Origin of the sequence: Streptomyces sp. NPDC048825, from assembly GCF_043198355.1 — a bacterium.
In the GTDB taxonomy this organism is placed as follows: Bacteria; Actinomycetota; Actinomycetes; order Streptomycetales; family Streptomycetaceae; genus Streptomyces; species Streptomyces xiangluensis.
This window is the reverse complement of sequence record NZ_JBICUR010000031.1, coordinates 1-54,321: the sequence shown is the minus strand read 5'-3', so window position 1 is coordinate 54,321 and position 54,321 is coordinate 1. Positions and strand designations below refer to the sequence as shown.

Sequence of the window (54,321 nt, the reverse complement as noted above, 5' to 3'; positions counted from 1 at the left end):
CGTAGTCGGTGTCGATCACCACCAGGGGAACATCGACGCGCCACTCAGCCGACGCCGTGCCGTCGGCACCCTCACAGGGAACGAACGGCACCACCTTCGACTGGAACAAGGCATTCAGCTCGTCTTCGGTGACCTGCTCCGGTGATCAGCCGTCGTTCTCGGTGGCGTCGATCACCAGCCGCGGTCTGCACCGGGTTGGCCAGCTCGATCGCCGCCTCGTAGCGAGCCCACGATCGCTGCTTCGTCGCCGTTCTCGTTGCTGGGAAAGTTCGTCGTAGCCGGGGATCACTGCGGACAGCAGTTCGGGCACCGTGTCGGCGTACATGGCCAGCTCCCCGCCCCCATAGGTGAGCACGTATCGCCATCCGTCGTCGCCGCCAGGGCGGGCCGGGCTGTCCGCGGGCAGCTGACCTCGGTGGGAGAGCGCTGAGTTCGGGACAGTTACCGCTCCCGGACGGTGTAGGTCAGGTGCGTCACCCTTGGGGAGGGCTCCGCGCGGACAGGCTCCAGGGCCACGCGGCCCGCGTCCACGCCCTCGAACAGGCGGATCCCGGAGCCGAACAGCACGGGTGACAGCGCGATCGAGAACTCGTCGATCAGGCCCGCGTTCACGTACTCCAGGATCGTCGCGCCGCCGCCCGCGATGCGGACGTCGCGGTCGCCGGCGGCCTCGCGGGCCAGGTCAAGCGCGGCCTCGATGCCGTGGTTGACGAAGTGGAAGGTGGTTCCGCCCGGCCGCTCCCACGGGTCACGCTTGGTGTGCGTCACAACGAAGACGGGGGTGCGGAACGGCGCCTCCTCCGGCCACATCTGCTCGCCGGCGTCGAACATGCGCTTGCCCATCACGCTCGCGCCGGTGCGCTCGAACGTCTCCCGCGCGATGTCGTTGTCGCGCCCCTCCTCGCCGCCCTCGCCGAGCTTCAGGTTCTCCCGGAAGAACCGCAGCGGGAAGGCCCACTGCTGGAGCTCCATCCACAGCTGCCCCATCAATTCCTCGGGGGACTCGGGCGCGATGAAACCGTCCAGCGACATCGACACGCTGAAGAACACCTTCCCGGCCATCAGCCCTCCGCTCCCTTCCGAACGATCTCGGTGACGTACGTAGCCAGGTTGCTCAGGGTCTGTCGGCCGCCCTCGATCGCGTGGTACTTCTCGACCGCCTCGTCGCGCAGCTCCTTGGTGGGGAACACCGTTCGCATCTCGATCCGGGTCGCCGCACCGTCGGACTCGAACGTCAGGACCGACTCGAAGGCGTTCGGGTCGTCGCGGAACTCACCGTGGAGAAACTCGATCCGCTCCGGCGGGGCGAGCCCGGTCCAGGAGATCCACTCCTGGTAGTCCGTCCCGTCCGGCCCATGCAGCACGAAGACCCACTCCCCGCCGACGCGGAACTCGAAGGACCGCGTGGTGGTGGTGAACCCCTCCGGCCCCCACCACCGCGACAGGTGCCGCACCTCGGTGAACGCCTCGAACACCAGCTCCCGCGGGGCGTCGATGACCCGGGAGATCACGATCTCGCGGCCGGCTGTCGCCGATGGCGCCGGCGTTCCTTGTTCTGTCGCGCTCATCAACTACTCCTCTTGACTTGTCTGTTTCAGTTCCTGCACGTAAGCGTCGAGCCGGCCGAAGCTCTCGTTCCAGAACCGCTCGAACCCGCCGGTCCACTCGTGCACCGGTCGCAGCCCGCGGGCGTCCAGGCCGTAGAGGCGCTGCTTGCCCGCCCCGCGGACCCGCACCAGCCCCACCTCCCGGAGCACGCGCAGGTGCTTGGACGCCCCCGGCTGGCTCATCCCCAGCTCCCGGGCCAACTCGGTCACCGGTCGCTCACCCGCCCGCAGCAGCGCCAGGATGTCCCGGCGCTGCGGCTCGGCGATCGCGTTGAAGACGTCCGACGTCGTCGCTGCTCGTGCCATGAAAGCATCATATTCCGATATCGGCATGCGTCAACGGGTCTTGTCAGGTCCCACCTGGCGGCTTCGACTGGAGCGGGCCGGGGCTCCTTCGGCGGGGCAAAGCAGACCTTTGAGCGGTCTTCCCGAAGCTCCGACCGCGCGCCGGGCCACCGCCTTGTTCACCCGCCACCGCGACGGCCTGACCAGCGAGGAAGGCCTCCACCTCAAGCAACTCCTCGATCGCCGCCCGGAGTTGGCCGGCACCGTCGCTCACGTCCGGGAGTTCGCCGAGATCATGGACCAGCTGGACGACGGGTGGCTGGGGGAGGGGGACGGTACCCGCGGCGCCGCCAAGCCGACGCCGTCCGCGCCAAGGCCGTCGGGGCACTGCGGGCACCGGGGCCGATGAGTTCTCGATGGGGACGGGGTCTACACGGTCATGACTACGCAGATACTCGAGACTCCCGAGGCCGATCTCACCTATGACGTCCACGGCCCGCTGCCGACCGCCGACGGACGCCCGCCGCTGGTCATGATCGGCCTGCCCATGGACGCCAGCGGCTTCCGCGCGTTGGCGTCGCACTTCCCCGACCGCACCGTGATCACCTGCGACCCGCGCGGCCTGGGCCGCAGCACCCGCAAGGACGGCCGCGTCGACCATGCCCCCCAGACCCACGCTGCCGACGTGCACGCCGTCGTCGAAGCGCTCGGCGCGGGCCCCGTCGAGCTGTTCGCCAGCAGCGGCGGTGCGGTGACCGCGCTCGCCCTCGTGGCGGCCTACCCCGAGGACGTGACCACCCTGGTGGCGCACGAGCCGCCGCTCATTGCGGTGCTCCCCGACGCCCAGGCCGCCGAGCGCGCCCGGGCCGGCATCCGGGATGCGTACGAGAAGAAGGGCTGGGGTGCCGGCATGGCCGCCTTCATCGCGATGACATCGTGGCAGGGCGAGTTCACCGACGACTACTTCGCCCAGCCCGCCCCGGATCCCGCCTCCTTCGGGATGCCGACCGAGGATGACGGCTCCCGTGACGATCCGCTGCTCTCCGACCGGTCCTGGGAGGTCAGCAGCTACCGGCCCGACGTCGACGCGCTGACGGCGGCGCCGACGCGGGTCGTGATCGCCGTGGGCGAGGAGTCCCGGGACACCTTCACCGGACGCACGTCGGTGGCGACGGCCGAGCTGCTCGGACAGCAGGCGACGGTGTTCCCGAGTCATCACGGCGGCTTCGTCGACGGCGAGTTCGGCTTCCCCGGGCAGCCCGAGGCCTTCGCGCGCAAGCTGCGCGAGGTCCTCGACGACGCCAGCTGACGATCGTCCTGCAGGCAATCGCCGCCCCTCACCCGCGCGGGCGGTACGTGACATGAGTGTCGCCCGCCCGTACGGGGCCCGGTCCGGCCGCCCGGGAGCCTGCTCATCGGGTGATGATCAGCTCGACGGCCATGCCCATCAGCGTCACGCCACCCAGGGCCACAACCAGCGGCTCGGCCCCTGCCGGGTGACGGTGCCCGCTACGCCGCGGTCATCGTCCCCCCCGGCCCGCTCACCGGCGGATCCACCAACTCCGCCCGCCAGTTCCGCCCCGCCCTCTGGGCCGACAAGCCCCCCACCTGTGGGCCTACCTCAGCATGGGGGAGGTCCTGCCTGGCAGCGGACGCGATCTCGGGGAAACCCGTTGTGAGGTCGGTGCCCTTGCGGGAGCGCATGAGGACACTGCCGTCCTCGGTCCGGGCGATGAGACAGCGGAAGCCGTCCCACCTCGCCTCGAACGCGTCGGAGCCCTCCGGCGGCAGGTCCTCGGCCGGAGCGGCCAGCATCACCTCAGGCAGACGCATGGTGACCAACAGCGAGATGCTCCGGAGAGCGAGAGCCGCTCCGCCTGCCGCCTCAGTACTGTGACTTCGCATGACCGACACCGAGATCGAGATCACCGCAGACCTGGTGCGCGACCTGCTGCAGGAGCAACATCCAGATCTTGCGGGGCTGGCCATCCGCGAGGTGGCGGGCGGCTGGGGCAACCAAATGTGGCGCCTCGGGGACGAGTTGGCCGTGCGCATGCAGCGCATGGACCCCACCCCGGAGCTCCAGCTCAAGGAGCGGCGGTGGCTACCCGTGCTGGCCCCGCGCCTGCCGCTCCCGGTGCCGACCCCGGTACGGTTCGGTGAACCGTCCGAGCGCTTCCCCAAGCACTGGACCGTGATGACGTGGGTTCCCGGTGAGCCGCTGGACCACGGCTCGATCAGCCGGGGCGCCCACGCGGCCGACACACTGGCGGGCTTCCTCAGGGCGCTCCACGTGGAGGCGCCCGCCGAGGCGCCTATCAGCTCGGACTTCGGCGCTCACCCCAAGAAGTGCACGGACGGCTTCGACTACTTCTTTGAAGCCGTTGTCCCCGGCGGTATTGCCGACGAGGTCCGGGCCGTCTGGGACGATGCCGTTGCGGCCCCCGAGTGGGAGGGCCCGCCGGTGTGGGTGCACGGTGACCTTCATCCCGCGAACGTCGTCGTCTCGGACGGAACGCTCTCGGGCATCGTCGACTTCGGTGCCATGTTCGCCGGCGATCCGGCATGGGATCTAGCCGGCGCATGGGTGCTGCTACCCGCGGGCACGGCCTCACGATTCTTCGACATGTACACGCATGCAGACGAGGCGGCGATCCGGCGCGCCCGCGGGCTGGCCGCTATGAAGAGCCTCTTCCTGATGCTCATGGGGAAGAACGGAGACCGGGGCCTCCCCGGCGGCAAGCCGAACTGGGGACCTGTAGGCCGGGCGGCACTTGATCGTGTTCTGAAGGGCGTTTAGTGCACGCTTCTTTGCTTGGCTTGTCGCATCGGCCATCCACGCGGGTCAAGTGGCGTGCCCGCGCATGATGCGCGGGTGCGGGGAGGTTTCGGAACGCGGCTGTGGCGGTGGCGGCCTGTCCTGCAGGTGTGGGGAGGTTTCGGAACGCGGCTGTGGCGGTGGCGGCCTGTCCTGCAGGTGTTCCGAAACCACCATCACGGGGCCGCGTGACCCGCCACCCCGCAGCCGGCGTGTCCCCGCCTCTCAGAGCACGCTGTAGAGGGCGTCGATGAGCGCCATCTTCCGAGGGTCGTCGGCGATGTGCGGCCCCATGCGGTTCATGACGTAGCCCAGCGAGACGCCTGCCTCCGGATCAGCGAGACCGCAGGAGCCGCCGAATCCGTCGTGTCCGAAAGCCCTCGGGTTCGGACCGTAGGAGTTGTTGGGGCCGCTGAGCCAGAGGCCGAGGCCGATCTCCGTCGCGTTTTCGAAGCCGGCGCCGAGCACCAGATCGCGGCAGGCGCCCTGTCCTTCACGGACCCGCTCAGCAGCCTCCGGCGAGAGGACGCGATGCGAACCGTACGCCCCCCGCCCGGCGAAGATCCCGTACAGCGCGGCGACCGCCCGTGCTGTGCCGTGCCCGTTGGCGGCCGGGATCTCGGCGGCCCGCCACGCCGCCGTATTGGCCTCGGTCGCGCCCGCCAGGGGATTGGCCAGTGCGGCCAGCGCCACGGGCGCCAACTGGCTGAAGATCGCCGCCTGTTCACTCGACGAGGCGGCCGGCGGATGCACCAGCTCGGCCGTGCGCCCGGCCTTCTTCTCCGGCAGTCCCACGGTGAAGTCGATGGCGAGCGGACCGGTCACCTCCCGCTCCAGGAACGCGCCCGGCAGCAGCCCCGAGACGCGCCGCACCACTTCACCGACCAGGAAGCCGTACGTCAGCGCGTGATAACCCGAGACCGTGCCCGGCTCCCACCAGGGCTCCGTCGCCGCGAGGCGCTTCGTGGTCAGCTCCCAGTCGTAGAGCTGCTCGAGCGAGTGCGGCTCACGCAGTCCGGCCAGGCCCGCCCGGTGCGACAGCAGATGCCCTACGAGCACCGACTCCTTGCCCGCCGCCGCGAACTCGGGCCAGTACGCGGCCACCGGCGCGTCGAGGTCGAGCAGCCCGCGGTCGGCCAGGATGTGCGCGCACAGCGCCGTTGGCCCTTTCGTGGTCGACCACACGTTGACCAGCGTGTCCCGCTCCCAGGCACGCGTCCGCGCCGCATCCGCCCAGCCGCCCCACAGGTCCACCACGGTCTCGCCGCCCACTGTGACGGTCACGGCCGCGCCCAGCTCGTCGCGGTCCCGGAAGTTCTCCTCGAACGCGACGCGCACCGCCTCGAAACGTGTCTCGCAGTGGCCCTGAACCTGGGACATGGGTCCTCCGTCGTCCGCCGGGAACACCGGGCGCGGAAGGGCGGCCCCGGCTTCACTGAACATACCGACTGGTCGGACTGGATGGAAGTCGCTGTACCCGACGCGTCCCAGCCCGATTCGAAGGCGGGCTCGATCCGGAATGCGGGCCCGTACGGACCGCGAGATGTACGGCAGGACGCACGAGGCAGTGCGGGCCAAGATGGACCGCGAGATGCACGGCAGGAAGCCGGCTCCGGGTTCCGAGGCCTCGGGTTCACACGCGGCTGTCGGCGGCCCGTCGCAGGCAGCAGTGCCCGTACCCGGTATCGCCACGGCTGCCGCCCTGTCCTCGCCGCCCCCTTCGCGTGACGCCCGTGCCCATGTCATCGCGGAATCCCTGCCCGCCGGCGCTCGCGGCGGATATCGCCATCGAGTCCTCGGGCAACCCGGCCGGGCTGCGCGCCTCCGTGTACGGAGTGGACCCGGGAGGGTCTGGTGGTGGGCCTCGGTCTGCTCCCGCCCGGGGATAACCCGGTCGCCACGAACGCGGTGATTACGAGGGAGCTGGGGCTGGTCGGCTCCTTCTGCTTCGACACCGAGCTGGCCGAGGTGCTCCGGGCGCTGGCCGATGGCCGTCTCCTGGCCGACCCGGTGGTGAACTCCGTACTCCCCGTGGCACACACCGGCGAAGCCAGAGGCAGTATTCGGCGACCAGGTGGCCGACGCCGGCGGCGAAGCGCCACCAGAAGCGGGCGCCGCTGCTGTTGCCGGCCAGGTGCAGCAGGCAGGCGAAGACCAGGGCGCCGGTCTTGTCGGCGTACTGGCTGTCGATGAAGTCGTCCAGGTGGCGGTCGGCGTTCGGGCCGAACAGCACCAGGAGACTGACGGCGGTCAGTCCACCAGGCGCGTCGGCGTCGGGGGTGCGGTCGTAAGCGGGGGGCCACGCGGTGTGGGCGAGGGCGGTCTCGGCGGTGCGCTGGCGGGGCGGGCGGTGCCGGGCGGCGTGCCGGCTGCGCAGGCGGGCTTCGGCGGCCGTGACGTCGTAGTCGGCATTGCGGTTGCGGGTGCGGGCCTTGGCCAGCAGGTCGTCGATGGTGCGGGGGTCGGGCGGCATGGTGCTCATCAGGGGGTCTTCCCGTCAGGGTGCTCCGGGCAGTGGACTTTGAGCAGGGTGGCGAGGCGTTCGCGTCCGGTGCGGAGCTGGGAGCGGACGGTGGCTTCGCCGTGGCCCATCAGTACGGCGGCTTCGGCGACCGTGAAGCCCATGTCGTAGGAGAGGACGCTCGCGTCGCGCTGCCGCTCGCTCAGGGCGGCGACCGCGCCGTACAGCTCGATGGCATTGGTGAGCGTGCCGTACGGGTCCACGGTCAGGTCCGCGAGAGCGGCCTCGAAAGTCGCGGGCGAGTCGGCGGTGGTGCATGAGCCAGCCGAGGGTCCGCTCGACCACCCAGCGCCGGGGAACTACCTTGAATCCTTGGACTCCGGAGTCGCGTTGGACGACTTCGACGTCGATGCCCTGTTTTTGAAGGTTCGCCTCGGGATGCTCCTTCGTGATCACTAGGCTGTTGTCATGGCTGAGGGCGAGACCGCGGCGGTTGTTGAGGCTGATGTCGATGACCTGGGCTGGTCCGACACCCGTGTCTGGGCGGAGCGGAGTCTCCGTCCCGGGGACCGGATTCGTGGTGTGGGAGCGCTGCGCGGGGGATGGACGTCACAGATGCGCCGCCTCGATATCGAGGGGGAGGGTGAGCCGTACTCTCTCGTCCTCCGGTCGTTCGTAAGACCGTTCTTCGTGAAGCACGCGCTGGGACTGCTCACGCGGGAAGCGGACATCCTCCAGCTACTCGCGGACACAACCGTGCCGGCCGCTCGTCTTCATGGTGTTGATGCGTCAGCTGAGCACTGCGATCATCCGTCGCTGCTGATGTCGTTGCTACCAGGCAGCATCATGCTGGACGCGGAGGACATCGAGCGGAGGGCAGAGCTCCTTGCCCGGCAACTCGTGGCGATTCACGGGTTGCTCGTTCCGGAAGGAACCCGGCCGCGCACCTATCAGGCCTGGACCAGTCCAGAGCGGGTGCGGCTTCCCGAGACCTCGAAGCGACCGGACGTGTGGCAGCGAGCAGTGGATGTGATCCGCCGCCCGCCCCCGGCTTACCGACCATGCTTCCTGCACCGTGACTTCCACCCCGGAAACGTGCTCTTCACGGGAGAAGGAACCGGCCTGGCGATCACCGGTGTCGTGGACTGGGTGGAGACGTCCTGGGGACCCGCCGACCTGGACGTAGCCCACTGCTCCACTGCGCTTGCTCTGCTGCACGGAGTGCGCGACGGCATGCGGCTGGCGGATCATTACATCGCGGCCGGTGGAACGCTCAGCGACAAGCCGGCCGACCACCTGTACTGGCGCGTGCTGGATGCGCTGGCCTTCGCACCGGACGCGGAGAAGGTCGCCGAGCCCTGGCGGGAACTCGGGAGGGAAGACCTGACGTCGTCCGTGCTGACCCAGCGCTTGGAGGACTACCTCCAAGCACTCTTCAGCCGGTACGGCTGAGGACTCGCGGTCAGCGCAGTCCGGTGGTCTGCGTTCCGGCCAAGACTGCGAGTCCCGGGAGCGGGGACGCTTTGGGATGCCTCCAAGACCGCGGAGCATGGCGATCTGCCCCAGATAAGCGAAGGAGTCCGTGGTCAACTCCACTTCGGCTCGCTGCGGCAGTTCACCCTCGCCAACTCCCACCACCACACCATCACCCACGCCCTGCCTCGCTACCTGCGCTGGCGCAACGCCAAGGACCGTCACCCCAACGTGCTGGCTGCCCAACGCCGCGAGCGCGCCCGCATCCGCAGCGAGAAGCACACGGTGAATCCTGCTCAGCGCATCAGAAGGGAAGACCCCGCAGGTCCACGCTGATGGTGGGATGAGGCAGGCCGGCCAGGTCGTAGATCATGGTGGTCAGTGGCGAGGTCCGCGCGCCGTCGGGCTGCTGGACGGTGACGGGCACGGAGAGCCGGCTCCATCCCAGCTGTGTGTAGAGCGGGATCAGGTCCGGGCGGCAGAACAGAATCATCGTCTCGGCGCCGGCCGCTCGTGCGTGCTCGACCGCCACGCTGATCACCGTCCGGGCGAGGCCCTGCCCTCGATGGGCGGGGTGCACCAGCACACCGCCCAGCCCCGCGGCGCGGCGTGGTAATCCGTCGAAGGCCATGTCCCGAAGCAGCCATCCCGCGGAAGCCACCGGTCGGCCTTCGGAGACACCGGTGACGGTGTGCTGTTTGTCAGCCCACACCAGACCGAGCCCCTTCACCCCGGATGGGTCGGACAGGCCATCGCGGAGTGCGGCTCTGTCCTCCGGAGAACCGGGGCCCAGCGCATGCATCAGCTGAAGGTCCGCGCCACCGTCGTCCACCACATGCTCCGCAGCGGCCGCGGCGGCGGGGTCAAACCGGTAGCGCAGACAAGGCCGGCCGCTGGACTGGACAGTCCCGTCCGCCTGGGCGCCCAGGCGGCGCAGTACCGCGATCGAGGACGCATTGCCGGGCAGGACGAACGCGAAAACGGCGGGGAGCGAGAGGCGGCGAAATGCCAGGTCCAGGCACGCACGGCCCGCCTCGCCGGCGATCCCACGGCCTTGGGCCCGTGGGTGCACGGCAAAACCGAGGTCAACCCCGTACTGGGCCCGATTGCGCAGTCCCACCCGGCCGAGAAACGCGTGCGTTGCGGCATCCCTGACCGCAAAGTCGCCGTAGCCGTGTCTGGTCCAGTGGGCGACGTGGTCGTCGCACATGGCCTCGGCCGCAGATCGACTGTCCGCCCGGCCGGTCGCCAGCCATCGCATGACGCTGTCCTGACTGACCACAGCCTCAAAGAGATCGTCGCTGTCCCCACGGCGGATCGGCTCCATCACAAGCCTCTGGGTGCGCAGAACGGGTCCACTTAACCGGGCCACTCAGCAACTCCTCTCGATCAAAGACTGCAGGAGCGTACCCGGCGACTCTTTGGAACGAGCGGGAGGCAACCGGTGAACCTGTCCAGCCACAGCACGAGCGGGTGGGGCCGGGCGTTCGGGGAGTTCGGCGTCGGGTTTTCCGATGTACCACTCGATGCGCTGGCGCAGGACAGTGGAGCGGTCGGTCAGTCTGGCGTGTGGCGGTGGCCTGCGGCCTTGCGCAGGCTCTCTTCCAGCGCCGTCATCAAGTCCACCGCCGGTTCCGGCTCGGCAGGCCGCACCAGTTGGCCTCCGGACTCCTTCGCCGCGACCAGCTGCTCCAGTGCCGTGGCGTACTCGTCGTGCAGCGCGGCGAGGTCGACGCCGGGCAACTGGGCCATCAGCAGGGAGGCGAGCTCCAGTTCCTGCCCGGTCACCGCTGTGGTTGATCCGATGCCGCCGGGTTCGCGGACTTCCTCCGGCCACAGGAGGGTCTGGACGACCAGGGTGTCCCGGCGCGGCCACAGTGCGGCCAGGCGCTCTCTGGTGCGCAGCGTCACCTTGGCCATGGCGGCGCGCTCGGCCCGGGCCAGCGCGGCCACCAGCAGTGCGTACGGCCGCTGCCCGGCCTGTCCATGCGGCGCGGCGTAGTAGCCGCGGGAGAACAGGAGCGGGTCCAGGCCGTCGACGGGGACGAACCCGATCACGTCGATGACGTGCCTGCTGGGCAGCGGCAGCGCCTCGAGATCTTCTTCCCGCAGCACCACGGTGCGCCCGTCCGGGGTCTCGTATCCTTTCGCGATCTCCCGGCTGTCCACCTCACGGCGCTCGGCTTGGCAGACGCGCCGGTGCCGGATGCGGGCACCGTCCGCGGCGTGCACCTCATGCAGATCCACGCCGTGCCGTCGCGTCGCGGGGAACAACTGCACCGGCAGGCTGACCAGGCCGAACATGATCCAGCCGGTCCACACCGCCTGCGTGGGCACATCCATATCTCCAGCCTCCGCCGCAGCATGCGGGGGCGCACCTCGAGCGGAGCGGTCGCTCCGATCACGGGCCCAGTGCGTAGGCGGTGGCGGCGGTTGATGACCAGGGTCCGCCACCGGCCGCGTAGGGCGCTCGGCATCGAGTTCGGCAGTTCTGTCTCCATCTGTTGCATGTGAGGAGCCAGGTGGTTAGAAAACAACAGGTCAGCTCAGATGTTGACCCGGCAGGAGCGGACAACAGAGGGACAAGCGCGGTTCTATCCCACCAGCGGAAAACAGGACCTGGCCATCCAAGGCATCGTCAGGTGAACGCGGCTGCCGGCAGCTCTGCCTCCGTCTCCTCCCAGGGGAGGTAGATGCCAAGCTCGCCCTCCAGGAACCGCAGGAACGCGACATCGCCCACCTCGTTACCGCTATGAACGAAGCCGAGCGCCACTTCGGCTGGGGCGCCGTTCGTAAGGTGCGGCAGGCCGGGCTCGAAGGACGTCACCGGCTCCCCGTGGAGGGCGTAGTCGACGCGGCCGAAGCCCTTCGCGTTGCGATGGATGCAAAACGCCCGCCCCCGCTGGGACAGCGCCGCGAGGTAGTACGCCGTATGGCAGTGGGATTCCTCCAGCGCATACGCCCAGCCCGCCACCGAGCCCGCTCGGACGATGGTGACCGGCGGGGCGGGCAGAAAGCCGGCGCTCGTCAGCCGGGCAACCGCCGCTTCGTCTTCCCAGTCCAGGAAGTCGAGGTCACTGATGTGGTCCTCCTCATCCCTGAGTAGCAGCTCGCGTGCCGCGGAGCGGGTCAGCGGGACAATGTGATGCTCCTCGGCGCCGATGCTGCGCAGCAGCTCGTACGGCGAGAGACCCTCGCTGAGTGTGAGCGTGAAGCTGATGTTGTAGGCATTGGCTATCCAGCGCAGCCCGTTCTCCGTACGTCTCCGGTTCATCAAGCCGCCCTCCCTGCATGGTGGTCCGCCGCGATGGCGGCCCTCTCGAGCAGAACCTAACGCTCGGCGCTCACACCCACGGGCGGTACGCCGGTCGCCTACACCGCTTGGTGGGACTCGACCGAAGAGTCGCCGTACCGGTGACTGGAAGGGCAGGTACGGACAACGGCCCCTGGCGGCCCTCGATTTCCCCTCGCAGTTCACATCCGGGCCCCGGCGCGCCTTTTAGCGACGTAGGCGTTGGCGATCGCGGGGGCCCGGAGCCGCTCGCAGGAAGGAGCACCGCATGGACCCGGTCACGGCATCGGTCGAGGAGCGAGCGCGACCGCCTGGCGGCCGCCATGACGGTGGGAGGCTCCAGCGCGGCACGGCGTGAGCCGTCACGGGCCCTCGACGGGCCGATGACCGAGTACGAGGAGGCCTTCAGCCGGTTCTGCCGGGAGCTGGTTGTCCCGCTGACTGCGTACCTGGTGTCCCAGGGTGCCTCGGCGCACCTCGCCGCCGAGCGGGATCCGGTTCCGGTCACCAGGTGGTGTACGGCCTCGGCGGCTGCGTCGGCTGCTGAGGGGGAACGTCGGTGCTGCCGCCGCCGTACGGTGCGGGCGCGGCCCGGTCCGGGTCGTCACCGCCGAGCATCATGTCCGGGTCTAACATGACGATCGCGGCGGCGATCAGCAGGACGGCGAACGGCGCGGCGAGCATGACCAGGAGGAACGACAGGAGGGTGGCGGACGGCGCGGACGCGGTCCGGCGACGACCGCTGCTCCGACACGTCCGTACCAGGGTGAGGAGCCCACAGACCAACGGCGTAGTCGAACGGTTCTTCGGCACCCTTAAGTGCGAACGCCTCTACCGCGCGATCATCGGCGACGGCAATGCCTTCGCCGTCGAGATCAACCAGTTCCGCCACACCTACAACACCCTCCGCCGCCACCAGGCACTCGACGACCGGACGCCGCGACAGGCGTACCTCACCAGCCGGGAGAGCCAGTAGCCACCGGTCCGGTCGTCCGTTAGGGGATCCCTGTCCGGACGGATCGTCTGCGGTGAAGAATAGGATCGATCCGGCAGAGACGTCACGATCGACTCGGAACACAGCGCCACGAGATCCTTGGGTGGCCCGAAGCCCGCGCTGATCCGCCGTCGGGCACTCAGCGCCTGGTCTCGTACCTGGTCAGCACCACGCCGTCGGGAATCGTCCGGGTCTCCACCAGGCTCAGGTTCACCCAGTTGTCCAGGGCTGTGAAGAACGGCGTGCCGCCGCCCACCAGGACCGGATGGGTGACGATCACGTACTCGTCGATCAGCCCGGCCCGCATGGCCGCCGCGGCGAGTGTGGCACCGCAGATGTCCATGGGGCCGCCGTCGTCGGCCTTGAGCCTGGTGATCTCGGTGACCGCGTCGCCGGTGACCAGACGGGTGTTCCAGTCGACCGTGCTGGTCGTAGAGGAGAACACCACCTTCGGCATGTCCCGCCAGCGGCCGGCGTACTCGATCGCCGCCGGTGTGGCACCCGGCTGCTTGTCGGCGGTCGGCCAGTGGGAGCTCATCGTCTCCCACAGCTTGCGCCCGTACAGCGCCAGGCCCGTCGCGTCCACCCGGTCGGACCACCACTGGAACAGCTCGTCGCTCGGCACGCTCCAGCCGAGGTCGTCGCCGGGCGCGGCGATGTAGCCGTCCAGGCTCATGTTCATGCCGAAGGTCAGTTTCCGCATGGCGTCAGCCTCCCGTGAGTCGGTATTCGGCGTACAGACCAGCACGGCGCGCAAAACTCATCGGTCAGGCCACACCGAGGGCCAGTTGACCACCACGCCAAGCAGATGCTCCGTACGGATCCGCAGTGCCTGAGTTGCTGCACGCGTTGCGGCAGCCATCGCCGGATCCGCCATGCCCTGGACGGTACAGATCGACGTGAACAGACGGGGGATGATCTCGGGCACAAGCTCTTCGGAGCCCCGCAAACGCAACCGGTCACTCGCCACCTAAAACGCTCAGTCACACGTATTCGTGAGCCGAAGCGCGGTAGCTGTCACCAAGGCAGGCTTGTTGCCACCGGCGAGGCCGTAGGTGCACGGAAGGCTGACCGTTCCGACTGAACTCTGAGCTCGGCTGAGCGCGTCGCGTTCCTCAGGACGGAACAGATGGGGATCTTGAGGTCATGGTCTTCATCCCGCTTCTGGTCCACGATCGCGTTGCGGGTGCTGTGCTCGATGCAGGCGACATCCAGACGGTCGGCGAGATCGGTGAGCGCCTGGGCGAACTCCTGGGGAGTAGCGGTGTCGTGATCGCCCTTGGCCCGGACTTCCTCGGTGCTGACCAGTGGTCGGCGTTCGTGTCGGCCGTCAAGGGCGATGCGTTCGCCGCCTGAGGCCGACGCGACGACTACGGCGAAGCCTCGCCGTCGGTCTGGCGGGGCTTCGCCGTAGTCAGGCACGGGCACGGGCAGGGGTCAGCTACAGGTCCTGATGTTGTAGGAGGCCCACCGGATGATGCCGTCGGCCGAGGCCGAGGTTCACGCCCGTACTCCCCTCGGCCCGATCGCCACGAACCCGGCCCTCCCCGAGACTCTCCGCACCTGGCTTTCCCTGCACGGCAGTTGGGACCGCACGGCGGTCGCCCTGTCCGTGCACCGGAACACGGTGCGGCAGCGGGTCGCGCGGTGTGCGGCCCTGCTGGGCATGGACCTCGAGGATCCGGACGTACGGATGGAGGCGTGGTTCGCGTTGGGACAGGAGTGACCATGCCGCTTAGTCGCTCAACGGAGCGCCGAGCCGAACAGTGCATCCGTGTAGGGCGCGGACAGGTCCTTGCCGCCGAAGGCGAAGGCGGACGTGGTGGTGAGACCGGTGGTCCTGCCGTGCAGGAGCCAGACGGCGCCGTTGTCGCTGTTCTCGGCTGTGGAGGCCACGGCGAGGTCGCGGTAGCCGTTGCCGTTGACGTCCAGGAGCGCGGTGGTCGCGCCGAACCTGTCGCTCGTCTCGGCCACTCCGGGCACACCGGAGGTGTTCTGGTGGAACACCTGAGTTCCCGTGCCCGTGACGCCGGAGGCCGAGCCGGGCACCAGGGCGAACGAACCGGCGTTGGTGAGGCCGCTGAAGTCCTCGCCGGAGATGCCGAGCGCGATGTCCGCGTAGCCGTCGCCGGTGACGTCGGCGACCGAGACCGCGGAGCCGACCTTGTCGCCGGACTCCTGAGCGCCGTGGAATCCGGGCAGGCTCTGGTCGAAGGCCTGCACGTTCGAGTCGGACGGGCCGGAGGCCGAGCCGTATGCGACCCGCACCTTCGCGCTCCAGCTGTCGGCGCCGACCACCACGTCGTCGTAGCCGTCGCCGTTCACGTCGCCCACACCCGTGCCCGCCGCGCCGCCCGTGGTGTCGCCGGGGGCCCAGCCGAGGGTGAAGCCCGAACCGCCGCCGTACAGCAGCCGGTTGCCCCAGGTGCCGTCGCCGGTGTAGGTCCACTGGACGATGTCGTCCTTGCCGTCGCCGTTCACGTCGCCGACCTGGCCGGAGACGACGGGGCCGGTGATCGAGTCGGGTCCGTTCTGGCAGCCGTAGCCGGTGGCGCAGGAGGCGTCGGGCACGTCCCAGCCCCACCATTCGGACTCGTCGAGGATGTTCAGGGTGGCGGCGGGCTGTCCGGTGCGCGAGACCGGGCCCTTCCACAGGGTGGCCGGGGCACCCACGGGATCGTCGCCGCCGACGGACTGCTGGGAGAACAGGGCAAGGTCGGTCGTTCCGTCCCCGTCGAAGTCGCCGGCCTGCGGGGCGGCCCCGTACCCGGCGATGTTCGTGCCGCCGGTGAGACCCGAGGCGGAACCCCACAGGATGACGGAGCCCGCGGTGCCGCCCGCGATCACGAGGTCGCCGAAGCCGTCGCCGTCCAGGTCACCCTTGGTGAAGGTCGACCCGAAGCGCTGGTTGGCGGTGGCGGAGCCGGGGACCCCGCTGGTGGAGCGGCTGACGAGCTTCCGGTGGGAGGCGGAGAGCCCGCTGGACGAGCCGTACATGACGGCCACGTAGCCGGCCTTTGCCGCGCCGGACACCGTGGCGTTCGGGGCACCGACGACCAGATCGGCGTAGCCGTCCCCGTTGAAGTCGTCCTGTACGTCCACGTCCGCCGATTCGGCGGCCTGGGAGGAGGCCGCGGTGAGGGTCCAGGTGCCGACCCCTCCGGCGAGCAGCGCCGCGGCGGCCAGAGGTGCGGTCAGCCGCGCGGTGGTGGCTTTTCTGCGTCGTGCTTGGGACATGCACGTGCCTTTCGAGTCGGTTCGGTCCGGCGCGTCGGTGTGCGCGTTCATGGAGTGCGACTCGGACTGCGCATCATCGGTTGTACGACTGAATGTCATGTATCTGTAACCATGGATTGGTGGCTCGTTTGGCGGCTGGTTTGAGAGGTCGTTATGCGGCTTGATGCCTGTTTCGCCTGTGAGGTTGGGTGAGGTTTGATGGTCGCGGGTTCGTAGCTGGTGCTACGGGGCCACCCGCGGGCGATCACGTGGTCGTGGTGTCCCATCGGCCCAAGCCCGAGAGGTGGCACCCCGAGGCGTCCTACCATTTCGTCGATGGCGTGGCGGCCGCGATCGACAAGGCCCGGGAACTCGCCGGGGAGCGGATCGTCGCTGTGAACGCCGGCGAAGCGGGCGCCCAGATCCTCGCGGCCGGTCTCGTGGACGAGGTGGCGATGGACGTGGTCCCGGTGGTGTTCGGCTCGGGCAGACGCTACTTCGGCGGCATCGACGAGCAGCGTCTGCTGGAGGATCCACACGTGGTCATCCAGGGCGACAGGGTGCTGCACCTGAGGTTCAAGGTACGCCGCTAGAGATCATTAACGACGAGGTCACGGCAGTCGGAGGTCGAGCAGGGCTGGGGCGGAGAGTGCTGGCAGGTTTGCACGATGGCGGGTTCGACTACCCGCAACGGCTGCCGCCGCGGTAGGTTATAGGTCGACCACTAACACAGGAGGGGATATGACAGCCAAGAAGGACGACGCCAGCCGCCGGGCCGCTGCCCGGTACGCCGTGGCCGAGCACCTGCGCCTCACCGCTGCAGGACGCACCGAGGAGTGGGTGAAGCTGTTCACTCCGGACGCGGTGCTCGAGTTCCCGTACGCCCCGGACGGCGTGCCGAAGCAGGTCACGGGACGAGACGCCCTGCTCGCCCACATGAGCGGCTTCCCCGAGACCTATGACGTCGAGTTCGTCGACCTGGTGTTCCACGACACGGTCGATCCGAGTCTCGTGGTCGCCGAATTCCGCTCGACGGGCACGGCACTGCCGACCGGCAAGCCGTACGAGCAGACATGCATCTCCGTCGTCCGCACCGATGACGACGCACGCATCACCCACTACCTGGACTACTGGAACCCGCTGGTCGCGATCGAGGCCCTCACACCCTCCGAGGTGCCGGCCGAGTCCGGCCGCAGCGTCACTTTTGGAGCCTGACAGGAAGCCGTGTTGGACTGACGCCCATGCCTGCCGCCGGTACTAGCACGAAGAGCGACGAACGACGTCGGGCCATCATGGCCGCCGCGGTCGATTGCTTCGCGCAAAAGGGTTTCTACGGTACGACGACGCACGAGATAGCCGAGTGGGTCGGCATCTCTCAGCCGTATCTCTATCGCCTGTACCCGAACAAGGAAGCGCTGTTCGCGGCGGTGGTCGACCACGTGTCCGTCATCATGACCGACACGCTGGTCGCTCACTCGCCGGCGTCGGGTGGGGCCGGGCCGGCGCCCGAGGCGGCGTTGGATGCGGCGCGCGGCGCCTACGCCGCGCTCGTCGCGGACCGGAGCATCCTGCGTTTCCTCATGCACGCGAACTGTGCCGCGGGCGAGCCGCTAGTGGGGCAGGCCGTGCGGCGGTGCTACGCCAAGCAGGTTGACACGGTTCGGCAGCTGCTGGGCGACGACGACGCCGTGCGGCGCTGGTTCGGCGCCGGAATGCTCGACAACGTGGTCGCCGTGCTGGGTCTGGCCGACATCGATGAGCCGTGGGCGCACGTCCTCACCGCTCGATGACCCGACACCGGCAGGTCGGCGACGACGGCCCCGAGTCTTCCTCGTAGGCCGGCTCGGCCGGTGGGACTCGGCTTCTTCGCTCAGTCGCGGGCAGGCTTCTTCCGGGTCAGCCTCCTGGTCATGAGAGTGACGAGCGACCAGTTCACTCACTGGGACAAGGAAACGAGGGCGAGGCGGATAGTGGCTGGCTGCATTCGGATACGTATGGGCTTGGGCCTGTTGTTCTCCGTTGCGACCGGCTCGACGGGATGCGGCGCGGCGCGAGGCGTTCGGGGAGGCCTGGTGAGAGGGCCAGTACGCCTACGGTGCCCCGCCCTACGGCTGGCAAGCCCACAAGAACGAGCTGACCGAAGAGGAAATGGAGCAGGCCGGCCGGGCCCGCGCCCGCCAGCTCCGCGACGAGGACGAGGACGAGCTGACCTTCCGCGAGATCGCCGCCGTGCTGGAGGCCGAGGGCGTCCAGCCCAAGCGCGCCACCCGCTGGCATCCGGAGACCGTCCGCCGGATGCTCGCCAACACCACCGACCGACCGCCGACCCTCCGGGGGCGGACCTGAAGAGCGACCTGGGGGTTGTCCCGCTACTCTGCCCCCGGACGGCATGTGGGGTTGAGTCCTGGTGGGATGAGCCGATCCCGGATGCGCCTTCCTGACCGTCATCGGACCGTAGAGGCTGGCATGATGGTCCTCATGTCCACGTACCGAAAGGCCGATGCCGCGTAAGCGCCCCGGCGCGCTGCGCGCTCAACAGACTCCACGTTTCGCGTGGAGCTTGGCTCCGGACCGGATCCACGGCCTCTCTGCCCGAACCAGCGTCGCGATAGATCGAGTAGAGCGGCTCTCGGGCGACTACTACATCTACCCCGGCGCCACCGACCGTGCGCTGCGGCAGTATCGAGCATTTCTCCAACCACCAGGACGTCGGCCCCTGTATCCGCAGGAGGAGACGTGTTCCTGCCGCGGCTGCTCTTTCCACGACGTGCGGCACGCACGCGACGTGCTTGCCGAGATCGTGCGGCAGTTGCCTCCCAGACCCCGCGCCGAACTTGAACGCCAAGTACGTGTCCTGGATGCCAGATACGTCGAGCGCACGCTGCCGGATCCCTTCGCCACACGGCAGTGGCGTTCTGACCTCTGGTGGAGACGCCGTTTGGCCGGCAGCCCGGAAGCTGGATGAGGAACCCAAACTGCGGTGAAATGATCAATGCGTGTCTGGTGTGATCACGGCGTCGCAGCCGTCCTGGATAGGCCCGTTCACCGGGCTGAGCCCACGCTGCTTCGGCAAGCTCGTGACCGCCCTGCGCCGTGAGGGAGCAGACGTGGCCCGCCGAGGCCGGCCGTGGAGCCTGCCTTTGGAGGACCGCGTCCTGCTGGTAGCGGCGTACTGGAGAACCAACTTGACGCTGCGACAGCTCGCGCCGCTGTTCGGAGTCTCGAAGTCCGCGGCGGACCGCATCATCAACCGCCTCGGGCCGCTGCTCGCCCTGCGGCCACGCCAACGGTTCCGCCAGGGCACCGTGCTTATCGTGGATGGCACCCTGGTGCCCACGCGTGACCACACGGTGGCCGAGCAGTCGAAGAACTACCGATACTCCACCAACCGCCAGGTCGTCATCGACGCGGATACACGGCTGGTCGTCGCCGTGGGCCGGCCTTTGCCCGGCAACCGCAACGACTGCAGGGCATGGGAGTTGTCCGGAGGGAAGGAAGTCGTCGGCGAAGCCACGGTAATCGCTGACGGTGGTTACCGCGGTACGGGGCTGGTGGTCCCACACCGCCGCGAACGCGGCCAAGCTGAACTCCCGGCCTGGAAGGAGGAGCAGAATCGGTCGCATCGCAAGGTCCGCGCCCGAGTGGAGCACTTTCGCCCGCATGAAGAGCTGGAAGATCCTCCGGGACTGCCGCTTGAAGAGCGAGGGCGTACATCACGCCATGCTTGGCGTCGCCCGCCTGCACAACCTCGCCCTCGCTGAATAGCCAGACGGAGTGTGGACGGGCCTGCCCCCTGCCCCCTGCCCCGACGACCCTGGACCAGTTGATCATTGCGGGACAGCCTTTAGTACTCCAGCCGTAGATCGTGATCTTCATGGTTGAAGGGCGGCCTGTCGGCGGTAGTGGCTGCGGCGGGCTCGGGCCTGGTGGCGTCGGCGCCAGATGGACCAGCGCAGTCGGTGCGCGAGGTCGCGGATGGGCTGCGTGAGCGGGGCGGTGAACAGGCGCTGGACCTCGTTGCAGGTGAGCGGGGCCAGTCCGTCGGGGCTGGTTCCGTCATCGGCCGGTGCCTGGTCGGGGCGTTCGAGGGCGGCGGTGACGGCGAGGAAGGCATGCGCGACCAAAGCCAGGGTGACCCAGCGGTGCCAGGAGTCCCAGCGGCGGACCTGGTGCTCGTCCAGTCCGGCCAGGGTCTTCGAGCTCTGGAACGTCTCCTCCACCGTCCAGCGGCTTCCGGCGATCTTGACCAGGGTCGACAGCGGCACCGGGCGGGGCGAGTAGCAGCGGTAGTAGGCCAGTTCGCCGGTGCGGCGGTTGCGGCGGACCAGGAGATGCTGGTGGCCGGGCAGGTCACCGGTGGTGATGGCGACCTGGGCCCAGTCGTAGAAGCGGTGACCCTTCGCGCCGGTTCCGGCGGACAGCTTCTGCCAGGCACGGCGCGGGATGCGCCTGGCCAGGTGGTCGGCGCGCTGCGGTCCGGCCGGGGTGGGGATGCGGTGGGTGCTGGAGACCGCGAGCACGTAGCCGAGCTGCCGCCTCTCCAGGGCGGAGCGTAGTTTCGGGTTGTCGCCGTAGACCTCGTCGCCGGCTGCCCATGCGGCCGGGACTCCGGTGTCCAGGGCACGTTCGATCATCTGCTGGGCGAGTTGCGGCTTGGTGGCGAAGCCGACCTGCGCGGGGATGGCGGCTTGTCGGCATCGCTCCGGGTCGCTGGTCCAGGATTTGGGCAGGTAGAGGGCGCGGTCGATGCCCGCGTGTCCGTGCCGGGAGGTGTAGGTGAGGTAGACGGCGACCTGGGCGTTTTCGATGCGTCCGGCGGTGCCGGTGTACTGGCGCTGAACGCCAAGGGTATGGGTGCCCTTCTTCAGGTCGCCGGTCTCGTCCATCACCAGCACGGCCTGGTCGTCGGCCAGATGTTCCAGAACGAAGGCGCGCAGGTCGTCGCGTACGAGGTCGGCGTCCCATTTGGCCCGGCCGAGCAGGTGCTGCAGTCCGTCCGGGGTGGCGTCCCCGGCATGCTCGGCTATGGTCCAGCAGTTTTTGCGCGGCAGGTCCGCCAGCAACCCGAGGACCAGCTGCCGTGCCCGACGCCGGGGCTCGACCCGCGCGAACCGTCCTGCAATCCGTCTCATCAGGCCCTCGAACGCCTCTTGCCAGCGGGCGGGGTCTACGCTGTGACCTGCGGCCACCGCATGATCTTCAGTCTTCACACACCGATGATCAACGGTGGCCGCACCGGACGGCACTACACGTCTTCAGGTGGAGATTCAACTCTGCCGATCGGCTGGATGGCCGACGCCGAGCAGTGCCAGTGGGTGCTGACCGGATGGGACGACCGCGGGGGTGAGTCCAAGGAGCCGGTCGTCGTCGAACCCGGCGACAAGCACAGCCCCCAGGTCGATCTCGGTGGCCTGGAGGTAGATGTTCTGGCTGGCGTGCCCGGCCTCCAGCCACACGTACCGCGCGCCCCGCCGCCCCAGCGGCGGCTGATCCGCGAAATGTTGCATAGCCGCCTCCAGGTCACCACTGAGCAGCAGCAGTGCCGCCGCCTGCCGCAGCCAGGCGTGGTCGGCGAGGGTGGTACCAGCGACCCGGTCGCGGTGGTCGCCGTCGGCGATCAGAGTCAGGACATCGCGCTCGGCGTCGTACTGGTAAGTCCCGGCGGCGAGACCGTCGACGTTGCCCGCAACCACTGTGAGTGTCAGCGGATACAACGCGTGCGCCGACGGGCACGAGCGGCGCTCACCAGCAGTCCGCCCCTGCGCCGCCCACACCATGAGGCCGACCTGGGCGATACTCAGGGGCCGGGCCGCGAAGCTGCGTGTGCTGCGTCGCTGCATCAGCAACGATCCCAGACCTCCCAGAGGCGTAGGCCGAACGGGCTTCAGAGGCACTTCCCGCTGCGTCATCAGCCCAGACAAGCACACCCCGAAGGTGCGGTGCGTTTGAGGGGCGGCCCAAGAATCGTCAAGCATCGCTGGGAGGAATCGCTGGCTCCGATCACGCCGAGGTACAGCGGTTGTCGACGAATCGAGCAGTCGTCCGCCCAGGCAATGCCGATGGCGTGGCCGACTCGTCCAGATGATCGACGCTGGCCACCTGCCTCCTCGGCACCCTTATCATCGAGATCACGATCTACGGCTGGAGTATTAGGCAGTCCAGCGAGGCGGCGAAGGACAGTCCAGGCGGGTACAGCTCCAACTCCCCGCCTGGAAAATGCAATTATCACGAGAGTCGCTGGAGCAGGTGAATCCACCCTCTAGGCCTTGTTGGAGATCAATCCCTCCCCTCAAGCTTTTTAGTGTTCACCGCAGTATTCCGAAAAGAGGGGTTCCCTGTGCCCAATCTGACTCGTTCGATTCGCAACGCCGCCGTCTTGGCCGCCACCATCGCCTGCACCATGCTCGCCACCGCACCGCAGGCGGCCTCAGTCGAACCCCACATCGACATGGTCAACCGGATGGACGGAAGCCGGCTCGCGCTCCTTAACGACAGCACCGGAGAGGAAGCTCAGGCGATCACACTCCGCGATCCCCAATACAAATACAAGACAGAACAGTGGGAATCGAACTTCACCAAGGACAGCCAGGGAAACTGGTACGGCACAGTGCGGAACGAGGCCGCCGACAAATGCCTCCAGCCGTCCGACCCGCAGCCACAGCGCGGGGGCACCATCGTGGTCAAGACCTGCAACGGAAGTGACGACCAACTGTGGCTGGCGACCCCGGACACAGACGGCGGCACCAACTGGTGGCAATACCGCCCGAAGACCGACGAGAGTCTGGCAATGACCCTCAAGAGTTATGTGGGCCCCGGTGCGTGGGACCACCTCTACCTCGATACCGCCTACAAGTACCCGAGCGCCGACCGGCTGTGGAAGTTCGAGCCGAATTCCTGATCCGCCCACCAAGGTGAACCAGACCATGCTTTCCCTCACCCGACGCCTCTGCCGGGTGAGGGAAAGCGTGGCGTACAGGCAGGCGGGAGGAGTCTGCCGCCGCTGCGGCATCAATCACCTCAAGCGCACAGGGCAGTCGCCCACGGGATACGACGAACTCACCGGCCGATACGAGACGACCGGGCTGGTCGCAACCCTCAACGCTCTGAACTGCCCCTCGGTCGGCCTCCAGCAGCTCGGCGACCTCCTCCAACGTGAACCCGAGCCGCTGGGCGGCCTTGATCACCCGCAGCGCAGTGACCGCATCCTCGCCATAGAGCGAGTGCTCCTTGGGCGACCATCTCGGCGATAGGGCCTGCGAGGTCGTCCGGTGTCACATCGGTGATCCAGACGAACCGACTGTGGTCCTTGCCGTCCGTGAAGACCTGCATCGACGCGTGGTGGTGCTTGGGGGCCAGTGACCCGCCGACCACCGCATAAGCGACCCGACGGGCTTCGTCGTCGATGTCAACGAGAAGCTCGTGCACCACGACGCCGTTGGCGAAGGTCACGACTCTGGTATCCGCCTCGAGACGCGTGTCTGTGACGAAGCCGGGTGCCAGGCGCCGGTGTATCTCGCTGACGTCGCGGACTGCCGCCCAGACGTTGTCGGGGGCGCTCTCGATCAGGAATTCTTTGTGGATGTGAGCCATAGAGGGTCTCTCCTGTCTGCCGGGTGGTCAGTCGTCGGTGGTGAGGCAGAACGGGTGCCCCTCGGGATCGGTGAGCACCACCCACTTGCCCTCGCCGGGCTGGAACTCGGGCTTCGCTGCCCCGATGGCGAGCAGTTCCTTGGCGGTGCTCTCCAAGTCGGTGACGGTGAGGTCGAGGTGCGCGTGCTTGCGGGCGTCGGGCCAGCCCGGCGCCTGGTAGCCCTCGATGCGCACGAAGGCGATCTGCATTCGACCGCCGTTGCCCAGGGAGGCGAAGTCCTGGTCGCTGTAGGTGATTTCCCAGCCGGTGGCCTTCCTGTAGAACTCGGCGAGCATGGCCGGATCGGCGCAGTCGATGACGACCGCGGTGAACTCCGCGAGAGCGGGCATGCCAATGACCCCTTCGTATGGGTGCTGGTGACGTGTGGCGTGCCCCGCCCGTGCCGACGACGCAGCCCCGGTGCACTGGGCCGGGCGGCCGGGCCGGGCACGTCGACCAGCCTGCTCGCGGCAGCAGGTCCCCGTCTTGAACATCCTTGCGCGGGTGATTGTCAGACCCTCGGCGTAGCGTTCAAAGGTGCTCTCAACCACCACTCTCGCTGCCCGACCCGACTTCAGCATCACGGCTGTGACATGCCAGGACGACCATGCGCGCTGGTCGCAGCCCGAAGTACATGAGGACTACCGGGTGGTGCTCGTGCGCCGTGGCCGGTTCCGCAGGCGCGCAACCGGAGCCGACGCCGACATCGACGCGACGATGGCCTACATCGGCGTGCCGGGCGAGGAAGAGCGCTTCGCCCATCCCGCCGGAGGCGACGACTGCACCTCCATCAGCCTGACGCCGACGCTATGGCAAGTCATGGCCGGCGACGTCGAGCGCCTGGCTGCACAGAGCGTGTACGTCGATACCCGCCTCGACCTCACCCATCGCCGGCTCCTGGCGACCGCCCGGACCGGGGACGTCGACTACGCGCTGACGGAAGAATTGCTCGGCCTGCTCGCCACCACCGTCGGCCAAGTCGTCTCTGGGCCCACACCGCTTGGCGCACAAGCCCCTAGAAACGAAGCGGCTCTCGTCGCAGCGGCCCGCCAGGCGATCATCGAAGGCCACCCGGCCTCGGACGGACTGCTCCCGCTCGCAGAAGTGCTGGGCGTCTCGCCCTACCACCTGAGCCGATCCTTCAGCCGCGAACTGGGGGTGTCAGTGACCCGCTATCGCAACCGCGTCCGCATCGGCCGCGCCCTCGACCGCTTGGAGGAGGGCGAGAGCAGCCTCGGCGCCCTCGCCGCAGACCTCGGCTTCGCCGACCAGGCACACATGACCAGGACCATGCGCCAGTACCTAGGTCGTACACCGACGGCACTGCGACGCCTGCTCGCCCCTCGGACACCTTGACGGTCTCCGTTGCTCGACAACGTCCTCGCCCGCGAATTACGTGCCGCACAAGCCGTCGAACGTGGAGCATTACTTGGCCGTCGACAACCCGACCCATCGCAGTCGAACATCGGGGTGACGCTCCGCGACCGCTCCGCAAGATCTGTGCCAGAGCCCGCATCTCGTGAACAAGCCAGCCGCTCTCAGTTGACCGTCTGCGTTGACGATACTGACCTCACGTCCCTAAGTCCGCCACATCCCTCTGGCCTGGGCAGTTAGGCGCGGAATCTAGGTAACCGTGCCCACCAAGCCCCAGGAGATCGCCAGTCGCGCGATGGTCTGCGGCATGATCCCATCGCACTTCTGACCAGCAGTGATCGCACCTTGAGGAACTGCCGGGGACGGCGCGTACCCGGCGGGCTGCTTAAGGGGTGTGCTCCAGGGGCCTCTGGAGGTTTACTCGCCGTATGAGTGACACGAATGGAATGCTGGCTGGTAAGACCGTCATGATCACGGGTGCGTCGAGCGGTATCGGAGAAGCGGCCGCTCGTCTGTTCGCCGCCGAGGGAGCGGCGGTCCTCCTGATGGCCCGCCGCGAGGACGTACTGAAGCACTTAGCCCAGGAGATAAACGACTCGGGCGGCCGGGCGGCGATCAGCGCGGGCGACGTCTCGGTCGCCCAGGATGTACAGCGCGCCGTGGACGCGGCCCGTGAGCACTTCGGCGCCTTGGACGCGGCCTTCAACAACGCAGGCTTCGCCGGCGATGACCTGTCCCCTCTGCATGAGCTCGACCAGGCCCTCTTCGACCGCATGATGGCCGTCAACGTCAGCGGCACCTGGAATTGTCTGCGTTCCCAGATCCCGGTGATGCTCGAAGCGGGGAAGGGCGCGATCGTCAACACGTCCAGCACCGCGGCCATGGGGGCCACCGGAGCCCCTGTGCCCTACGTCGCCGCGAAGCACGCGGTGCTCGGCATGACCAGGGCCGCAGCGGCCGAGTACGCGGCACACGATATTCGCATCAACACGCTCGTCGTCGGCACCACCCGCACAGACATGATCAACCAGGTAGTGGAGGCCTACCCGGAGTTGGGGACGGCTTTCGTCGCTCGTCAGATGCAGAAACGCATGGCAGATCCCGGAGAGATCGCCCAGGCGGCCCTGTGGCTGTGCAGCGACCGCGCCTCGTTCGCCACGGGGTCGGCACTGGCCGTGGACGGCGGGTGGACAGCCGGCTGACGGCTGCCGCAGGCGGCGAAGGCGGGAGGCGACGGGCGAGGGGGCGCGGCCCTCTTAAGGCGCGCTCAAGATGCCGACGCCCGGCGCCGATCTGGTTCCAATCCGTCTTCCCGTCTCAGTGCCGATTCGTCTTCGAAAGGTGCTGGTCAGGCCGCAGAAGAGGAGACCATCAAGGGTGAATTGGACACTTGGCGAGGAGTTCGAGACGCCTGACGGGACGGTGCGGTGGAGGCGCCTTGGCAGCGGAGACCCGGTCGTGCTGGTGCACGGCACCCCGTATTCCTCCTTTCTCTGGCGGGACATCGCTCCAGCGCTCGCCCGTACTCGCACGGTCTTCGTCTTCGACCATCTCGGCTTCGGCCAGTCGGATCAGCGCGAGGGCCAGGACCTCAGCCTGGCGGCTCACGCGAGGAACTTCGCCCGGCTCCTCGACCACTGGGAGTTGCCCTGCCCCAGCGTCGTCGCCCATGACATCGGCGGGGCCGTGGCACTGCGGACGCTGCTGCTGGAGGAGAGGAGCTACCGGGACCTGACTCTCTTCGACGCGGTGAGTGGCGGTGAGTGGGAGCGAGGGCTCTTCCAGCTCATCCTGGAGCACGCGGAGGTCTTCCAGCAGCTTCCGGACTACGCGCACGAAGCGCTGGTCGCCAGCCACCTGCGGCACACCACGCACGTCGGCTTACGGCCGGAAGTCCTCGACGCGTTCCTCGCACCGTGGCGGGCAGCCGCAGGGCAGGCCGCGTTCTACCGCCAGTACAGCCAGATCAGGCAGGCGGACACCGCCGCGTACGAGAACTTGCTGGGCGGGATGTCCCTTCCGGTACGCCTCATCTGGGGTCGCGAGGACCGCATCCTCCCCCCGGAGTACGCCGAATGGCTGCACGAGCGCATCCCGCATGCCGAGCTGCACTGGGTTGAGGGCGCGGGCCACCTTCTCCAGGAGGACGCACCGGGGCAGCTGTTGGCCTACCTCACCGCCGGGTTCCCCTCAGACAGGTGAGGAGGGACGGCGGGAGCGAGGGGTGGCTCGCCGGCGGGGAGCCCGGTGCCGTCTACCGGCCGACGAATGCGTTGGGGGAACGGGTGGTGCGACCGGTCCGGAGGCCACGGCGCGGCCGGTGAACCCGATCCCCGGTGAAGAACCGTTCCAGTTCTGGGCGCGTGGGCGCCTCCGCGAAGGCCCCTCCTCAACTATGGACACTCGAATGCCCGTTGGGCCTCCCTTGTGTTCGACGCCTCCACGGCACCGGCGCCGTCAATTTAACGGCTGATCTTGGTTGTTGAGTGATCAGTTGTTGCTCGGGGTCAGGCGCCCTCGAAGGCGATCGTCGACTCCGGTCAGCCGCCGCTGCCGCTTCTTGACGATCTGCGGCTCGAACGTGCCCGAGGTGTCACGCGGGACTTTGACCTCGACCGGCCCGACGTCGGTCAGCACTGTCTTGGCCCGGCCCCGTTGCGGGAGTTGCCGCTGCCCCGGCCCACCGCCTCGTGCTTCTCATAGCCGAGGTGATCGGTGATCTCACCTTCCAGGGCAGACTCCAAGACCCGCTGGTCAGCTGCTGCAGCAGCCCGCCCTGCCCGGTCAGCTGCAGCCCCTCCGACCGGGCCCGCTCCACCAGCATCGCGACCAGTTGCTCGTCGGACACGGGCGCAGGCTGCTGGGACTGGGCACTCTCGACAGGCTCCACGGTCTCCAACTTCACGGCGATGTCAGTCACTTGACGTCTCTCCCATGGTCGTCGGCTCCGCCGTTAGATTTACACTCCCGTAGCTCTCGACGAGTGTCGTTTGTCGATGAGTTCGGATGTCAGCCGAGGACCAGTGAGCCTCTAAATGTCGCGAGTTTCGATGTCACTCGGGTACGTAAGGTGCATCTGCACCAGGTCGTCGGGGGATCTGTCCCAGGTTCAGCGGAAAGCGATCACCCGGTGCGAGCGGTTCCCGGTGGGGCGGATGCCCGGCAGTGTGGGGGTATGACGGTGGGATTCAGTGGCGCTGTGGCCGAGTACTACGCGAAGTTCCGGCGTGGGTACCCTTCCCAGGTTTTTGATGCCTTGGAAGAAGCCTTCGAGTTGTCGGAAGCCGATGTCGTGCTCGACGTGGGGTGTGGCACTGGCCAGCTTGCCCTTCCCTTCGCTTCCCGGGTTCGTTCCGTGGTGGGAATGGACCCTGAGCCGGACATGCTGCGGCTGGCCCGGGATGCAGCCGATGCCCAGGGGATCCGGAACGCGACCTGGATGCTCGGTGCCGACACCGATGTTCCGGCGCTGAGGGCACTGATGGGAGAGCGGTCGCTGGCGCTGACGGTCATCGGACAGGCGCTTCACTGGATGCAGCACGATGAACTCTTCCGCGCTGTGTCGCCGCTGCTCCGTAGAGGTGGAGGCATCGCGGTGATTTCGAACGGAATGCCGCTGTGGCTGCAGGACAGTGCATGGGCCCGTGCTCTGCGCGGGTGTCTGGAAGGGTGGTTGGGCACCACGCTGGAAGCGTCCTGCGGCACCAGTAGCCACGACCGGCGGAGGTATGCGCAGGCGCTGGAGTCCGCGGGTTTCGTCGATGTGCGGGAAATGGTGGTCGAATACAGCGGTGAGCTGAGCTTCGCTCAGCTGTTTGGCGGAGTGTGCTCGGCAATCCCCGCGGATCAGTTGCCCGGACCGGACGACCGCGCCGTCTTCGCCGAACGTATCCGGCAGGCACTTCCCGCGGACGAGCGGTTCACCGAGCATGTGAGGGTATCCACGCTCGTGGGACAGGTCGGGAACGTGGACGCTTAGCCAGCTGTCGCACCGGCCCGTGCGTGGGTCTGTGCGAGTCGGTAGGCGTCAGGACATGCCAAATCCGCCTACAAACTGGGGTGTTGGCGTACCGAGGAGCAACGTACACGGGAGCACTGACAACGCCCGCTGTGCTGGGGAGGACCCGCACAGCGGACCACAGGGCAAGTGCTGCAAGCAGCCGCGCGAGGGAAAGGCGTGGAGCGTCTTCCTGGGCTGCCTGGCCCTAACAATCGTCGACGGCCAGGGCATCGAGGCCCATGTGCGGTGAGCTTCGGTCCGCTCATCGTTCTGCTCGGCCCGCACCGCCCCGACGAGTCCGATCAGCGCGATTCGGTCGGAGAAGACGCCGAGGGAAACACGTCCGCCCCGCACCGGTCGGTGTGGGACGGACGCGTTCGGCGGGTCAGTCACAGAAGTGGCCCCACGACTGGTTGGGACTCCAGGTCTTCTCACCGGAGGACGCGCCCCTCCAACTGAACGTCGCCACCACGCGGAAAGTCGGGTTTCGCCAGTTACACGGGTTGACGGTGCTGGTGCCGGCCCAGTCCTCGGTGCCATGCCAGCCGTCGTAGTCAGTCGCGGAGCGCACCGTCACCCAGGCCCAGCCGTCGGCGGTGTTGCTGAAGTTCTGAAGCTTCACGTTGGTGACCTTGACCTGGTAGCTGCCGCCACCGGCGACGTCGGTGATCTTCGCCCGCGCTCGGTAGGTATCGGCGGTCTCGTCCCACCAGACGGTGGCGCAGCGCTTGACCTCGGTGCCGTAGCACTCCCATTCGCTTGCTGCGGATGCCGACGACGGAGTGAGGACGATCGACTGGACGCTGACGTTGCCGATCTTCTCCGTACTGGGCACTGTGCCCACCCCCTGCCAGGCCGGAGCACGGCCCCGCCGTGAATGGGGAACCCCGGCCCGCCCGACAGCGGCAGAATTGCCGCGTCACTGCGAAGAGCGGGGTCTGTGTGCACCGAGCACTCCACCGGGGCTTGTATACGAGATCAGCAGAGCGTCAAAGATGGGTTCTCAGCTGTGGGCGTGCGCTCTGGTGGCAACAGCGTGAGCATGAGGGCATGGATGCGCGTCTCAAGGTGTCCCGCACCGTCGCCGCAGCTGTATTGCTCGTGGTCATGGCCGCCTGTTCCGACAACTCCGACCAGGCTTCGAAAGGGACCACAGCCCCAGACACCCCCACAGCCCCCGTCGCCCCCACGGCCGGAGCGCCGCCGGGGGCGGAGGTGCTCGGCACGGTACGGACGGGGGAGCCGTTCACCGTGACGGTCGTGTATAGCGACCCCGCCGACGATCCAGACCGTTGGCAGTTCACCGTACGCAGCGTGACCTGCGGCAAGCCGCTGGACCCCGCCGTCATGGCCCATGCAGCCGAGTCGGTCGGCTCGCCCACCCCCACTCCCACACCCGAGGCCGGCAAACAGTTCTGCGTCGTGGCCATAGACGCGCTCAACGCCGGCAAGAGCGAGGCGGTCTGGAACGCCGACGGCTCGGTGAGCCTGAACGTCGGCGACACCCGTTACACCCAGCCGCAGGAGGACGCCGACTACGCCTTGGACTATGCGCAGTACTACTTCGATAAAGGACAGACGGGACCGACGTTCGGGCTCAACCCGGGCAGCCGGGGACCGGCGCACGGGGTCTTCCAGATCCCGACAGGACAACAGCCGACCAGTATCTGGGTCACCGGCTCAGCTATCACCACGATTGACGGCGTGGAGCCGGGCTGGCTGGTGCTCCTCAAGTGAGGCGCTTCTCGTCACCTTGCGGGCCCCATTTCGTCGGTTCCTCGCGCTCACGCTGGTTGTGGAGGCGGTGATAGCCCGCCACTAGGCCGCCACTAGGCCCTCTCTTATGGATCAAGCGCAGAGCGGTTGCTGTCGGTGCCAACCTCTACGCTGCGCACTGATCGAACGGTTCGGATGGGAAGGCATCAGCCTTGGGTGGCAACGCGTGGTGGCAGACAGTCCCGTATCAGGACAATCTGACGGCGGCATTCCGGCAGGCTCAGGAGCAGGACTGGCGAAGGACAACCACGGTTTCGAGGGCCGCACCATAGAAGAGCTATGGCAGGACGAGGAGTGGACGGAGTACATCCTCACCGGTGGCACCGGCACAGTGCTGGACCTCATCCACATCGTCGACCCCACTGATACCGAGTGGGGGCCTTTCATGCGGCCGTTGACCGACGGCGAGGTGCGGACGTGGGCTCCCAGCGGCCGGCCCACTCATGCCGAGTGGGTCAATGCCCTGGAAACCGAGCGGCTGCCCTACCCCGGGCGCGCCTGCGGTAATTGCACGGTGCTCTACCGCGACGGTCAGCCCACCGAGATCGCCTACTGGGGTGTCACAGCCGACTAGCGCATCGCGGATCAGCGTGCCGACCACAGGAAGATACCTGCGAGGTGCAGCCCGGCAAGGTAGACGGTGGCCGTCTTCTCGTATCGGCTGGCGATGCCGCGCCATTGCTTCAGGCGGTTGATGCAGCGTTCGACGGTGTTGCGCTGCTTGTATGCCTCTCGGTCGAAGGCCGGAGGCCGTCCGCCCCGGCTGCCGCGGCGTTTGCGGTTGTTCCGCTGGTCAGCGGGCGTAGGGATGACGGCGCGGATACTGCGTCGTCGCAGGTGATCACGGATGGCGCGAGAGGAGTACGCCTTGTCCGCCAGGACTGTCTCAGGGCGAGTGCGGGGTCTGCCCGTTGCCCTGGGCACCCGCAACTCGGCCATCACGGACTCGGAAACCGGTGCGTCCCCGGCCTGTCCCGGGGTGAGAACAAAGGCCATCGGCCGGCACTGACTGTCGGCCGCAAGGTGAATCTTGGTGGTCAGCCCGCCGCGGGACCGGCCGAGGGCATGATGGTGCGGCTCCTTGGCGGGCGCCCCTTTTTACGGGCCCCGGCGGCGTCCTGGTGGGCGCGGACGATGATGGAGTCCACAGCGGCCACCCAGTCCAGGTCTTCGTCGGCGTCGGCCTGGGCGAGGAGGGTAGTGAAGACCCGCTCCCACGTGCCGTCGATCGCCCAGCTCCGCAGCCGGGTGTAGACCCCTTCCACGAGCCATATTGCTCGGGCAGGTGCACCCACTGTGAGCCTGTCTGGAACTTCCAGGCGATGGCATCGATCACCTCCCGGTGATCCCGCCATCGGCCACTCCGCCGCGGTGTCCGGTTCGGCAGGTGTCTCATCCGAGTGACAGCTCGGCGTCTCTCAGCACGCCTCCGATCGGCACCGGAAGACTGCACAGCCCTGCTGCCTCGCGCCACAGGCGTGGACACGAACCGTGACGCCCACATAACATGTCACCGTTAACTTAACGGCGACAACCTGAGGGGCCCGCGATGACCATCACCGAGCAAGACGTCTACACCTTGGCGCCGTTCGCCAGGACGCTCGGGATACGCTTCGGAGCCCTCAAGGCCGACGCTGTCACCGCGCAACTCGCCTACACGCCCGAGCAGTCCACCGTCGGCGCCGCGATGCACGGCGGGGCACTGATGGGGCTGGCCGATGTAGCCGGCGCCGTGTGCGCCACGCTGAACGGGACCGCCGACACCGTCCCCGCGACCATGGAATCCACCACCCACTTCCTGCGGCCCGTACACGGCACCGGCGCCTTCGCGACCTCCCGCCCGCTGCACGTCGGCAAGTCAACGGTCGCCGTGGAAATCGACATCAGGGATGACAAGGACCGGCTCTGTACCCGCGTCACTCAACTCGTCGCCCTCCGGAGGCGCCATGACTAAGGAACCCGGCCAGACCACGGCCGACGGCCGCGCCAGCGCAACCGAAGGCCGTCGGCGCAGTCGCGCCAAGCGAGGCCACGGCGGCCGACTGAGGGACGAGCTCATCGAAGCGGCCGGCACGCTGCTCGACGACGCCGGCGAGGACGGCGTGACCATCCGCGCGGTGGCACAGGCTGTCGGGGTCAGCACCCCCTCGGTGTATCTGCACTTCGACAACCGACTGGAACTGCTGCACACCGTGTGCCTCGGGGTCTGGGACGAGCTCGGCCGACGGATGCTGAGCATCAGCGCCCAGACCACCGACCCGTTTGCCGAACTCCACCAGCGCAGTGTCGCCTACATCAGGTTCGGGCTCGACCATCCCCTGCGCTACCGTCTGGTCGCGACCGGACCCGCGACAGCCGCCACTGAGCAGGTCGCCGACGCCTGCTTCCGATTCCTACGGGAAACGGTGCAGCGATGCGCCGACGCCGGCGTGTTCCGCGGCGATGTGACGGCGCTGACCCGGGCGATCTGCGCGTGCCTGCACGGTGCCGTCTCGCTGCTGATCCTCCAGCCGACTTCGAAATGGCCCGACGACATCCCCCAGTACGCAGACGATGCCGCCACTCTCGCCTGCCAGGGCGCCGCCGCCCTCTCACGCGCGCACCATGGCCGCTACGGAACGTGAACTGTTCTGCCCTGGGCAACGCTCCGCTACGCCTCGCTGGCGTCCGTTTGCGTGCTGCAGGGCGGACCGGACGGCCGTAGCGGCGTCCCTTGTTCGCCCCGGTGGCCGGGCCCAGGACGATCCGCTCAACACCAGTCGCTTAGGCTGGTTTCCTTGTCGCCGGTAAGGAGGCGCAGGCCGCGGCAGCGTGTGCTCGCCGTCCGTCCGAGGGAGGCGTTCGCGTGGCAGTTGCCGGAGGCCGGTCGACGAAGCGGCTCCAGCGGGGAACTCTTTCCCGGGGGCTCATCGTGGGGACCGCGCTGCGGATCCTCGACGAGGACGGGCCGGACGCGCTGACCTTCCAGCGACTTGGCAAGGAGCTGTCCTCCTCCGCGACCGCGGTCTACCGGTACTTCGCGAGTCGCGATCACATCATGGTCGCCGTCGCGGATGAGCTCGACAGGATCTCCCTGGAGGGTTACGAGCCGCACGAGTCGTGGACCGAGTCGCTGCGGGACCTGGCGACCCGTGCCTGGAACACCGCGCTGGACCACCCGGCCGCCGCCGCGCTCTGCATGGGGAGAGTCACCCGGGGCGTTCACGAGTTGCGTGCCGTCGACGCCGTCCTGGAAGCGTTCCACCGCGGCGGCTGGCGCGGCCGGGCGGCCGTCCTGCACTACCAGGCGTTCTCGAACTTCATCCTCGCCGTCGCCAGCAACAACGCCTGGCGACTGGTCAACCAGCGGTTCGGCGCCGAGGTGAACTGGGTGCAGGAGTACCAGCCGGCGGATCCTGACGCGTACCCCTACGCCGAGGCGGCGAAGGAGCACTTGCGCAGCATCGACATGACCGACGTCTTCCACCGGCAGATGGACCTCGTCCTCGCGGCCCTTGAGGCGGAGGCGGCGACCCTCCCGCGCGACTGACACGCGTCAGTCTTCGCGACCACCGCCCAGCAGCGTTCTCGCGGCCGAAATCGGCGGCAAGGGCGGCGCAAAGATAGTGAACGCTATTGACTACGCCATTCACTTGGCTGCATCCTCTCCACACCGAGTGCTCCAGGGCTCGCTCCCAAGCGGCGTCCACCGAGCGCCGCGCGCACCGCCTCCACCCCGAACTGTTCGCGCTCGTCCCGCCCGATCCCGTGCGACCTGCGCAGAGCGCGACATCCCTCTCCAGGAGCACCCATGCGCCAGACCCGTACCCGCGCGGTCCCCGTGACCGCAGCCGTCGCCATGACGGCCGTACTCGCCGGCTGTACCACCACGGGATCGACGTCCGGAGACCCGAGCGGCGGCGATGCCGCCACGGCGACGAAGATCCGGACGACGATCGACGTGCCGGCCGGCTTCGACCCGGCCAAGGCTCTGTCACTGCCGGACTACCAGCTGGCCCGGAACAGTTACGACACCCTCGTGCGCAAGGACGACGGCGGGCTCGTCGGCGGGCTCGCCACCAAGTGGAAGAACACGCCCACCTCGGCCACGTTCACCCTGCGCGCCGACGCGACCTGCGCCGACGGGACGCCGATCACGCCGACGGTCGTCAAGGCGTCCCTCGACCGCTACATCGACCCGAAGACGGCGGCGCCCGATCTCCCCACGGTCTTCGGCCCCGGCAACACGGTGAAAGTGACCGCCGACGACGCGGCGCGGACGGTGAAGATCACGCTCGCCAGGCCGTGGGGCGACATGGTCACCGGCCTGTCGGTCGCGAGCACGGGCATCGTCTGCCCTGCGGGACTCAAGGACCTCAAGGCCCTTGCCGCCGGTAAGGCCAAGGGTTCCCAGTCCGGCCCGTACCTTCTTGAGAAGTCCCAGTCCGGCGTCTCGTACTCCTACACGCTTCGCCCGGAGTACAAGGCATGGCCGGCCTGGCGCACGAATATTTCCGGCAAGGTCGCCGCGACACTGGAGTACCTGGTCTCGCCCGACCCGACGGCGACCGGCAACCTCGTGACAAGCGGCCAGCTCGACATCGGCAAGATCGACGCCTCCGGCATCCCGCGCTTCGACGGCGTGGGCGGCCACAGCGTGAGCATCAGCCGGTTCTCCGACTTCTACCTGCTCTTCAACGAACGACCCGGCACGGTCTTCGCGGACGTCGCCACTCGCCGGGCGGTCGCCCAGGCCGTCGACCGCGTCGCCTTCACCAAGGTCGTCTCGAAGGACACGGGTGAGCCGTCGACGATGTTCGTGCAGAAGGGCGTCCCCTGCAACGAACCCGGCTCCTCCTTCCTCGTACCGACGGACAAAGCCGCCGCGGCGGACGTGCTCAAGGGCAAGAAGATCCGCCTCGTCGGCCCCCAGGTCGTCGGGCCCGCCGGCGCCGGAAACCAGTACATCCAGGAGGCGCTGCGGGCCGCGGGCGCGGACGTCACCCTCGCCAACGTCGACGTCGGGGCCTGGGTCGGGACCGTGTTCGGCAAGCCTGACGCCTGGGACCTCACGGTCTTCGCCGACCTCAACTTCCTCGGCAGCCTCGCCAACCCGCTCGCCCACTTCGTGGGCCCGACCGTCCCCGAAGGCGGCGGCAACCTCGGCGCGGTGAAGAACCCCGTGGTGAACAAGGCCTTCGCCCAGGGCGCCGAGGCGACGACCGACAAGGCCCGCTGCGCCGCCTACCAGACGGCTGCCAAGGCCCTGATTTCGCAGGTGGACGCGGTGCCGCTGGTCAACGACCCGTTCATCTACGCACTGCGCAAGGGATTCAGCGCACAGATGCTCGGCGGCTCGCTCGACGACCCCATCCTGCGCATCACCGGCTGACGGACAGGCCGTCTGCACGCGGCGGAGACCCACGCGGCCGGACCCGACCCGTCCGGCACGGAGATCCCCGCGCTGTTCCGGAGCCCCGCACCGAGCCCCTTGCACCTTTCCGACAGGAGCCCCCTGGTGATCGACCCCTTCAGTACCGCCCAGCAGATCGCCGACCTCGTGCGCACGAAAGAGGTCAGCCCGGTGGAGGTGGCCGAGACCTACCTCGACCGCATCGAGCGGATCAATCCCGCCGTCAACGCCGTCGTCTGGCTCGACGCCGACGCCGTGCGCGCGGCGGCCGTCAAGGCCGAGCGGGCGGTGCTGAGCGGCGAACCGCTCGGCCCGCTGCACGGCGTCCCCGTCCCCATCAAGGACCTCAGCTCCGTCGCGGGACAACCCAACACGATGTCCTCGCTGGCGATCCGCGACACTCCGCAGACGCTCACGGACCCCGACGTCCAGCTCCTCCTCGACGCCGGCGCGATCCCCCTCGGCCGGACGAACTCGCCGGAGTTCGGTGCGCTGACCGTCTCCGAGAACGCCCGGCACGGCAAGACGCGCAACCCGTGGAACCCGGCGCACACCTCCGGCGGGTCGAGCGGCGGCGCGTCGGCGGCCGTCGCGGCCGGGCTCGCCCCGGTGGCGCACGCCGGCGACGGCGGCGGATCGATCCGGGTCCCGGCGTCCGTCACCGGCCTCGTGGGCCTCAAGCCGAGCCGGGGACGCGTGCCCGCGTTCGTCCGGGGCTGGGAACACTCGACGACCGAAGGCGCGATCACCCGCACCGTGCGCGACGCGGCCCTCATGCTCGACGTCATGGGCCGTGCCGACCGGCTCGCCTGGTACAGCGCGCCCGAACCGGGTCGCCCGTACATCGAGGAGGTCGGTGCCGATCCCGGGCGGCTGCGGATCGGCCTGCTCCTCGACGCGCCGACCGGGCTGCCGGTCGACGAGGAGTGCCGCAAGGCGGCGCTGACGGCCGCGCAGGCACTGCGCGACCTGGGACACGACGTCGTCGAGGCCCGCCCGAAGATGTTCTCGCACGAGGCGATCATGGGCTTCACCTGGACGATCATCAGTGCCTCCACCTACGCCATCGAGGTCGACGATCCCGACGCGGTGGACCCCTACATCCGGCGCCGCCGGGAAACCGCCCTCGAGGTCACCGCGGGCGACTACGCCCGGACGGCGGCGCTCCTGCAGGCCGAGTCACGCGACGTGGTCGCCCAGTGGGGCAAGGACTTCGACGTTCTCCTCACCCCGACCACGGCGGTCGTGGCGCCACCGGTCGGCCCCGTGTACGACGAGGCGAACTCCGACCCGGACGGCCCGCGGGCCACCGAGACCCGGATGGTGTCATTCACCGCGTTCGTCAACATCGCCGGGCTGCCCGCCATCTCGCTGCCCGTCCATACGACCCCGGACGGGCTGCCGGTCGGCGCGCAACTCGTCGGCGCACCCTACGACGAGGCGACGCTGCTGCGACTCTCGGCCCAGCTCGAACCACGGTTCCGCTGGCACGAGCGGCATCCGGACGACGCGGCGCTCACGGCGGCGGCGCTGTGAGCGCCGGGTCCGCGGTCCCGGCCGGGCCGGTGCCGGCCGCACCCGTCCGGCGCGTGCCCCGGACGCGGCTGCGCGGTGGCTGGGCCGGGTTCGCCGTCCGCCGGGCGGGCGGCCTGCTGATGTCCATGCTGCTGCTCGTCCTCGTGACGTTCCTCATCGTGCCCCTGCTGCCCGGGGACCCGGCCCGCGCGATCGCCGGCACCAACTCGTCCCCGGCCGCGCTCGCGTCGATACGCGAACGACTGGGCCTCGACGAGCCGATGGCGACGCGGTTCGTCCACTACCTCGGCGACATCGCGTCCGGACGGCTCGGCACCTCGTTCCGGTTCGACACCCCGGTCGCGGACATCGTCGCGACACGGTTGCCGTACACCGTCCAGCTCGTCATCCCGGCCGTCCTGCTCTCCTTGGTCATCGCCGTCCCGCTGGGCATGACCGTCGGTGTCCTCACCCGTGACGGACGCCGCCGCCGGCTCGGCGTCGGCTTCGGCACGGTCGCCGGGCTCCTCGCGTCGGCGCCGGTCTACGTCGTCGCGACCCTCCTCATCGTCCTGTTCTCGATCAGCCTCGGGCTGCTGCCGTCCGGCGGCGCCACGACACCGAGCGCGCTCGTCCTGCCGATCGCCGCGCTCTGCATCGGCCCGGCCTTCGCCATCGCCCGGGTCGTCCGGCAGGAGACGGCCTCGGTGCTCGCCCAGGACTACATGAGGACCGCTCGCGGCCACCGTCTGGGATCCGTGCGTCTCCACCTGCGCCACGCGCTGCCCAACCTCGTGACGAGTGTCCTCACCCTGAGCGGTCTCGTCCTCACGTCCCTGCTCGGCGGGACGATCATCCTGGAGAACGTCTTCACCTACCCAGGGCTCGGCACCGAGGTCGTCCAGGCGATCATCTACAAGGACTATCCGGTGATCCAGGGCATCATCCTCGTCGTCGGCATGCTCGCCCTGCTCGTCAACCTCCTCGTCGACGTCGTCCTCGGGATCGTCGACCCCCGCACTCTTGAGGGAGGTCGTCGTGGCCACTGACACGACCGTGCGCCGATGGCGCCGCAACCCGTCGCTGCTGTCCGGCGCGGTGATCCTCGGACTGCTCCTCGTCGTGGCCCTCGTGGCCCCGCCGCTGCTGAGCGACTCCGCCGAGACCCTCACCGACGACGCCCGGCTGGGGCCCGGTGCCGAGCATCTCCTCGGCACCGACGCCTTCGGCCGTGACGTCCTCGCCCGGGCGCTCGTCGCGACCCGCCTCACCCTGCTCATGGCCGCCGCCGCCACCGCCGCCTCGTTCGTCGTCGGCGTCGCGATCGGCGCGCTGGTCCACCTGGCCCCCGGGTGGCTGCGCGAGACCTGTCTGCGGCTCATCGACTCGGCGGTGGCCTTCCCCTCGCTCGTGCTCGCCCTCGTCATCGCGGCGGTGCTCGGGCCGGGCATGGGGTCCGCGATCGTCGCGATCGCCGTCGCCGGCGTCCCCGGGTTCGCGCGGTTGACGGCGAATCTCGCCGCGACCGTCGCGGACAAGGACTACGTGCTCACCGCGCGCCTGCTCGGCGTTCCCGGCCTGCGCATCCTGGGCCGGCATGTCCTGCCGAACATCAGCGGGCCTCTGCTGGTGCTCCTCGGTTCGAGCTTCACCCTGTCCCTGCTCGACATCAGCAGTCTGTCGTTCGTCGGCCTCGGTGTGCAGAACCCGCAGTACGACTGGGGCCGGCTGCTCAACGAGGCGCTGCCGTCGATCTTCGCCCAGCCGTCGATCGTCCTTGCTCCGTCGATCATGCTCATCGTCACCGGTGTGGGCGCCATGCTCCTCGGAGACGGCGTGGCCTCACTCGTCGACCCGCGAACCCGCGGCACAGCGCCCGCACCGGCCAAGACGGCGGACGCGGCGGGACCGGCCGCCCCGGCACAGGACGGCGCGGCGCAGGCGGCGCAGGCGCCTCAGGCGCTTCAGGCGTCGGGCGGTGCGGGGGCAGCGTCCGGCACGGAGCCGGACGGCCTGCTGACCGTCGCCGGGCTGACCGTGCGGGCCGGCGACCGGACACTCGTCGACGACGTGTCGTTCACCATCGGGGCCGGCCAGATCGTCGGCCTCGTCGGGGAGTCGGGCTCGGGCAAGTCCACCATCGCCATGGCGGTCGCGGGCCTGCTCCCCGAGGGCGTACGGGCGAACGCGTCGCGCCTTGCCCTCGGCGACCTCGACCTGCTCGGAACACCGCCGGAGCGACGCCTCGCGACCGAGATCGGCATCGTCTACCAGGACCCGATCGGCACGTTCAACCCCGCGCTGAGGCTCGGCACCCAGCTCACCGAGGTGGCCAGGGTGCATCTGGGGACGCCCCGGCGTCAGGCCGCGCAGGACATGGTCCGCGCCCTGGCCGACATCCACGTCACAGAGCCGGACCGGCGGCTGCGCCAGCACCCGCACGAGCTGAGCGGCGGCATGCTCCAGCGCGCCTCGATCGCCTCCGCGATGACGACGAATCCGCGGCTGCTCATCGCCGACGAACCGACGACGGCCCTCGACGTCACCGTCCAGGCGGAGGTGCTGCGCCAGTTCCGGCGCATCAACCGCGAGCACGGCACGGCGATGCTGTTCATCTCGCACGACATCGGCGTGGTCGGCGTGCTCTGTGACACCGTCCTGGTGCTCCACGGCGGCCGGGTCGTCGACCGGACGACCGGCAGCGACCTGCGCCGGGGGAGGGCCACCCACCCGTACACCCGCGCGTTGCTCGCGGCGACGCCCGCCGCGGCCGAGGCCGGCGGAACCCTCAGCGCCGTCCGGTGGACGGCCGGCGCGCATGCGGCGCAGCCGAGCGGGGCGCCGTCTGACGACCTTTCCGACAAAGCCGCGGACCGCCCCCCGGCCGCGGAAGGGAGCCGCTGATGTCCGCCATCGCCACCGCTCCGGACCCGCAGACGGCCGCCCCGCTGCTGCGCGTCAACGACCTCACCGTCGAGCTCGGCCACGGCGCCGCGGCCCGCAGGGTGCTCAAGGGAGTCTCGTTCGACATCCCCCGGGGCAGCACCCTCGCACTCGTCGGCGAGTCCGGGTCGGGCAAGACGACGCTCGCGCGGACACTCGTCGGCGTCCACAGGCCGTCGAGCGGCCGGATCCTCGTGGACGACGCCCCGCTGCGCACCTCGCGCGGACGGGCGGGAGCCGCGACGGTCCAGATGATCCCGCAGGACCCGTACTCCTCGTTCGACCCGCGACGCACCGTCGCGCAGTCGCTTGCCGAGGCACTCGATCCGATCCGGGCCAGGGTCAAACCGGTCCGGACCCGGATCGCCGAGCTGCTCAGCCAGGTGAGCCTCGACCCGGACACCATGGACCGCTACCCGCACGAGTTCTCCGGCGGCCAACGGCAGCGGCTGGCGATCGCACGGGCCCTCGCACCGCGTCCCCGGTTCGTCATCGCCGACGAGATCACCTCGGCCCTCGACCTGACGACCCAGGCCGAGATCCTCAACCTGCTCGCCGATCTGCGCCGTCGGCTCTCGCTGACGATGCTGTTCATCTCGCACGACCTGGCCGTCGTCCGGCACGTCAGCGACACGGTCGCGGTCCTGCTGCACGGGGACGTCGTCGAACTCGGCCCGACCGGAGCCACCTTCGCCGCGCCGCATCACCCGTACACCGCTCAACTCCTCGCGTCCGTACCGGGCGACCCGAGGTTCCGCCTCGACGACGAGCCCGCCAGGACGTGAATCGACCCGACGCGGTGCGGCTTCCAGCCCGCCGACCGGCCCATGCGGGTCGGCGGGTCGTGCGGCGCTGTCGGCTGGGACCTTCGCCGCGTGCGGGGCGGCACCGCGGCACTGTCCCTCACTCAGAGCGAGGGCGAGGACGAGCGCGTGCGCGGCTTGCTGGTGACGACGGACAACGGCAAGCACTGGCGGACGCTCCTCGCCGGCGGCATTCGAGACCAGGTCCCGCGGGCCGCTCGTGCGTTCCTCGTCGGGGATGGTGTCGACTCTGCGCTGTTCCGTGGGTATGCAGGTCTCCCTTGATCGGCCGCCTGAGGTGTCTCGAGGATTAGAGCGACGTGCAATGTGGGGGATCGGTTTGGCTGAGTCAAAACTTCGCCCCCAGGCATTCCATGCTTAGAGTGTTGCTCTAACTGAGTGAAGTGAGGAGGTGCCCACGGCATGAGACTGACTCCCACGGAGCGTGACCGGCTGCTGCTCTTCGGAGCCGCCGAGCTGGCCCGTGCCCGCCGCGCCCGCGGTCTGCGGCTCAACGTGCCGGAGGCGACCGCGCTGATCGCGGACACCGTCTGCGAGGCCGCCCGCGACGGTGCCCGGCTCGCGGAGGCCGTCGAGCGCGCCAGATCCGTGCTCGGCCCGGACGACGTGCTGCCGGGTGTCGCGGACGTCGTCACCGAGGTGCATGTCGAGGCGGTCTTCGACGACGGTTCGCGGCTCGCGGTCGTGAGCGACCCGATCGGCGGGAGTCTCGGTGAGTGGGCTCCGGGCGTGCTGCTGCCGGGTCCCGAGCACGCCGAGCCCGAGGCGGCCGTCCGGCTGACGGTCACCAACACCGCCACCGTGCCGGTCTCCGTCACCTCCCACTTCCACTTCTTCGAGGCCAACCCGCGGCTCGACTTCGCACGGGAGAGGGCCTATGGGATGCGGCTCGCCGTACCCGCCGGGTCGTCCGTGCGGTTCGGGCCGGGGGAGAGCCTCGAGGTCGGGCTGGTGCCCATCGGGGGCGACCGGATCGCGATCGGGTTCGCCGGTCTGGTCGACGGGGCACTGGACGCGCCCGGCGCCCGCGAGGAGGCACTGCGCCGCGCCGCCGCCTGCGGCTACCTCGGCGTACCGGAAACACCTGATACGGAGGTCGAGCGATGAGCCGCCCAGGAGGCCACCCCGCCGAGGCCCGCCGCCTCAGCCCGTACGAGTACGCCGCCACCCACGGCCCGCGCGCGGGCGACCGGATCCGGCTGAGCGACTCCGGCCTGACGATCCGCGTCGAGTCCGACTCCCAGCGCTACGGCGACGAGTTCCTCGCCGGGTTCGGCAAGACCGCCCGGGACGGACTGCACCTCAAGGCGGCCGCCGTCCGGGAGACCTGTGACGTGGTCATCAGCAACGTCGTCGTGATCGACGCGGCGCTGGGGATCCGCAAGGTCTCCATCGGCATCAGGGAAGGCCGGATCTGCTCGGTCGGGCGGGCCGGGAACCCCGACACCCTCGACGGGGTCGACGTCGTCGTGGGCACCGGGACCTCGATCGTGTCCGGCGAGGGGCTCATCGCGACCGCCGGAGCCGTCGACACCCACGTCCACCTGCTGTCGCCGCGGATCATGGAAGCCTCGCTCGCCTCCGGCGTCACCACGATCATCGGGCAGGAGTTCGGGCCCGTGTGGGGCGTCGGGGTCAACTCGCCGTGGGCGCTGCGGCACGCGTTCAACGCCTTCGACGCCTGGCCGGTCAACATCGGCTTCCTCGGGCGCGGTTCGTCGTCCTCCTCGGCGCCCTTGGTGGAGGCCCTCGCCGAGGGCGGCGCGTCCGGCTTCAAGGTGCACGAGGACATGGGCGCCCACACGCGCGCCCTGGACACCGCCTTGCGTGTCGCCGAGGAACACGACGTCCAAGTGGCCCTGCACAGCGACGGGTTGAACGAATGCCTGTCGGTCGAGGACACCCTGCGCGTGCTGGAGGGCCGGACCATCCACGCCTTCCACATCGAGGGCTGCGGCGGCGGACACGTCCCGAACGTGCTGAAGATGGCCGGCGTCCCGAACGTCATCGGCTCCTCCACCAATCCCACCCTCCCCTTTGGCCGGGACGCCGTCGCCGAGCACTACGACATGATCATCTCCGTCCACGACCTCAAGCCCGACCTGCCCGGCGACGCCGCCATGGCCCGCGACCGCATCCGCGCCGGGACCATGGGTGCCGAGGACGTGCTGCACGACCTGGGGGCGATCGGCATCACGTCGTCGGACGCGCAGGGGATGGGGCGGGCCGGCGAGACCGTCCGCCGTACGTTCGCGATGGCCGGGAAGATGAAGGCCGAGTTCGGCGCACCCGACGACCACGACAACGAGCGCGTCCTGCGCTACATGGCCAAGCTGACGATCAACCCGGCCATCGCGCACGGCCTTGCCCACGAGGTGGGGTCGATCGAGGTCGGCAAGCTCGCCGACATCGTGCTGTGGCGGCCGGAGTACTTCGGCGCCAAGCCGCAGCTGGTGCTCAAGGCCGGCTTCCCGGCGTACGGCGTGGTCGGTGACCCGGGCGCCGCCACCGACACCTGCGAACCCCTCGTCCTCGGCCCGCAGTTCGGGGCCCACGGCGCCACGCCCGCCGACATCTCGGTCGCCTTCGTCGCCCGGGCGGCCGTCGACCAGGGCAACGACTCGATGCCGACCCGGCGCCGCAGGGTCGCCGTACGGGGCACGCGCGGCATCGGCCCGGCCGACCTGTGCCTCAACTCCCGTACCGGAGCGGTCGATGTGGACCAGCGCACGGGGCTGGTCACGCTCGACGGAGAGCCGCTGCGCTCCGAACCGGCCGAGTCCGTCTCCCTCAACCGCCTGTATTTCTTTTGAATGTCACAGCCTGTAAGGATCACTCATGTCTGCTGCCGCCGACGGCTTCCGTATGCCCGCCGAGTGGACCCCGCACGAGCGCACTTGGATGGCGTGGCCGGGCCCGAACCCGACCTTCGACGACCCCGAGGACCTCGCCGCCGCGCGCATCGCCTGGGCCTCGGTCGCCCGCGCGGTGCGCCGCTTCGAGCCGGTGACGGTGGTGTGCGGCCCCGGACAGTCGGCCGAGGCGCGCGCTCTGCTCGGGCACGGCATCGACACGGTCGAGCGGGACCTCGACGACGCCTGGATGCGCGATATCGGGCCCACGTTCCTCACCAACGGCGCCGGTGAACTCGCGGCCGTAGACTGGGCGTTCAACGGCTGGGGTGCCCAGGACTGGGCGCGCTGGGAGCACGACGCGAAGATCGCCGTGTACGTCTCCGACCTCGCGGGCTCAGCGAAGACGTACACCTCGGAACTCGTCAACGAAGGCGGTGCCATCCACGTCGACGGCGAGGGCACGGTCCTGCTGACGGAGACGGTCCAGCTCGGGCCGGAACGCAACCCGCACTGGACCCGCGAGCGGGTGGAGGCCGAGATCCACGCCCACCTCGGCACCCGCAAGGCGATCTGGCTGCCGCGCGGCCTCACCGGCGACTACCCCCCGTACGGCTTCGGCACCCTCGGCCATGTGGACATCGTCGCCGCGTTCGCCCGTCCCGGTGTGCTCGTGGCACATGTGCAGCCGGACCCGGCCCACCCCGACCACGAGGTGACGCAGGAGGTCGTCGGCCTGCTGAAGGCGCAGACCGACGCGCGCGGCCGGCGCCTGGAGGTCGTCGAGGTGCCCGCCCCGACCGTCCTGGAGGCCGACGGCCACTGGGCCGACTACTCCTACATCAACCACTATCTCTGCAACGGCGGCGTCGTCCTGTGCGGCTTCGACGACCCCCGGGACGAGATCGCGGCCGGCATCTTCCGACGGCTGTTCCCGCAGCGGACGGTGACACTGGTGGACGCGCGGACGATCTTCGCGGGCGGCGGCGGCATCCACTGCGTCACGCAGCAGCAGCCGAGGGCCGTGGTCAGGTAGAACTTACGGGTGAATGTGCTGACCTGCGTCACCCGCGGAACACGGCTGACCCGGCCGCTGCGGCTGCGGCTCCTGCCCGAGGTGCCGACCCGCCCGGAGCACGACGGCCGCAAGAACCCCGACGGGGCCGTGGGGGACCCCGACGGGCAGGGGTTCATGACGACCGCCGGGCCGCGTGACACCTTGGCGGTCCACCCCGAGGACACCCGCGGCCGTCTCCGCGCCGACCCCGCCTCGCAGGAGATCGGCTGCTGCGGTGCGCCGGGGCGTGCGGCATGACCGCCCCGGGAGCCCGCCGCCGCACCCCCGCTCCGCCCCGCGAGGACGTGCTCGCCGCCGCCATGGACATGATCGCCGAGCGCGGTCTGGAGAAGCTCACCATGGCGGCGCTCGGTCGTGAGCTCGGGATGAGCAGCGGCCATCTCCTCTACTACTTTCACTCCAAGGACGAACTGCTGCTCCAGGCCCTGGAGTGGAGCGAGGGCCGGCTCGGCGCCGAGCGCGGCCGGCTGCTGACCCGCACCACGTCCGCCCGTGAGCGGCTTGACGCGTACGTCGACCTGTATGTGCCCGACGGCCACCGGGACCCGCACTGGACGCTGTGGCTGGAGGTCTGGAACCGCTCGCAGAACGCCGACGACGCGGGGCGCGACCGCCAGGCCGCGATCGAAGGCGCCTGGCACCGCGACCTGGTGGCACTGCTGGCGGAGGGGGTGTCGAGGGGCGAGTTCCGGCCGGTCGACCCGGACCGTTTCGCCGCCCGACTGCGGGCGCTGCTCGACGGGTTCTCCATCCATGTGGCGATAGGGCTGCGGGGCATGGATCGGGCGCAAGTCCTGCGCCACGTACGGGAGTTCCTGGACGACGGCCTCCTCGCGGACTCCTGATCGGGGGAGCCGGTGGAGCCGGGGGAGGAGCGTCCACGGGGACGCCGGCCCGGCGAACAACAGGCACGAACGGCTCCGGCAGCACGAGTGTTCCTGCACGACCGGAGGAAGCCCTGGCCCCCACAGCCGTCCGGAACAGGACTCGGAGACCTTCGGTCGCCGGGTCCTCACACAACGTCAGGACTCTTGAGCGCGCACGGGAACCCGCCACACGATTCGCTCGATTCCATCGTCTTCACACTTGAATCGAGCACACGGGTCCGGCATTGTGCTTGAAACAGGCGCAATGTCTGCCGTTCACGCAGGAGAGAGAGGTGCTGCATGGACGACATCGACCGGGCCATCCTGCGGGAGCTGCAGGTCGACGGCCGGATCCCTTACGCCGATCTGGGTCCGAAGGTGGGGTTGTCACCCTCGGCCGCGAGGCTCCGGCTGCAGCGGCTGATCGACACCAAGGCGGTCCAGGTCGTCGGAGTGACCGACCCGATGACGATGGGCCAGCAGTCGATGGCACTCCTGGGCTTGCGCATCGACGGCGATTCCCGGGCGGTCGCCGATGAACTGTCCCGGCACGACGAAGTCGTGTACACGGTCCTGACGGCCGGCGGCTTCGACCTGTTCGCGGAGGTGGTGTGCCCTCAGCCTCGGGATCTTCTGGACTTCATCAACGACGTCGTGCGGCCCGTCGAGGGTGTCGCATCCGTGGAGAACTTCCCCTACTTCGCGATTCACACTCACCGCTTCTTGTGGCACGTCGACTGAGGGATCCGAGCGTCCGAGCCCTGTTTGCCCGCACCAGCGGAGGAACCTGCATGCTGCCCGACGAGTACCGCACGATCGACTTCTTCACCAAGGACGCCCTTCCCGCACCCCGCATGGCGCCGGCCGAGGCTGAGCTCATCGCTGCCGAACACCTCGGCATCACTGCTCGCGCGCAGGCGCTGGGCAGCCAGCAGGACGCCAACTTCCTGCTGCACGCCGACGACGGGACGCCCGCGGCGATTCTGAAGATCGCCAACCCCGCCTTCGGCACGGTGGAGATCGAAGCCCAGGACGCGGCAGCCGACCTGATCGCCTCGGCCCGCCCGGAACTGCGCATCGCCACGGTCCTGCGCCGCCCTGACGGTACCCCGCGGCGCACGACGGTGGACACCGAGAACGGTCCGGCCGTCGCGCGCCTGCTGCGCCACCTGCCCGGCGGCACGCTCTCGGGACCACGGCACCTGTCCCCCGGCAGCGTGGCGGGCATGGGCACGATCGTCGCAAAGGTCGGCACCGCCCTGCGCGACTTCCGGCACCCGGGCCTCGACCGCGTGCTCCAGTGGGACCCGCAGCACGCCGATCGCGTCGTCGCCAAGCTCGCCGGGCACATCGACGAACCCGACCGGCGCACCGCCGTCCGGACCGCGACCGCCGAGGCCTGGGCACATGTCCAGAAGCTCGCCGCCACGCTGCCGTCGCAGGCCGTGCACCTGGACCTCACCGACGACAATCTGATCCGCTGTCCCGACAGCCGTCCGCCCATGCCGGACGGGGTCATCGACTTCGGTGACGTGACCACAAGCTGGGCGGTCGGCGAACTCGCCGTGTCACTGTCCTCGATGCTCCACCACGACGGTATCGAGCCTCACCACGTGCTGCCGGCCGTCCGCGCCTTCCACGCCGTTCGGCCGCTCTCCCCCGAGGAAGCCGAGGCGGTGTGGCCGATCGTGGTCCTGCGCGCCGCCGTCCTGGTGGCCAGCGGGCGGCACCAGGCCGCCGTCGACGAGAACAACGTCTACGCCAAGGCCGCGCTCGACCGCGAATGGCGCATATTCGAACAGGCCACCCGTCTGCCCCTGCCGGTGATGATCCGCCTCATCGGGGACGCGATCGGCATGGCCGCCGTGCCTGCCCGGACCGCGCAGGCCGATGCGCCGGTGCGCCCTCTCCTGCGGGGCCTCGTCGCCGATGACATCACCCTCCTCGACCTGTCCACCGAAGCCGATTCCATGGACCACGGAGCCTGGACGGACGCCGGCACCGAGGTCCGGCTGGTGACCTCCGCGCTCGCGGACGGAGCGGCCGCTGTCGCCACCCGGTACGCCCAGGCGCGACTCACTCGGACACCGGCGCTGTCGGCGGTGTCCACCGCCACGGTGCCCACCGGAATCGACCTCTGGCTCGGCCGGGATGCCGTGGTGCAGGTGCCCGCCGCGGGGAAGGTCCTCGCTGCGGCGCCGGGCCACGTGGAACTCACCTACGGCGCGCAGGCGCTGTCGCTGTCCTTCCCCCGCGCGGTCCGGCCCGTGGTCACCACCGGTGCGACGGTGCAGGCGGGCGAGGACATCACCCACCTCAGCTCAGGTGCCTCGGTCCACGTTGCACTGCGCGACGCCGACGGCCCCGCTGCCCCGCGACTGGTTCGTCCCGAGTACGCCGCCGGCTGGCTCGCGCTCACCGCCGACCCCGCCCCGCTCCTCGGCCTCCCGGCCGACTCCGACCGTACGCCCGAGAGGGACCTGCTCGACCGGCGTGACGCCGCGTTCGCCACCGTGCAGGAGCACTACTACGCCAACCCTCCGCGTATCGAACGTGGTTGGCGCCACCATCTGCTGTCCACCGACGGCCGGTCGTACCTCGATATCGTCAACAACGTCACTCCATTGGGCCACGCCCACCCCCGCGTCGAGCAGGCGGTCTCCCGGCAGTTGCGGCGGCTCAACACCAACTCGCGCTTCCACTACGCCTCCGTGGTGGAGTTCACCGAGCGCCTCGCCAACCTCCTTCCCGACCCTCTGGACACGGTGTTCCTCGTCAACTCCGGTTCAGAAGCGGTGGATCTGGGCCTTCGCCTGGCCATCGGGGCGTCCGGCCAACACGACGTCGTCGCGCTGCGCGAGGCGTACCACGGCTGGACGTACGCCTCCGACGCGGTCTCCACCTCGCTCCAGGACAACCCGAACGCCCTGGCCAACCGCCCGAGCTGGGTGCACACCGTGGACTCGCCCAACTCCTACCGCGGCCGCCACCGCGGGTCGGATGCCGTGCGCTACGCACCCGAGGCCGTCGCGGTGATCGACGAACTGGCCGCTGCCGGCCGCCCGGCGGGAGCATTCATCGGCGAGACCTTCTACGGGAACGCCGGAGGAGTCGCCCTTCCCGACGGCTATCTCGCCCAGGTGTACGCGGCGGTACGGCGTCACGGCGGTCTGGCCGTCGCCGACGAGGTCCAGGTCGGATACGGCCGCCTGGGACACTGGTTCTGGGGCTTCGAGCAGCAGCAGGTCGTCCCCGACATCGTCTGTGTCGCCAAGGCCATGGGCAACGGACACCCCCTCGGTGCCGTCATCACGTCGAAGGCGGTCGCGGACCGGTACCGCGACCAGGGCTACTTCTTCTCCTCCACCGGCGGCAGCCCCGTCTCCAGCATCGTGGGCCTCACCGTCCTGGACACCCTGCGCGACGAAGACCTCCAGGGCAACGCGGCGCGCGTCGGCGGCCATCTGAAAAGCCGGCTCGAGGCACTGGCCGACCGCTACGGCATCATCGGCGCCGTCCACGGCTCGGGCCTCTACCTCGGCCTCGAACTCGTCCGGGACCGCGCCGGCCTGGAACCCGCCACAGAAGAGACCGCCGAACTCTGCGACCGCATGCTCGCCCTCGGCGTGATCGTCCAGCCCACCGGGGACCACCTCAACATCCTCAAGATCAAGCCACCGCTGTGCATCGACACCACCGCAGCCGACTTCTTCGCCGACATGCTCGACCTGGCCCTCACCCAACTAGGGTGCGTCTTCAGAAGTGGATCTTGATGTGTCAAGATCCACTTCGTGGGGCGGCATGATCTGACGAATGCGCAGTGGGCGAAGCTGGAGCCTTTGCTCCCGGTGGGCAAGAAGCCTGGACGGCCACCGGTGCACACCAAGAGGCAGTTGATAGACGGCATACGCCGGCGTACCCGCGCTGGCGCTCCATGGCGGGACGTACGCGAGCGGTACGGCCCGTGGGAGACGATCTATGGCCTGTTCCGGCGTTGGCAGCGGGATGGCACCTGGCACCGGATCTTCGAGCAGTTGCAGGCTCAGGCCGACGCCGAGGGACTGATCACCTGGGATGTCTCGGTGGACTCGACCATAGCCCGCGCCCACCAGCATGCGGCGGGTGCCCGCGGAGGTGTGGTTCGGGACGATGTCCGGGATGATGCGGATTCCGTGCTCGTGGGCTTCGGCGATGAGCTGCTCGGCGTTGGCGATGGTGCCGAACAGCGGGTCGATGGCGCGGAAGTCGGCCACGTCGTAGCCGCCGTCCGCCATCGGGGACTTGTACCAGGGGTTGATCCAGATGGGGACCACCAGTCCGACGCCAAGTCCGGCAACGGTCAGCACGGATCCGGAGGCGACCACGAAGCCGTCCGCGAAGAAGAAGCCGAAGCGCAGCGCTTGAGATGACGGCTGCCAGGCTCGGCGACCAGGGGCAGATCCCCGGCAGGACGGCCTGCTGATCCTGCTCTCTCGAGATCGATCGCCCCATGTCGTCGAACCTTGAGCATTGCCAGCGAACCTTGATGATCATTAGGTTTGTGCCACCGAAGTTTGAGTGGCACAACGTGGGCTGGTCGTCAGGGGTGGAGTCGGGAGCGTACGCGGATCCGGGCTTGGCCGACGGGCTCTTGGACGTCTTCCGCGAGCCGGATCAGTTGCGGGCTGGACAGGGCCGCGCGGGTGGGGGATCGGCTTGGGCGCCCTCACCAGCGTCCCCAGAATCTATGGGTTGCACGCACCTGAGCTGAGCGACTACGCACTGGCCGCACGCACAAGACCACCGAGAGGACCGCTAGTGAAGCGTTCGGCGCCTAGCCCGAGCTGGAAGAAGAACGCCAAGCAGGCCGCCGCGCTCGTAGCCCTCGGCGGATTTCTTGCATTGTCGCTGTGGCTCGGTGATGAGCTGTGGAATCTGTCCGCGTACTGGCCGGCGTCGGGCATCGGATTCGGCGCCACCGTCGGCGTGCTGCTCCCGATCACGTTCACGGCTGCCAAGCGCTCCTTCCGCCGGGTCTACTCGGACAGGAGCAAGCACTCGACCCGGTGGGGCATGGCCGCCATCGTGTACGCGGCAGTGGCCCTCGTGAGCGCGTTGGCCGCATCCCGCGCGATCCCCGGAAAGGGCTCGGCCTCCTGCCGCAGCGAGTGGCAGCCATGCTGGGTGAACCACCTCTATCCGGGGGCCTTCCTCGTGACACTCGGCAGCTTGGCCGCGACGGTGGCCGTGATGCATTGGCTGCCGAGCTGGATGTCCAAGCTGCGCGCCCGGTCCCGCCGGTAGCCGCCGGTCGGCGGAGGTGGGACGGGACGTGTCCGGAACCGCCAGGAGATCGCATGGCTTTCCCCGCACCTTAAAGTCCCCGACAGCGTCAACATCTCAGAGCGCCGACGAGCCACCGCCCAAACTTCGATGTCACACGCTCAAGGTTCGATGTCACAGGACATCGATGGTCTGACCCGCACGGCGGAACACATGCTGTCGCTCTTGATTCATTAGAACGAATGTACGAATATCGAGTCGTGACTGCAAGACCGGTGGCGAGCGTGCGTTCGGGGGGCGGCGCCGGTGAGTCGGCGTCGTCCTCGCCGCTGAGTGCTCTGCTGCCGTGCGGGCGGATCCGCCCCGGCACGGCGGCAAGCGCCGGCGGGGACATGCCGCTGCTGCTGGCGCTGGCGGCGGAAGCGTCCACGGAGGCCGTCGGCTGGGCGGCGGTGGGCTTGCCGCAGATGGGGGCGCTCGCAGCCGAGGCCGCGGGGCTGGACCTGGCGAGCGGCGTGCGGATCGACGATCCGGGCCGGCAGTGGGCGCAGGTCCTGGCCACCCGTCGCGAGGCGGTCCCCGTCGTCCTGGTCGGCCCCAGCGGTACCCGACCGGATCGCGCGGCGGCTGGCCGCCGTACTGCGGCGCAGCGGAACGGTCCTGCTGGCCGCCGGCCCGTGGCAGGGGGCTGAGGCGCGGCTGCAGGTGGTCTCTGCACGGTGGGAGGGCGTGGGGGATGGGCGCGGTCTGCTGCACGGTCGCCGGGTAAGGGTGGCGGGCGCGGTGCCGCGGCCGTGCCCCGGTACCGTCTTCGACGACGCGATCACCCGAATTGACGCGATCAAGCAGGCCGTCGGCACGATGCCGTCTTCTCTGGGGGTAACCGTGTGGAGCGAGGCGAGCGGATTACCTTTTGTGCAGCTCAGCGCCGGTGTGATCGACACTATCGTGCGCAACAGGTGTGGCGCCACTGCCGGGTCGCCGAGCGGGATCGCCGCCTCAGCGTGGTGCAACGCCACCTCATTCCCCACCTGTAGCGTCGGCTTCCCCATCCAGACGTTCGAGCCCGACCTGCTGGCGGCGCATCGGGCTCTCTACATGTTGTGGGGCGGGCAGCCCTGGGCAGCCGCGCCGGACTCTTGTGGCGGCCAGTCGGGGGCAGGGTCTTCGGCGAGCAGCGGCCGGAGGGCGCCGAGAACTGCGCCGATGCAGGCGTCGCGCAGCTGAGTGCGGGTACAGGTCTCGTGGGTAAGCCAGTCGACGCAGAGGACCTGGACGAAGACCAGCCAGCTCTTCAGGACATCGGACACGGCCTCGCGGGCGCTTTCGTCCGCGAGCGGGAGTACGGCCAGCAGTCGGGCACGGAGTGCGTCCAGCTCGTTCGTCATGATCGTCTGGATCACCGGGTCGCCCGCGAGGACCCGGTTCGCCGCGAGGACGGCGTTGCGGTTCGCCACGAAGTAGTCGAGATGGACGTCCATGCCCTGGATGAGCTGCTCCATCAGGGGGGCGGCGGGGTCGAGCTGTGTTTCGGCGAGCAGTTGATCCGCTGCCTGCTGGTAGACGGCTGCGAAGAGGGCGTGCTTGCTGGGGAAATGACGGTAGAGCAGGGCCCGGGAGACACCGGCCTGTTCGGCGACTTCCTCCATCAGCACGTCGGCGTAGGGGTGGGCTGCGAAGAGCCGTGCGCCGACGGCGAGGAGCTGGGCGCGGCGGTCGGCGGGGCTGAGTCGTCGGCGCGGAGGCATGAACAGAGCTTAGTTGACATGTGTCTACTAGTGCACCCATTGTAGTAGACGCATGTCAACTAAGCTTCGTTCAGGACGGCTTGGAGGAATCATGGCCAGGACTCTGCGTCTACTCGCACAGCTGATGGGCTGGACCTGCGTGGCGATCGGCCTCTTCCACGTGGCACTCGGCAACGCGGCGATCCCTGGTGCCGCTTCCGCCGGTGCGACGGTCGACAGCTGGGGCCGGTTCATGGGGGCCGCGTTCGCCGGCTACGGGCTGGCCTGGCTCTGGGCCGTGCGGCAGCGTCCGATCCCGGCTCGGGTGGTGCGGTGGCTGGCCGGCGTTTTCCTACTGGGGGGCGCGGGCCGGCTGCTCTCGCTCGCTGTGCATGGATGGCCGCAGTGGTTTCAGATCGCACTGGCGGTGATCGAGCTCGGCCTGCCGCCGGTCTTCTTCTGGCTGGCCGACGCAGAGGAGCGGACCTTGCGCAGCGATGTGGAAGTCGTGCCCGCCGGGTGAAAATGCCTGAGCGCGCCCGGACCGGCCACTTGGACGGGGGAGTTGACGCTGAGACCGCCTCCCAGGCGCCTCCCAGGTCCTGGCCGGCCTCGCGCGCACCCTGCACGTACCGGTCCTGGCCGTCGTGGACAGCGACGACTCCACGCTCCTGGGCCTCCTGGACGCCGACGTCCTGATGACGCTCGCGGCCACCACCGACCCCTCCAATGTCCAAGTGACGGTTACGGAACGCGACTTCGGCACGATCGGCTCGGCGTACCTTAGACGTCATCTCATTTGGTGAGTCTGCGGTAGCAGATCAGGGTGCAGGCGATGCTGGTGAAGGCGAGGAAGTGGTCGGCCTTGCGTTCGTAGCGGCGGTGCAGACGTCGGCATCCGGCGAGCCAGGCCATGGTGCGTTCGATGGTCCAGCG

At 69.1% G+C, this 54,321-nt stretch carries 56 protein-coding genes and 11 pseudogenes; 41 read left to right on the top strand and 26 right to left on the bottom strand.

The annotated features are described in order from the left end of the window. Positions 1 to 145: 145 nt before the first annotated feature. From ACGFNK_RS43870 to ACGFNK_RS43855, 4 genes are all read right to left on the bottom strand, one after another. Positions 146 to 325 carry a hypothetical protein gene (locus tag ACGFNK_RS43870; protein ID WP_393426410.1) on the bottom strand — a complete coding sequence of 60 codons (180 nt, stop codon included), beginning with the start codon at positions 323 to 325 and terminating at the stop codon, positions 146 to 148. Positions 326 to 441: 116 nt separating this feature from the next. Further along, on the bottom strand, positions 442 to 1,062 hold the full coding sequence (locus ACGFNK_RS43865) for a dihydrofolate reductase family protein (protein ID WP_393426407.1): 621 nt from the start codon (positions 1,060 to 1,062) through the stop codon (positions 442 to 444). After that, the gene (locus tag ACGFNK_RS43860; RefSeq protein ID WP_393426404.1) at positions 1,062 to 1,568 is read right to left on the bottom strand and encodes an SRPBCC family protein; all 507 of its coding nucleotides are present in this window, start codon (positions 1,566 to 1,568) and stop codon (positions 1,062 to 1,064) included. The genes ACGFNK_RS43865 and ACGFNK_RS43860 overlap by 1 nt, the downstream gene beginning before the upstream one ends. Before the next feature lie 3 nt (positions 1,569 to 1,571). Further along, entirely contained in the window at positions 1,572 to 1,913 is a 342-nt protein-coding gene (locus ACGFNK_RS43855) for an ArsR/SmtB family transcription factor (RefSeq protein ID WP_393426401.1), read from the bottom strand. Positions 1,914 to 2,022: 109 nt separating this feature from the next. On the opposite strand from ACGFNK_RS43855, the gene ACGFNK_RS43850 reads away from it, so the two are divergent. Then, entirely contained in the window at positions 2,023 to 2,301 is a 279-nt protein-coding gene (locus ACGFNK_RS43850) for a hypothetical protein (protein WP_393426398.1), read from the top strand. A 30-nt stretch (positions 2,302 to 2,331) separates the two neighbouring features. Next, positions 2,332 to 3,201: an alpha/beta fold hydrolase gene (locus tag ACGFNK_RS43845; RefSeq protein ID WP_393426395.1), complete on the top strand. Its 870-nt coding sequence runs from the start codon at positions 2,332 to 2,334 to the stop codon at positions 3,199 to 3,201. A gap of 200 nt (positions 3,202 to 3,401) precedes the next feature. Here the strand turns inward: ACGFNK_RS43845 and ACGFNK_RS43840 are convergent, their stop codons facing one another. Next, positions 3,402 to 3,734 (bottom strand): hypothetical protein, encoded by a 333-nt coding sequence (locus ACGFNK_RS43840; protein WP_393426392.1) that lies wholly within the window; start codon positions 3,732 to 3,734, stop codon positions 3,402 to 3,404. A gap of 61 nt (positions 3,735 to 3,795) precedes the next feature. On the opposite strand from ACGFNK_RS43840, the gene ACGFNK_RS43835 reads away from it, so the two are divergent. Further along, positions 3,796 to 4,692: an aminoglycoside phosphotransferase family protein gene (locus tag ACGFNK_RS43835; protein ID WP_393426389.1), complete on the top strand. Its 897-nt coding sequence runs from the start codon at positions 3,796 to 3,798 to the stop codon at positions 4,690 to 4,692. Between the two features lie 243 nt (positions 4,693 to 4,935). Here ACGFNK_RS43835 and ACGFNK_RS43830 read toward each other — a convergent pair whose 3' ends face one another. The 4 genes and pseudogenes from ACGFNK_RS43830 to ACGFNK_RS43815 form a co-directional block, all read right to left on the bottom strand. Then, on the bottom strand, positions 4,936 to 6,090 hold the full coding sequence (locus tag ACGFNK_RS43830; RefSeq protein ID WP_393426386.1) for a serine hydrolase domain-containing protein: 1,155 nt from the start codon (positions 6,088 to 6,090) through the stop codon (positions 4,936 to 4,938). Between the two features lie 532 nt (positions 6,091 to 6,622). Beyond that, positions 6,623 to 7,192 (bottom strand): hypothetical protein, encoded by a 570-nt coding sequence (locus ACGFNK_RS43825; protein ID WP_393426383.1) that lies wholly within the window; start codon positions 7,190 to 7,192, stop codon positions 6,623 to 6,625. After that, complete coding sequence (locus ACGFNK_RS43820; RefSeq protein ID WP_393426380.1) at positions 7,192 to 7,434, bottom strand: RNA polymerase sigma factor; 243 nt, start codon at positions 7,432 to 7,434, stop codon at positions 7,192 to 7,194. The genes ACGFNK_RS43825 and ACGFNK_RS43820 overlap by 1 nt, the downstream gene beginning before the upstream one ends. A gap of 25 nt (positions 7,435 to 7,459) precedes the next feature. Continuing rightward, positions 7,460 to 7,543: pseudogene (locus ACGFNK_RS43815) on the bottom strand (IS5/IS1182 family transposase); the annotation flags it as partial. Between the two features lie 96 nt (positions 7,544 to 7,639). Here ACGFNK_RS43815 and ACGFNK_RS43810 point away from each other — a divergent pair. Then, on the top strand, positions 7,640 to 8,623 hold the full coding sequence (locus tag ACGFNK_RS43810; RefSeq protein ID WP_393426378.1) for a phosphotransferase family protein: 984 nt from the start codon (positions 7,640 to 7,642) through the stop codon (positions 8,621 to 8,623). A 135-nt stretch (positions 8,624 to 8,758) separates the two neighbouring features. Then, positions 8,759 to 8,980: pseudogene (locus ACGFNK_RS43805) on the top strand (hypothetical protein); the annotation flags it as partial. Here the strand turns inward: ACGFNK_RS43805 and ACGFNK_RS43800 are convergent. From ACGFNK_RS43800 to ACGFNK_RS43785, 4 genes are all read right to left on the bottom strand, one after another. Beyond that, entirely contained in the window at positions 8,949 to 9,971 is a 1,023-nt protein-coding gene (locus ACGFNK_RS43800; RefSeq protein ID WP_393426425.1) for a GNAT family N-acetyltransferase, read from the bottom strand. The pseudogene ACGFNK_RS43805 and the gene ACGFNK_RS43800 overlap by 32 nt on opposite strands. Before the next feature lie 230 nt (positions 9,972 to 10,201). Further along, on the bottom strand, positions 10,202 to 10,987 hold the full coding sequence (locus tag ACGFNK_RS43795; protein WP_393426376.1) for a Ku protein: 786 nt from the start codon (positions 10,985 to 10,987) through the stop codon (positions 10,202 to 10,204). A 295-nt stretch (positions 10,988 to 11,282) separates the two neighbouring features. Continuing rightward, positions 11,283 to 11,918, bottom strand: a complete 636-nt coding sequence (locus ACGFNK_RS43790) for a DUF6461 domain-containing protein (RefSeq protein ID WP_393426374.1) — start codon at positions 11,916 to 11,918, stop codon at positions 11,283 to 11,285. A 522-nt stretch (positions 11,919 to 12,440) separates the two neighbouring features. Further along, a complete protein-coding gene (locus ACGFNK_RS43785; RefSeq protein ID WP_393426372.1) occupies positions 12,441 to 12,620 on the bottom strand; it encodes a hypothetical protein in 180 nt (59 codons plus the stop codon). Between ACGFNK_RS43785 and ACGFNK_RS43780 the strand changes: the two genes are divergently transcribed. Further along, positions 12,619 to 12,912, top strand: a complete 294-nt coding sequence (locus ACGFNK_RS43780; protein ID WP_393426370.1) for an integrase core domain-containing protein — start codon at positions 12,619 to 12,621, stop codon at positions 12,910 to 12,912. The two genes, ACGFNK_RS43785 and ACGFNK_RS43780, sit on opposite strands and share 2 nt — an antisense overlap. Before the next feature lie 157 nt (positions 12,913 to 13,069). On the opposite strand, the gene ACGFNK_RS43775 is transcribed toward ACGFNK_RS43780, so the two are convergent. Next, positions 13,070 to 13,633 (bottom strand): dihydrofolate reductase family protein, encoded by a 564-nt coding sequence (locus ACGFNK_RS43775; protein ID WP_393426367.1) that lies wholly within the window; start codon positions 13,631 to 13,633, stop codon positions 13,070 to 13,072. A gap of 443 nt (positions 13,634 to 14,076) precedes the next feature. On the opposite strand from ACGFNK_RS43775, the gene ACGFNK_RS43770 reads away from it, so the two are divergent. Next, on the top strand, positions 14,077 to 14,286 hold the full coding sequence (locus ACGFNK_RS43770) for a hypothetical protein (RefSeq protein WP_393426364.1): 210 nt from the start codon (positions 14,077 to 14,079) through the stop codon (positions 14,284 to 14,286). Positions 14,287 to 14,404: 118 nt separating this feature from the next. Beyond that, positions 14,405 to 14,656: pseudogene (locus tag ACGFNK_RS43765) on the top strand (helix-turn-helix domain-containing protein); the annotation flags it as partial. Positions 14,657 to 14,673: 17 nt separating this feature from the next. Here ACGFNK_RS43765 and ACGFNK_RS43760 read toward each other — a convergent pair. Next, positions 14,674 to 16,167, bottom strand: a complete 1,494-nt coding sequence (locus ACGFNK_RS43760) for an FG-GAP repeat protein (protein WP_393426361.1) — start codon at positions 16,165 to 16,167, stop codon at positions 14,674 to 14,676. Positions 16,168 to 16,397: 230 nt separating this feature from the next. On the opposite strand from ACGFNK_RS43760, the pseudogene ACGFNK_RS43755 reads away from it, so the two are divergent. From ACGFNK_RS43755 to ACGFNK_RS43735, 5 genes and pseudogenes are all read left to right on the top strand, one after another. Then, a pseudogene (locus tag ACGFNK_RS43755) lies at positions 16,398 to 16,739 on the top strand (dihydrofolate reductase family protein); the annotation flags it as partial. A gap of 148 nt (positions 16,740 to 16,887) precedes the next feature. Continuing rightward, complete coding sequence (locus ACGFNK_RS43750; protein WP_393426358.1) at positions 16,888 to 17,361, top strand: nuclear transport factor 2 family protein; 474 nt, start codon at positions 16,888 to 16,890, stop codon at positions 17,359 to 17,361. Between the two features lie 77 nt (positions 17,362 to 17,438). Then, the gene (locus tag ACGFNK_RS43745; RefSeq protein ID WP_393426356.1) at positions 17,439 to 17,936 is read left to right on the top strand and encodes a TetR/AcrR family transcriptional regulator; all 498 of its coding nucleotides are present in this window, start codon (positions 17,439 to 17,441) and stop codon (positions 17,934 to 17,936) included. Between the two features lie 358 nt (positions 17,937 to 18,294). Next, on the top strand, positions 18,295 to 18,492 hold the full coding sequence (locus ACGFNK_RS43740; RefSeq protein WP_393426353.1) for a recombinase family protein: 198 nt from the start codon (positions 18,295 to 18,297) through the stop codon (positions 18,490 to 18,492). 650 nt (positions 18,493 to 19,142) lie between these two features. Then, a pseudogene (locus ACGFNK_RS43735) lies at positions 19,143 to 19,911 on the top strand (transposase). Positions 19,912 to 20,018: 107 nt separating this feature from the next. Here the strand turns inward: ACGFNK_RS43735 and ACGFNK_RS43730 are convergent. Further along, positions 20,019 to 21,278 (bottom strand): IS701 family transposase, encoded by a 1,260-nt coding sequence (locus ACGFNK_RS43730; RefSeq protein ID WP_393426350.1) that lies wholly within the window; start codon positions 21,276 to 21,278, stop codon positions 20,019 to 20,021. A 135-nt stretch (positions 21,279 to 21,413) separates the two neighbouring features. After that, entirely contained in the window at positions 21,414 to 21,986 is a 573-nt protein-coding gene (locus ACGFNK_RS43725) for a SagB/ThcOx family dehydrogenase (protein ID WP_393426347.1), read from the bottom strand. Positions 21,987 to 22,483: 497 nt separating this feature from the next. Between ACGFNK_RS43725 and ACGFNK_RS43720 the strand changes: the two genes are divergently transcribed. Continuing rightward, positions 22,484 to 23,044 carry an RICIN domain-containing protein gene (locus ACGFNK_RS43720; RefSeq protein WP_393426344.1) on the top strand — a complete coding sequence of 187 codons (561 nt, stop codon included), beginning with the start codon at positions 22,484 to 22,486 and terminating at the stop codon, positions 23,042 to 23,044. Between the two features lie 214 nt (positions 23,045 to 23,258). Here ACGFNK_RS43720 and ACGFNK_RS43715 read toward each other — a convergent pair. The 3 genes and pseudogenes from ACGFNK_RS43715 to ACGFNK_RS43705 form a co-directional block, all read right to left on the bottom strand. After that, positions 23,259 to 23,360: pseudogene (locus ACGFNK_RS43715) on the bottom strand (MerR family DNA-binding protein); the annotation flags it as partial. Positions 23,361 to 23,427: 67 nt separating this feature from the next. After that, positions 23,428 to 23,736: pseudogene (locus tag ACGFNK_RS43710) on the bottom strand (SRPBCC family protein); the annotation flags it as partial. Positions 23,737 to 23,763: 27 nt separating this feature from the next. After that, entirely contained in the window at positions 23,764 to 24,126 is a 363-nt protein-coding gene (locus ACGFNK_RS43705) for a VOC family protein (RefSeq protein ID WP_393426341.1), read from the bottom strand. Between the two features lie 187 nt (positions 24,127 to 24,313). Here ACGFNK_RS43705 and ACGFNK_RS43700 point away from each other — a divergent pair, with 187 nt between their 5' ends. The 3 genes from ACGFNK_RS43700 to ACGFNK_RS43690 all read left to right on the top strand — a co-directional run bounded on the left by ACGFNK_RS43700 (position 24,314) and on the right by ACGFNK_RS43690 (position 27,352). Beyond that, positions 24,314 to 25,132 (top strand): helix-turn-helix domain-containing protein, encoded by an 819-nt coding sequence (locus tag ACGFNK_RS43700; protein ID WP_393426338.1) that lies wholly within the window; start codon positions 24,314 to 24,316, stop codon positions 25,130 to 25,132. A 446-nt stretch (positions 25,133 to 25,578) separates the two neighbouring features. Then, positions 25,579 to 26,352 (top strand): SDR family NAD(P)-dependent oxidoreductase, encoded by a 774-nt coding sequence (locus tag ACGFNK_RS43695; protein ID WP_393426335.1) that lies wholly within the window; start codon positions 25,579 to 25,581, stop codon positions 26,350 to 26,352. Between the two features lie 175 nt (positions 26,353 to 26,527). Beyond that, complete coding sequence (locus ACGFNK_RS43690; protein WP_393426332.1) at positions 26,528 to 27,352, top strand: alpha/beta fold hydrolase; 825 nt, start codon at positions 26,528 to 26,530, stop codon at positions 27,350 to 27,352. A gap of 324 nt (positions 27,353 to 27,676) precedes the next feature. On the opposite strand, the pseudogene ACGFNK_RS43685 reads toward ACGFNK_RS43690, so the two are convergent. After that, positions 27,677 to 27,974: pseudogene (locus ACGFNK_RS43685) on the bottom strand (transposase); the annotation flags it as partial. A gap of 375 nt (positions 27,975 to 28,349) precedes the next feature. Between ACGFNK_RS43685 and ACGFNK_RS43680 the strand changes: the two are divergent. Then, positions 28,350 to 29,129: a class I SAM-dependent methyltransferase gene (locus tag ACGFNK_RS43680; RefSeq protein WP_393426329.1), complete on the top strand. Its 780-nt coding sequence runs from the start codon at positions 28,350 to 28,352 to the stop codon at positions 29,127 to 29,129. A 406-nt stretch (positions 29,130 to 29,535) separates the two neighbouring features. On the opposite strand, the gene ACGFNK_RS43675 is transcribed toward ACGFNK_RS43680, so the two are convergent. Further along, positions 29,536 to 29,985 (bottom strand): hypothetical protein, encoded by a 450-nt coding sequence (locus ACGFNK_RS43675; protein ID WP_393426326.1) that lies wholly within the window; start codon positions 29,983 to 29,985, stop codon positions 29,536 to 29,538. Between the two features lie 215 nt (positions 29,986 to 30,200). Between ACGFNK_RS43675 and ACGFNK_RS43670 the strand changes: the two genes are divergently transcribed. Continuing rightward, positions 30,201 to 30,887 carry a hypothetical protein gene (locus ACGFNK_RS43670; protein ID WP_393426323.1) on the top strand — a complete coding sequence of 229 codons (687 nt, stop codon included), beginning with the start codon at positions 30,201 to 30,203 and terminating at the stop codon, positions 30,885 to 30,887. A 205-nt stretch (positions 30,888 to 31,092) separates the two neighbouring features. Then, positions 31,093 to 31,500, top strand: coding sequence for a hypothetical protein (locus tag ACGFNK_RS43665; RefSeq protein ID WP_393426320.1), 408 nt, complete (start codon positions 31,093 to 31,095; stop codon positions 31,498 to 31,500). 11 nt (positions 31,501 to 31,511) lie between these two features. On the opposite strand, the pseudogene ACGFNK_RS43660 reads toward ACGFNK_RS43665, so the two are convergent. Continuing rightward, positions 31,512 to 32,322: pseudogene (locus ACGFNK_RS43660) on the bottom strand (IS5 family transposase). A 153-nt stretch (positions 32,323 to 32,475) separates the two neighbouring features. Here ACGFNK_RS43660 and ACGFNK_RS43655 point away from each other — a divergent pair. The 17 genes and pseudogenes from ACGFNK_RS43655 to ACGFNK_RS43575 all read left to right on the top strand — a co-directional run. Beyond that, positions 32,476 to 32,880, top strand: a complete 405-nt coding sequence (locus tag ACGFNK_RS43655) for a PaaI family thioesterase (protein ID WP_393426317.1) — start codon at positions 32,476 to 32,478, stop codon at positions 32,878 to 32,880. Further along, entirely contained in the window at positions 32,873 to 33,550 is a 678-nt protein-coding gene (locus ACGFNK_RS43650; RefSeq protein WP_393426314.1) for a TetR/AcrR family transcriptional regulator, read from the top strand. Before ACGFNK_RS43655 ends, ACGFNK_RS43650 begins: the two co-directional genes overlap by 8 nt. Positions 33,551 to 33,771: 221 nt before the next feature. After that, entirely contained in the window at positions 33,772 to 34,455 is a 684-nt protein-coding gene (locus ACGFNK_RS43645) for a TetR/AcrR family transcriptional regulator (RefSeq protein WP_393426311.1), read from the top strand. Between the two features lie 261 nt (positions 34,456 to 34,716). Beyond that, on the top strand, positions 34,717 to 36,297 hold the full coding sequence (locus ACGFNK_RS43640; RefSeq protein ID WP_393426308.1) for an ABC transporter substrate-binding protein: 1,581 nt from the start codon (positions 34,717 to 34,719) through the stop codon (positions 36,295 to 36,297). Positions 36,298 to 36,423: 126 nt separating this feature from the next. Next, the gene (locus ACGFNK_RS43635; RefSeq protein WP_393426305.1) at positions 36,424 to 37,854 is read left to right on the top strand and encodes an amidase; all 1,431 of its coding nucleotides are present in this window, start codon (positions 36,424 to 36,426) and stop codon (positions 37,852 to 37,854) included. Continuing rightward, complete coding sequence (locus ACGFNK_RS43630) at positions 37,851 to 38,882, top strand: ABC transporter permease (RefSeq protein ID WP_393426302.1); 1,032 nt, start codon at positions 37,851 to 37,853, stop codon at positions 38,880 to 38,882. Before ACGFNK_RS43635 ends, ACGFNK_RS43630 begins: the two co-directional genes overlap by 4 nt. Then, positions 38,872 to 40,737 (top strand): ATP-binding cassette domain-containing protein, encoded by a 1,866-nt coding sequence (locus ACGFNK_RS43625; protein WP_393426299.1) that lies wholly within the window; start codon positions 38,872 to 38,874, stop codon positions 40,735 to 40,737. Before ACGFNK_RS43630 ends, ACGFNK_RS43625 begins: the two co-directional genes overlap by 11 nt. Then, positions 40,737 to 41,561 carry an ABC transporter ATP-binding protein gene (locus ACGFNK_RS43620; protein WP_393426296.1) on the top strand — a complete coding sequence of 275 codons (825 nt, stop codon included), beginning with the start codon at positions 40,737 to 40,739 and terminating at the stop codon, positions 41,559 to 41,561. The genes ACGFNK_RS43625 and ACGFNK_RS43620 overlap by 1 nt, the downstream gene beginning before the upstream one ends. A 90-nt stretch (positions 41,562 to 41,651) precedes the next feature. Further along, complete coding sequence (locus ACGFNK_RS43615; protein ID WP_393426293.1) at positions 41,652 to 41,864, top strand: hypothetical protein; 213 nt, start codon at positions 41,652 to 41,654, stop codon at positions 41,862 to 41,864. Positions 41,865 to 42,002: 138 nt separating this feature from the next. Then, positions 42,003 to 42,707, top strand: a complete 705-nt coding sequence (gene ureA / locus ACGFNK_RS43610; protein ID WP_393426290.1) for an urease subunit gamma — start codon at positions 42,003 to 42,005, stop codon at positions 42,705 to 42,707. Then, positions 42,704 to 44,413 (top strand): urease subunit alpha, encoded by a 1,710-nt coding sequence (locus ACGFNK_RS43605; RefSeq protein ID WP_393426287.1) that lies wholly within the window; start codon positions 42,704 to 42,706, stop codon positions 44,411 to 44,413. The genes ureA and ACGFNK_RS43605 overlap by 4 nt, the downstream gene beginning before the upstream one ends. Positions 44,414 to 44,438: 25 nt before the next feature. Then, the gene (locus tag ACGFNK_RS43600; protein WP_393426284.1) at positions 44,439 to 45,488 is read left to right on the top strand and encodes an agmatine/peptidylarginine deiminase; all 1,050 of its coding nucleotides are present in this window, start codon (positions 44,439 to 44,441) and stop codon (positions 45,486 to 45,488) included. A gap of 9 nt (positions 45,489 to 45,497) precedes the next feature. Continuing rightward, positions 45,498 to 45,767, top strand: coding sequence for a hypothetical protein (locus tag ACGFNK_RS43595; RefSeq protein WP_393426281.1), 270 nt, complete (start codon positions 45,498 to 45,500; stop codon positions 45,765 to 45,767). After that, positions 45,764 to 46,375 (top strand): TetR/AcrR family transcriptional regulator, encoded by a 612-nt coding sequence (locus tag ACGFNK_RS43590; RefSeq protein WP_393426278.1) that lies wholly within the window; start codon positions 45,764 to 45,766, stop codon positions 46,373 to 46,375. The genes ACGFNK_RS43595 and ACGFNK_RS43590 overlap by 4 nt, the downstream gene beginning before the upstream one ends. A 321-nt stretch (positions 46,376 to 46,696) precedes the next feature. Next, positions 46,697 to 47,137 (top strand): Lrp/AsnC family transcriptional regulator, encoded by a 441-nt coding sequence (locus ACGFNK_RS43585; RefSeq protein WP_189327429.1) that lies wholly within the window; start codon positions 46,697 to 46,699, stop codon positions 47,135 to 47,137. Between the two features lie 50 nt (positions 47,138 to 47,187). Continuing rightward, positions 47,188 to 50,169 carry an aminotransferase gene (locus tag ACGFNK_RS43580; protein WP_393426274.1) on the top strand — a complete coding sequence of 994 codons (2,982 nt, stop codon included), beginning with the start codon at positions 47,188 to 47,190 and terminating at the stop codon, positions 50,167 to 50,169. A gap of 18 nt (positions 50,170 to 50,187) precedes the next feature. Then, positions 50,188 to 50,469, top strand: a pseudogene (locus ACGFNK_RS43575) (transposase); the annotation flags it as partial. Between the two features lie 57 nt (positions 50,470 to 50,526). On the opposite strand, the pseudogene ACGFNK_RS43570 reads toward ACGFNK_RS43575, so the two are convergent. Then, positions 50,527 to 50,793: pseudogene (locus ACGFNK_RS43570) on the bottom strand (alpha-amylase family glycosyl hydrolase); the annotation flags it as partial. A 400-nt stretch (positions 50,794 to 51,193) separates the two neighbouring features. Here ACGFNK_RS43570 and ACGFNK_RS43565 point away from each other — a divergent pair. Both ACGFNK_RS43565 and ACGFNK_RS43560 read left to right on the top strand, forming a co-directional pair. Continuing rightward, positions 51,194 to 51,679, top strand: a complete 486-nt coding sequence (locus tag ACGFNK_RS43565; protein WP_393426271.1) for a hypothetical protein — start codon at positions 51,194 to 51,196, stop codon at positions 51,677 to 51,679. Positions 51,680 to 51,918: 239 nt separating this feature from the next. Continuing rightward, a complete protein-coding gene (locus tag ACGFNK_RS43560; RefSeq protein ID WP_393426268.1) occupies positions 51,919 to 52,350 on the top strand; it encodes a hypothetical protein in 432 nt (143 codons plus the stop codon). Between the two features lie 402 nt (positions 52,351 to 52,752). On the opposite strand, the gene ACGFNK_RS43555 is transcribed toward ACGFNK_RS43560, so the two are convergent. Next, complete coding sequence (locus tag ACGFNK_RS43555) at positions 52,753 to 53,406, bottom strand: TetR/AcrR family transcriptional regulator (RefSeq protein WP_393426265.1); 654 nt, start codon at positions 53,404 to 53,406, stop codon at positions 52,753 to 52,755. Positions 53,407 to 53,497: 91 nt separating this feature from the next. Between ACGFNK_RS43555 and ACGFNK_RS43550 the strand changes: the two genes are divergently transcribed. Beyond that, positions 53,498 to 53,908, top strand: coding sequence for a DUF4345 domain-containing protein (locus tag ACGFNK_RS43550; RefSeq protein WP_393426262.1), 411 nt, complete (start codon positions 53,498 to 53,500; stop codon positions 53,906 to 53,908). Between the two features lie 124 nt (positions 53,909 to 54,032). Then, entirely contained in the window at positions 54,033 to 54,191 is a 159-nt protein-coding gene (locus tag ACGFNK_RS43545; protein ID WP_393426259.1) for a hypothetical protein, read from the top strand. On the opposite strand, the gene ACGFNK_RS43540 is transcribed toward ACGFNK_RS43545, so the two are convergent. Continuing rightward, on the bottom strand, positions 54,181 to 54,321 hold a 141-nt coding region (locus ACGFNK_RS43540), incomplete at its 5' end, for a transposase (RefSeq protein WP_393424372.1). The genes ACGFNK_RS43545 and ACGFNK_RS43540 overlap by 11 nt on opposite strands.

Excerpts from the sequence above, each read along its gene's own strand:
- ACGFNK_RS43670 (WP_393426323.1), top strand. The coding sequence starts at position 30,201 with ATGGATGCGCGTCTCAAGGTGTCCCGCACCGTCGCCGCAGCTGTATTG.
- ACGFNK_RS43555 (WP_393426265.1), bottom strand. The coding sequence starts at position 53,406 with ATGCCTCCGCGCCGACGACTCAGCCCCGCCGACCGCCGCGCCCAGCTC.
- ACGFNK_RS43640 (WP_393426308.1), top strand. The coding sequence starts at position 34,717 with ATGCGCCAGACCCGTACCCGCGCGGTCCCCGTGACCGCAGCCGTCGCC.
- ACGFNK_RS43860 (WP_393426404.1), bottom strand. The coding sequence starts at position 1,568 with ATGAGCGCGACAGAACAAGGAACGCCGGCGCCATCGGCGACAGCCGGC.
- ACGFNK_RS43800 (WP_393426425.1), bottom strand. The coding sequence starts at position 9,971 with ATGGAGCCGATCCGCCGTGGGGACAGCGACGATCTCTTTGAGGCTGTG.
- ACGFNK_RS43620 (WP_393426296.1), top strand. The coding sequence starts at position 40,737 with ATGTCCGCCATCGCCACCGCTCCGGACCCGCAGACGGCCGCCCCGCTG.
- ACGFNK_RS43775 (WP_393426367.1), bottom strand. The coding sequence starts at position 13,633 with ATGCGGAAACTGACCTTCGGCATGAACATGAGCCTGGACGGCTACATC.
- ACGFNK_RS43740 (WP_393426353.1), top strand. The coding sequence starts at position 18,295 with ATGGAGCAGGCCGGCCGGGCCCGCGCCCGCCAGCTCCGCGACGAGGAC.
- ACGFNK_RS43605 (WP_393426287.1), top strand. The coding sequence starts at position 42,704 with ATGAGCCGCCCAGGAGGCCACCCCGCCGAGGCCCGCCGCCTCAGCCCG.
- ACGFNK_RS43795 (WP_393426376.1), bottom strand. The coding sequence starts at position 10,987 with ATGGATGTGCCCACGCAGGCGGTGTGGACCGGCTGGATCATGTTCGGC.
- ACGFNK_RS43585 (WP_189327429.1), top strand. The coding sequence starts at position 46,697 with ATGGACGACATCGACCGGGCCATCCTGCGGGAGCTGCAGGTCGACGGC.
- ACGFNK_RS43730 (WP_393426350.1), bottom strand. The coding sequence starts at position 21,278 with ATGAGACGGATTGCAGGACGGTTCGCGCGGGTCGAGCCCCGGCGTCGG.
- ACGFNK_RS43835 (WP_393426389.1), top strand. The coding sequence starts at position 3,796 with ATGACCGACACCGAGATCGAGATCACCGCAGACCTGGTGCGCGACCTG.
- ACGFNK_RS43580 (WP_393426274.1), top strand. The coding sequence starts at position 47,188 with ATGCTGCCCGACGAGTACCGCACGATCGACTTCTTCACCAAGGACGCC.
- ACGFNK_RS43725 (WP_393426347.1), bottom strand. The coding sequence starts at position 21,986 with ATGCAGCGACGCAGCACACGCAGCTTCGCGGCCCGGCCCCTGAGTATC.
- ureA (WP_393426290.1), top strand. The coding sequence starts at position 42,003 with ATGAGACTGACTCCCACGGAGCGTGACCGGCTGCTGCTCTTCGGAGCC.
- ACGFNK_RS43825 (WP_393426383.1), bottom strand. The coding sequence starts at position 7,192 with ATGAGCACCATGCCGCCCGACCCCCGCACCATCGACGACCTGCTGGCC.
- ACGFNK_RS43600 (WP_393426284.1), top strand. The coding sequence starts at position 44,439 with ATGTCTGCTGCCGCCGACGGCTTCCGTATGCCCGCCGAGTGGACCCCG.
- ACGFNK_RS43785 (WP_393426372.1), bottom strand. The coding sequence starts at position 12,620 with ATGCTCGCCGCGCCGTTCGCCGTCCTGCTGATCGCCGCCGCGATCGTC.
- ACGFNK_RS43870 (WP_393426410.1), bottom strand. The coding sequence starts at position 325 with ATGTACGCCGACACGGTGCCCGAACTGCTGTCCGCAGTGATCCCCGGC.
- ACGFNK_RS43590 (WP_393426278.1), top strand. The coding sequence starts at position 45,764 with ATGACCGCCCCGGGAGCCCGCCGCCGCACCCCCGCTCCGCCCCGCGAG.
- ACGFNK_RS43810 (WP_393426378.1), top strand. The coding sequence starts at position 7,640 with ATGGCTGAGGGCGAGACCGCGGCGGTTGTTGAGGCTGATGTCGATGAC.
- ACGFNK_RS43865 (WP_393426407.1), bottom strand. The coding sequence starts at position 1,062 with ATGGCCGGGAAGGTGTTCTTCAGCGTGTCGATGTCGCTGGACGGTTTC.
- ACGFNK_RS43830 (WP_393426386.1), bottom strand. The coding sequence starts at position 6,090 with ATGTCCCAGGTTCAGGGCCACTGCGAGACACGTTTCGAGGCGGTGCGC.
- ACGFNK_RS43845 (WP_393426395.1), top strand. The coding sequence starts at position 2,332 with ATGACTACGCAGATACTCGAGACTCCCGAGGCCGATCTCACCTATGAC.
- ACGFNK_RS43745 (WP_393426356.1), top strand. The coding sequence starts at position 17,439 with ATGGCCGCCGCGGTCGATTGCTTCGCGCAAAAGGGTTTCTACGGTACG.
- ACGFNK_RS43650 (WP_393426314.1), top strand. The coding sequence starts at position 32,873 with ATGACTAAGGAACCCGGCCAGACCACGGCCGACGGCCGCGCCAGCGCA.
- ACGFNK_RS43780 (WP_393426370.1), top strand. The coding sequence starts at position 12,619 with ATGACCAGGAGGAACGACAGGAGGGTGGCGGACGGCGCGGACGCGGTC.
- ACGFNK_RS43695 (WP_393426335.1), top strand. The coding sequence starts at position 25,579 with ATGAGTGACACGAATGGAATGCTGGCTGGTAAGACCGTCATGATCACG.
- ACGFNK_RS43855 (WP_393426401.1), bottom strand. The coding sequence starts at position 1,913 with ATGGCACGAGCAGCGACGACGTCGGACGTCTTCAACGCGATCGCCGAG.
- ACGFNK_RS43770 (WP_393426364.1), top strand. The coding sequence starts at position 14,077 with ATGGTCTTCATCCCGCTTCTGGTCCACGATCGCGTTGCGGGTGCTGTG.
- ACGFNK_RS43550 (WP_393426262.1), top strand. The coding sequence starts at position 53,498 with ATGGCCAGGACTCTGCGTCTACTCGCACAGCTGATGGGCTGGACCTGC.
- ACGFNK_RS43705 (WP_393426341.1), bottom strand. The coding sequence starts at position 24,126 with ATGCCCGCTCTCGCGGAGTTCACCGCGGTCGTCATCGACTGCGCCGAT.
- ACGFNK_RS43790 (WP_393426374.1), bottom strand. The coding sequence starts at position 11,918 with ATGAACCGGAGACGTACGGAGAACGGGCTGCGCTGGATAGCCAATGCC.
- ACGFNK_RS43750 (WP_393426358.1), top strand. The coding sequence starts at position 16,888 with ATGACAGCCAAGAAGGACGACGCCAGCCGCCGGGCCGCTGCCCGGTAC.
- ACGFNK_RS43655 (WP_393426317.1), top strand. The coding sequence starts at position 32,476 with ATGACCATCACCGAGCAAGACGTCTACACCTTGGCGCCGTTCGCCAGG.
- ACGFNK_RS43760 (WP_393426361.1), bottom strand. The coding sequence starts at position 16,167 with ATGTCCCAAGCACGACGCAGAAAAGCCACCACCGCGCGGCTGACCGCA.